Origin of the sequence: Devosia sp. SL43 (assembly GCF_021729885.1) — a bacterium.
In the GTDB taxonomy this organism is placed as follows: domain Bacteria; phylum Pseudomonadota; class Alphaproteobacteria; order Rhizobiales; family Devosiaceae; genus Devosia.
In genome coordinates, this window is the sequence record NZ_CP063401.1 from 2503940 (window position 1) to 2560055 (window position 56116).

Consider the following 56116-nt stretch of genomic DNA (forward strand, 5'->3'; position numbering starts at 1 on the left):
ACCTCACCTATCGCAAGGCGGCGCGCAATTTCTCGCCGCTGATGGCGGCAGCGGCGGCCGTCACCATTGTGCAGGCCAGGCAGATCGTCGAGCCGGGAGAAATCGACCCGGAACAGGTCATCACCCCAGGCCTGTTCGTCAACCGCATCGTCGAGATATCGGATGCCCAGCAGGAAGAGGCGCTGATGCGCGCCGGAGTGGCCCACTGATGACCTCCAAGCTTTCCAACGCCCAGATCGCCTGGCGGGCCGCGCAGGATATTGTCGATGGCGCCTATGTGAACCTGGGCATCGGCTTTCCTGAGATGGTGGCCAAGTTCCAGCCGCCGGGCCGCGAGGCGATTTTCCATACCGAGAACGGCATCCTCAACTTCGGCGAGTCTCCGGCCGAAGGCGAGGAAGACTGGGATCTGATCAATGCCGGCAAAAAGGCCGTGACCTTGAAGCCCGGTGCAGCCTTCTTCCACCATGCCGACAGCTTCGCCATGGTGCGTGGCGGCCATCTCGATGTGGCGATCCTGGGTGCCTACGAGGTTGCCGAAACCGGAGATCTGGCCAACTGGAGCACCGGCCCCAAAGGCGTTCCAGCAGTGGGCGGCGCCATGGACCTGGTGCACGGCGCCAAGCGCGTGGCCGTTATCACCGATCATGTCACCAAGGACGGCAAGCCCAAGCTGGTGAAGCGTTGCAGCCTGCCGCTGACCGGCGTTGGCTGCGTCACGCGCGTCTATACGAGTCTTGCCGTCATCGACATCGAGGGCGGCCGGTTCGTGCTGCGCGAGAAGCTGGCGGCATTGAGCCTGGATGACCTGCAAGCCGTCACCGGCGGAGAACTCGTCATCGACGGCATAGTCGGCGACCTTATCGTACCGGAGCTCTGATATGGCCGAAGCCTTCATCTGTGCCTATCTGCGCACCCCCATCGGCCGCTTCGGCGGCGCGCTGTCCTCGGTCCGTCCCGACGATCTGGGCGCCATCCCGCTAAGGGCGCTGATGGCCACCAATACGGGTGTCGATTGGGCCGCTGTCGACGATGTGATCTTCGGCAATGCCAATCAGGCCGGGGAAGACAATCGCAACGTCGCCCGCATGAGCTTGCTGCTGGCGGGCCTGCCGGTCTCCGTCACCGGCACCACCATCAACCGCCTCTGTGGCTCGGGCATGGATGCGGTGATCGCGGCAGCCCGTGCCATCAAGTCGGGTGAGGCGGAGCTGATCATTGCTGGCGGCACTGAATCGATGTCGCGCGCACCCTTCGTGCTGCCCAAGGCCGACAGCGCTTTTTCGCGCAATGCCGAGATTTACGACACCACCATCGGCTGGCGCTTCGTCAATCCGCTGATGAAAGCACAGTATGGCGTCGATTCCATGCCTGAGACCGGCGAGAACGTGGCTCAGGAATTTGGCGTCAGCCGCGAGGCGCAGGATGCCTTCGCCGTCCGCAGCCAGGACAAGGCCGTCGCTGCCCAGGCCAATGGCCGGTTGGGCAAGGAGATCGTGCCGGTCAGTATTCCGCAGAAGAAGGGCGACCCCCTTAGCGTCGACAAGGACGAGCATCCGCGCGCTGGTTCCAGCATGGAAACACTGGGCAAGCTGCGGGCGCTGTTTCCCAACGGCACCGTGACTGCGGGCAATGCCTCGGGCGTCAACGACGGCGCCGCCGCGCTGATCATTGCCAGCGAAGCTGCTGCCAAGAAACATGGCCTGACCCCGATCGCCCGTATTCTTGGTGGGGCCACGGCTGGCGTTCCGCCGCGCATCATGGGCTTGGGCCCGGCGCCGGCGACGCAGAAGCTGTGTGCCCGGCTCGGCATGTCGGCCCTCGATTTCGATGTGATCGAACTCAATGAAGCCTTTGCGAGCCAGGGCATCGCCGTGTTGCGGGAACTCGGCATTGCGGAGGACGCCGAGCACGTCAATGCCAACGGCGGCGCCATTGCTCTCGGCCATCCCCTGGGCATGTCCGGCGCACGCATTACCGGGACGGCAGCGCTGCAGCTGTCGCTCACCGGCAAGAAGCGGGCACTCGCCACTATGTGCATCGGGGTGGGCCAAGGCATCGCCATCGCCCTCGAGCGGGTCTAGTCTGCGCCGATGACCCTGAAACGAACATTGCTCAGCACCCTGGCGGGTGATGAAGAAATCGAGGCGCTGCTGAGCGATACCGCTCAGCTCGCGGCCATCCTGCGCTTTGAACTGGCCCTGGCCCGGGCCGAGGCCGATGCGGGCATGATCGACCGTAGCGCAGCGGACGCAATCGCAGCGGGGCTTGAGGATTTCGTACCCGATTGGGACGACCTGTCGACAGGAATCGCCCGGGACGGGGTCGTCGTGCCGGCCCTCGTCGCCCAAATCCGCAAGACCATCGCCGAACCGCATGCAGCAACAGTGCATAAGGGAGCCACCAGCCAGGACGCTATCGACACCGCCCTGGTGCTTCAGCTTGTTCAGGCCATTGCGGTTCTGATCGAGCGCCTGTCCGGTGTGTTGGAAAGTATCGAGCGGCTTGACGCGCGTCATGGGACCCAGCCGCTGATGGCCCATACCCGCATGCAGCAGGCCCTGCCCTATACGGTGGGCGCCAAGCTTGCCACCTGGATAGCCCCACTCCGTCGTCACCTCGCCGCCCTGCACGCTGCGCGCCGGAGTCTGCTGGTGATCCAGCTCGGCGGTCCAATCGGCGATCGCAGCAGTTTTGGTGAACATGGCGAGGCGGTGGCCCGCGGCCTGGCCAGGCACCTCGATCTGGGCCTTGCCGAACCCTGGCAATCAGCGCGCGACCCGCTGATCGGATTTGCGTCCTTGCTGGGCCTGCTCACCGGCACGCTTGGCAAGATCGGCGCCGACATCAGCCTGCTGGCACAAAACGAGATCGCCGCTGTGACTATTGCTGGAGGCGGCGGTTCATCGTCGATGCCGCACAAGTCCAATCCGGTCAATGCCGAGGTGCTCGTTGCGCTGGCGCGGTATAATGCGGGCCTGGTGGGGACAGTTCAGCAGGCGATGATCCATGAAAATGAACGGTCCGGCTCGGCCTGGACCCTGGAATGGCTGACGCTGCCAACGGTCGTCATCAATGCCGGGGCCGGACTTCGGCTCGCCGGTCTGCTGCTGGCGCAGCTCCGGTTCTGACGGGACAGACACGCGGCCAACCTGCCCGGCTGATCACCCGCTGACCTTGGCTCCTGGCGATAGACCAAGCTTGCCGAGCCGGTAGTCCAGGCTGGCACGGGTCAGCTTGAGATCGCGGGCGGCGGCCGAAACATTGCCGGCATTCCGCTGCAGGGCTTTGCGATAGATGTCGCGCTCCATGTCTTCGAACGAGCCGGCCGGCGCAGGCGGATCCCCAAAGGGCTGCTGGTCCAACCTTCCATCCTGGGACAGGCGGACCGAAAAGGGCGGCAGGAGCTCGGAGCCGCTGAACAGATGCACGACGTCGATATGCCCGTCATTGTCGGCATAGACGGTGCCGCGCTCGATCAGGTTCTGCAGCTCTCGGATGTTGCCCGGATAGTCATACTTGAGCAGGGCCTCGGTGGCGCGGCGGGTGAAGCCGTGGATCTTGCGGCCATGCCGAGCCGCATAGAGCCGCAGGAAATGCGCCATCAGCAGCGGGATGTCATCGCGCCGTTCACGCAGTGGTGGAATGACCACTGGAAAGACGCAGAGGCGGAAATAGAGATCCTGCCGGAACCGGCCGGCCGCCACTTCCTGGGCGAGATCAACATTGGAGGCGGCGACAACGCGCACATTGACAGCGATGGTGCGGCTGCCGCCGACGCGCTCGATCTCCCGTTCCTGCAGCGCCCGCAGCAGCTTGCCCTGCGCCGAATAGGCGAGCGATGCGACCTCGTCGAGAAACAGCGTGCCACCGGAGGCACGCTCGAAATAGCCGGCGCGGGAGCTGGTGGCGCCGGTATAGGCGCCCTTCTCGACGCCGAAGAGTTCGGATTCTACCAGATTGTCGGGAATGGCCGCGCAGTTGATGGCGACGAATGGGCCTTCGGCCCGCGCACTCAATTCGTGAAGCTGGCGCGAGAACAGCTCCTTGCCGACGCCGGATTCGCCGACGAAGAGCACGGTCGCATCGGTCACGGACACCTTCTGCAACAGGTGCCTTGTGCGCATGAAGCTGGCGGAGACGCCAACCGCCACATCGCCGCTGGCCGGCGGTGGCGCTGCGTCCTCCTCGGCTTCCTGGGGGCGGCGGGGCACGGCATAGGTCCGGCGGTTCTTCCAGCCGAGGCCGAAATATTCGCGTTCAGGCGCGTCCTTTTCCCACGCTTCTGCATTCTGGCCGATCACCGTGCAGCGCTTGGCGCCCATGCCGACGCATTCGACCTCGCGGAAAATCACCGGCTTGCCGAAGAGCTTGCTCGTATAGCCCGAGGGATACCCCGTCTGCAGCCAGCACACTGGCTGGGTGGAAACGCCGTAGCTCGCCAGATGCTCGGCGGCTTCGGAGGAATCGTCCCACAGGAACTCGCCGAAATAGGTGCCCTTGTCGCTGTCGAACTCGAAATGCTTGGTGGTTACCTTGACGAAGCCTTCTAGCGTATGGACGCGGGGGCCGGCGGCGAGGGCGTGGGTCAGGTCCTCCTGCGGCCAGCGCTTCTGGATCAGCTCGGCATCGCGCACACCCTGCATGTAACCAATACGCATGAACATGGCGCGGGCGGTGTCGGTGCCGAAGGCGTCGATGATTTCCTCGCGGATGCGACCAAGCACCGAGGACTGCATCAGCACCACGCGCTGATCGTTCAACCAGATGCGCCCATCGCCCAGGGCGAAATGCAGCACCTCTGTCAGGTCCTCGAAAGTGGGCGACGCGCCGGTTCCCAGCTCGCTGCTGGCGCCGCGACTGAGAATACCCTCTGCCTGGCGCGACGCCTCGGCCAGCGAAATCAACCGGTCGGCCTTGTTCATCGGACGCTCCTCCCATAGTCACGATTTCACGATTTCATGAACTGGTCGAGACGGTTTTGATGAAATGGTGACTTCCCGGTCAGGTGGGGTCGCCGGCCATTCCCCTCCCATGTGCTCCCCGAGCACCCTGCCAGCACCCCTCAAGTGCTTGCAGTCATTCGGCATTGCATCGGGACGCTCACTGGCTCCACAGCCCAAAATCCCATCTGGCACGGCCTTTGCAATTGTGTCGACAAGCCCCGTTTGAGGAAGCGGGCGTGGGAGGACATCGACCAATCTGGTCTTCGTGACGGCCAATGCGACGGGCGGAAAACCGCTTGTTCGCCAACGCTATCGGCTTGCCTCGTGGCAGGCCTCGTCACCCCACGCCTTCTCCATCCAATGCGGCAAGCCGGCACAGGCCGGTCCGAGGAACATGGCCGCAATGGCGGCAGCAGGAGGAGCACGACATGAATATCCAGAGCCCCAATTTCATTGCCGTCGAGAAGTGGACCGGCAAGGCGCTGTTCAGCGACTGGCAGGCGACCGGCGCCGGCGCCATCGACGTGCGGGACCCCGCCACAGATGCGCTGCTGGCCAGCGTCGGCCTGGGCGGCCCCGCCGACATCGCCCGCGCCGCCGCAGAGGCCCGACAGGCGCAAAAGGCCTGGGCCAAGACGCTGCCCACCGCCCGCGCTGCCATCCTCAACAAGGCGGCCGACCTGCTGGTGGCCAATGGCGAGGAACTGATCGGCTGGATCATGCGCGAAAGCGGCTCGATCCATCCCAAGGCCAGCATCGAGATCGAGCATGGTGCCCTGTTCATCCGCCATGCGGCAGGCCTTGCCACGCAGCCCACCGGCCTCGTGCTCTCCGGCTTTGACGATCGCACCAACTACGCCAAGCGCGTGCCGCATGGCGTGGTGGGCGTGATCTCGCCGTTCAACTTCCCGCTGGTGCTCTCGGTCCGCGCCATCGCGGCTGCACTGGCCTTGGGCAACGCCGTCGTCCACAAGCCCGATCCGCGTACCCCGATCAGCGGCGGCATCATCATCGCCCGCATCTTCGAGGAAGCCGGTCTGCCCAAGGGCGTGCTGCAGATCGTGCCCGGCGGCGCCGATGCCGGCGAGGCCCTCTGCACCGATCCCAACATCGCCATGGTGTCCTTCACCGGCTCGGCCAAAGGCGGCTCAAAGGTGGGCGAGCTCTGCGGCAAGCATCTCAAGAAGGTGCAGCTCGAACTGGGCGGCAAGAATGCGCTGATCGTGCTCGACGATGCCGATCTCGATATCGCTGCCTCCAATGCCGCTTGGGGCGCCTTCCTGCATCAGGGCCAGATCTGCATGGCCACCGGCCTGATCCTCGCCCATGACTCGATCGCCGCAGCGCTGACTGAAAGGCTGGTGACCAAGGCCAGCCACTTGCCCGCCGGCGATCCGTCTTCGGGCCGTGTTGCGCTGGGTCCGATCATCTCTGACGGGCAGGTCGCGACCATCCAGGCCATCGTCGATGACGCCGTCGCCAAGGGTGCCAAGCTGCTTGCTGGCGGCACGCATAACGGCCGCTTCTACGCCGCCACCGTGCTCGATGGCGTCAAGCCGGGCATGCGCGCCTTTGAGGAAGAAATCTTCGGGCCGGTCGCCTGTATCGTGCGCTTCGGCTCCGATGCCGAGGCGGTCGAGATCGCCAATATGTCGGACTATGGCCTCGCCGCCGGGGTGATCTCGGCCGCGTCCGGCCGCGCCCTGGCGCTGGGCGAGCAGCTCAATGTCGGCCAGCTCCATATCAACGACCAGACGGTCAATGGCGGCCCCTTCGCCCCCTTCGGCGGACGCGGCAAATCGGGCAATGGCAGCCGCATCGGCGGGCCGGCCGATATCGAGGAATTTACCCAGTGGATGTGGATCTCGGTCAAGGACCAGGCCACCGCCTACCCGTTCTGATCTTTGAATCCAAAGGAATGCTGCCATGAACCTTTCAGGCAAAACCATTGTCGTGACCGGTGCCTCCTCGGGCATTGGCGGGGAAGTTGTCCGGCTCGCCCGCTTCTCGGGTGCCCGCGTCATCGGCCTCGACCGCAACGACCCGCTCATCACGCTGGATGGCTTCGTCAAGGCCGATCTGGGTGATCCCGCCAACATCGATGCGGCGATCGCCGCGCTGCCGGAGAAATTCGACGGGCTGGTCAACGCCGCCGGCGTTCCCGGCACTTCCCCCCGTGACCTGGTCGGGCGGGTGAACTATCTCGGCCTGCGTCACCTGACGGAGGGCGTGGTCAAACGGCTGAAACCCGGCGCGTCGATCGTCAACTTCGCCTCCGTGCTGGGCGGCGAGTGGCAGCAGCGGCTGGCCCTGCACAAGGCGCTGGCTGATGTCGATGGCTTCGCCCAAGGCGAAGCGTGGCTGGCGGCCAACCCCGTGCCACAAGACACCTGCTACCAGTATTTCAAGGAAGCCCTGATCGTCTGGACCTTTGCCCGCGCCCAGGAGTGGTTCCTGAAATCCGACATCCGCATGAACTGCGTCGCGCCCGGCCCGGTCTTCACCCCCATCCTGGGCGACTTCGTCACCATGCTGGGCCAAGAGCGCGTCGCCAACGATGCGCCGCGCATGAAGCGACCCGGCTTCGGGGACGAGATCGCGCCGCCCGTGACCTTCCTGCTTTCGGATGCCGCCCGCTGGATCAACGGGATCAACCTGCCCATCGATGGCGGGCTGGCATCGACCTACATCTGAGGGGACCACCATGTCCAAGCAACAGCTCGACTTCATTCTCAAGCTCAGCGCCGAAAATCCGCCACCGGCCAACGCCACGCCCCCGCAACTGCGCGAGTGGTTCGAAGCGATCAACGCCCAGACGCCGATCGCCGAAGGCGCCATGATCGAGACGATTTCGGTGGGACCCTGCTCGGCCGAGCTGATCCGACTGCCCGGCGGCGACGAGAGCCGGCTGGTGATCTACTATCACGGTGGCGGCTTCCTCTTCGGCTCGCCCCGTTCGCACCGCACCATCGCGACCCACCTCGCCAAGGCGAGCGGCGCCACTGTGCTGAGTGTCGACTACAGGCTGGCGCCCGAACATCCGGCGCCGACCGCGCATGACGACAGCCTGGCGGCATATCGCTGGGCGCTCGATGCCGGCTATGCGCCCGGTCGCATCTCACTGACAGGCGACTCGGCCGGCGGCAACCTGGCGCTGGCGACGGCGGTGCGTGCCCGCGATGCCGGCCTGGCTTTGCCATCGAGCATCGCCCTGATGTCCCCGGCCCTTGATCTGGCGGGCGATCTGGCCTCGCACACCACCAATGCCGACGCGCCGCTGGTGAACCGGCCATTGGCCGACCTGTTCACCGCTGCCTATGTGGGGCCTGGCGATCCGCGCTCGCCTTCGGTCACTCCGCTCAGTTCCAACCTCGCCAACTTGCCACCGGTACTCGTGCATGTCGGCACTTGGGAATTGCTGTTCGACGACAGCGTCACTGTGGTCGAGCGCATCAAGGCCTCCGGTGGCCGCGCCGAACTCAAGGTCTGGGAGGGCATGTGCCACTCCTGGCAGCTCTTCGCACCCATGCTGGAAGAAGGCATGGCCTCGATCAATGAGGCGGGGGCCTTCGTCCGGCGGCACGCCGCCTGACCAACATCTTTTACTGACGCGGTTCGGTTGGGAGGCCGGTCCGCACCACGCTCAAAAATCCAGGGAGGAAACCATGAGCATCTACAAGACCCTTAGCAGCAGGGGTGTCACCCGGCGCAGCTTCATCAAGACGGCTGGCGCCGTCGCGGGCGGCGCTGCAGCGGCGCTGACGCTGCCCGCCAGCGTCCGTTCGGCCTTCGCCCAGGGCGACGAGGTCATCCGCGTCGGCTTTATCGGGCCGCGCTCCGGCCCGCTCGGGGTGTTCGGCGAAGGCGACCCCTTCCTAATCGAGCAGTTCAACCGCAATATGGCCGATGGCGTCCAGGTCGGTGACAAGCGCTACGGCATCCAGCTCGTGCTGGCCGATACCCAGTCCGACCCGGTGCGGGCCAGCCAGGTCGCCAAGGACCTGATCAATGGCGAAGCCATCGACCTGATGCTGGCGTCCGCGACGCCCGAAACTGTCAATCCGGTGGCCGATGCCTGCGAGGCCGCCGGCGTGCCCTGCCTCACAACCACCGCGCCCTGGGAGGCGTTCTACTTCGGTCGCGGCGCCAAGCCGGGCGAGCCATCGCCGTTCAAGTGGACCTACCACTTCTGCTTCGGCGTGGGCAATTTTGCCAAGCTCTATGCCGACCAGTGGAGCAAGATCGAAACCAACAAGAAGGTCGGCGTGTTGCTGCCCAACGATGCCGATGGCGGCGCCATCCGTGGCCTGCTGCTGCCGGAACTGGAAAAGGCGGGCTTCACCATCGTCGATCCCGGTCCGTATGAGAATGGCACGGCGGACTTCTCCACCCAGATCAACCTGTTCCGCGACGAAGGCTGCGAGATCTTCAACACCTTCCCGTTCCCGCCCGACTTTCCGGTATTCTGGCGGCAGGCGGCGCAGAAGGGGCTCGCCCAGCAGATCAAGATCTGCCAGCTCGCCAAGGCCGGGTTGTTCCCCGCCGAACTCGAAGCCATGGGGTCGCTGGGCTACGGCCTCCATGCCGGTGCCTATTGGCACAAGCACTTCCCCTTCAGCTCGCCCTCGACGGGCCTAACCAGCCGGGTGATCGCCGAGGGCTACGAAGCCATGGTGGGCAAGCAGTGGAACCAACAAGTGGGCGCCAATGCGTCTTTGCTTGATGCCGCCGTGGCCGCACTCGCCAGCTCGGGCAACCCCAAGGACAAGGCCTCGCTGGCACAAGCTCTCTCGGTACTGAAAGCCGAGACTGCCGTTGGCCTCGTCGATTTCACTACAGGCCCGGTGCCCAATTGCGCCACGACAGGCGTTGTGGGCGTGCAGTGGGTCAAGGCGACAGAGGGTCCATGGGAGTTCGATCTGCCCATCGTCTCCAATGCCGACCATCCGTTCGTGCCGTTGACCGGTGAAATGACCGCTTACACGGTGCAGGGCTGAACCATGGCGGAAGCACCGACAATCGCCCAGCCCATGCTTGAGGCCTTCCGGATCGACAAGAGCTTTGGCGCCTTCAAGGTGCTTAATGCGGTCGATTTCGCGGTCGCCCCCGGCGAGGCGGTGGGCATTGTCGGTCCCAATGGCGCAGGCAAGACCACACTGTTCGGGGTATTGGCGGGGGCGCTCCTACCCTCTGCCGGAACAGTGCGGTTTGCCGGCGCCGACCTGACCGGCACCGGCGCCGCAGCCCGGTGCCGGTCGGGTATAGCCCGCACCCATCAGGTGCCACGCCCCTTTCTGGGCATGTCGGTGTTCGAAAATACACTGACGGCGGCGCAATTCGGCGCCGGCCTCACTGGCAGCGCGGCCGAGGATTGTGCTGCCGAGGCGCTGGAGCGGACGGCCTTGCTGCACCATGCCAACCGGCCGGCTGCGGCCTTGGGCCTGCTCGACCGCAAGCGCCTGGAACTGGCGCGGGCGCTGGCGACCCGACCCAGGGTGATCCTCCTCGACGAGATCGGCGGCGGGCTGACCGAGGCCGAACTCAATCTACTGGTCGCATTGATAAGCCAGCTCAAGGCCGATGGCCTGACCATCGTCTGGATCGAGCACATCCTGCATGCGCTGCTCAAGGTGATCGACCGGCTGGTCTGCATGAGCGCCGGCGCCGTCATCGCCGAGGGACGCCCCGAAGCGGTCATGGCCGACCCCGAAGTGCGGCGAGCCTATCTGGGAGGGGGGGCATGACGATGTTGGCGGTCAACAACCTGATTGCCGGGCACGGCCTGCTGACGGCGGTGCGCGATGTCTCCTTCGATGTCGAAGCCGGGGAGGTGCTCGGCGTCATCGGCGCCAACGGCGCGGGCAAGACCACGCTGTTCCGAACCTTGGCCGGGGTACACTCCGCCAATTCTGGCAGCATTGCGCTTGATGGCGTTGATGTTACCGCTCTTTCGGCATCTCGCCGCGTGGCTGGCGGCATTGCCATGGTGCCCGAGGGGCGGCGGTTGTTCGTCGACATGACCGTGCGGGAAAACCTGCAGGTGGCCGGCGAAAACGGCCGTTCGGGCGCCTGGACGCTATCGACCGTATTGGCGGCACTACCCGTGCTGACGTCGTTGCTCAACGTCGTGACCGGCGGACTCTCGGGTGGCCAGCGGCAAGCTGTGGCCATCGGGCGGGCGCTGATGAGCAATCCCAAGGTTTTGCTGCTCGACGAGGTGTCGCTGGGTCTGTCGCCCGTGGCCATCGAAGGGCTCTACGAGCAACTGGCTGGGCTCAAGGGCCGCGGCGATACGGCGATGATCGTGGTGGAACAGGATCTCGATCGCGCCATGGCCTTTTCCGATCGGGTGATCTGCATGCTCGAGGGGCGCATCGCGCTCGAGGGCAGACCGCGCGTGCTCGGCAAGCCGGCAATTACCGAAGCCTATTTCGGCTTGACGCACCCGGAGAGCACCCATGCTTGATGCATTGATCCAGGGCATTCTACTCGGCGGCTACTATGCCATCCTCGCTGCGGGCCTGTCGCTGATGTTCGGCGTCGTCCGCTTCATCAACCTAGCGCATGGCGACCTCGCCATTTTCGGCGCCTATCTGGTGCTGTTCGCCGTGGAAGTGCTGGGGCTCTCGCCCTGGGTTGCAGTGGCGGCCATTGTGCCGGTCATGGCGCTGCTCGGCTGGGTGCTGCAGGCGACGCTGTTTGCCCGCACCGTCAAGGGTGGCTTTCTTTTGCCGCTGCTGACCACCTTCGGTCTCGGTGCCGTGCTGCAGAACGGCATGTTCGGCCTCTTCGGCTCTGATACCGAATCGCTCGGCAACCACATCGGCAACCTCTCCTGGGCCAGTTGGCAGCTGCCGTTCGGCATCAGCGTCGGTCAACTGCCCGTCATCACCTTTGCCGTGGCAGTCGCGGTTCTGGGTTCACTGCAACTGGTGCTGAGCTTCACCAAACTCGGCCGCGCCATCAGGGCCACCGCGAGCGATCCGGAGGCGGCAGAGCTCAGTGGCATCGATGCACGCGCCGTGCATCGCGCAGCAGCCGCGATTGCCGTGGCACTGGCCGGGCTTGCTGGCGCCTTCCTCGCCATGCGGGCGCTGATCAATCCCTATGCCGGCCCGACCCAATTGATCTTTGCCTTCGAGGCGGTGGTGATCGGCGGCATCGGCTCGCTCTGGGGCACGCTGATCGGCGGCATCGTCCTGGGCGTGGCACAGAGCTTCGGTGCGACGATTTCGGCGCAAGGCTTCCAGCTAGCTGGACATCTGGTGTTCCTCGGCGTGTTGGGCGCACGGCTCTACCTCGCACACAGCCGCGAGATGGGTGGCTGGCGCGGCGCCCTGCGCCTGCCCGCCCCACCGCCAAAACCCGTCACGCAGCTAACCCAAACAACCAGCGAGGGCAGGTCATGACCACCTATGGCGTTGAACGCTGGACCCGATCAGGGCGGCTGACTGTCGGCGCCGCCGCCGCCGTGCTTGTGGTGCTGGCGCTGCTGCCCACTTTGGCCAGCGGACTGGTGATCGACAAACTCACCACCCTGTTCATCTACATCCTGCTCGCGGTGATGTGGAACCTGCTCGCCGGTTACGCCGGGCTGGTGTCGGTGGGCCAGCAGGCCTTCTTCGGCGTCGGCGGCTATCTGGCGCTGCGCCTCGTCGATGCGGGGATGACGCCCTATCTGGCGCTGGTCATCGGCGCGGTGGGCGCCGGCCTCGTCGCCATCCCGATCTCCACTTTCGCCCTGCGCCTCAAGGGCGGGGAATTCGCCATCGGCATGTGGGTCATCGCAGAGGTGCTGCGCATCGTGGTGATGTTCGATCCGCTGGTGCAGGGGGAAACCGGCACCTCGCTGCTCGCCCTCAACGCCTTCGACCCCGAACTGCGGCGCAATCTCACCTATTGGCTGGGACTGGGCAGCATGGCCCTCATGCTCTCGGCCACCCTGTGGCTGCTGCGCAGCCGGATCGGCGCTGCTGCCCAAGCTATCCGCGACGACGAGGAGGCCGCTGCCTCCATCGGCATCGACGTGATGCGGATCAAGCAGATCATCTTTGTTCTGGCCGCTTTCGGCTGCGCGCTCGCCGGCGCCATCTGGCTGGCCAGCGCCATCACCTTCCTGCCACGCACCAATTTCGGCGTGCAGTGGACTGTGTTCATGCTGTTCATGGTGCTGGTGGGCGGCCTCAAGACCTTCGAAGGCCCGATCATCGGCGCCGTCATCTTCTTCCTCTTGCAGGAAATCTTCGGTGATCTCGGCGTCTGGTATCTCACCGGCCTGGGCGTCATCGCCGTGGGCTTTGCCCTCTACCTGCCAGACGGGCTGTGGGGCACCTGGCGCCAGCGCACAGGCATCGACCTGCTGTCGGGCGGCGTCATGCTCAAGCAACCGACCAAGGCGCCGCTCCCCTGATCTCAAGACGCGAGCCTGCGACCATGGTCGCACAGGCTTGCTCTTGAAAAATGTATACAACTGGTATTTGATTGTGCGCGAGATTGCTCGCAGGGAGAGGAGCCCAGTGATGACCACCCAGACATTTCCAATGAACGCCTGGTATGCGGCCGCGTGGGACACCGAGATCAAGCGTGAGCTACTGCCGCGCAAAATCTGCGGAAAACCTGTGGTTATGTACCGCAAACAGGATGGAACGCCGGTGGCGCTGGCCGATGCCTGCTGGCATCGCCTGCTGCCGCTCTCCATGGGCGAGCTCTATGGCGACAATGTCATCTGCGGCTATCATGGGCTGGAATTCGACGATGCCGGCCGCTGTGTATACATGCCGTCGCAGGACACCATCAATCCATCAGCCTGCGTCGTGTCCTATCCGCTGGTCGAGAAACACCGCTTCATCTGGCTGTGGATGGGCGATCCGGCGTTGGCCGACCCCGCCAAGGTCCCGGACCTGCACTGGAACGACCACCCGGACTGGGCGGCCGATGGCAAGCTGATCCACGCCAAATGCGACTACAGGCTGGTGATCGACAATCTTATGGACCTGACGCACGAGACCTATGTGCACGGCTCGTCCATCGGCAACCGTGCGGTGGCCGAGGCGCCATTCACCGCCACCCATTCCGACAAGACCGCGACGATCACCCGATGGATGAAGGACATTGATGCGCCCCCGTTCTGGCGCGGACAGCTGGGCAAACCGGGCAATGTCGATCGCTGGCAGATCATCAATTTCGAGGCGCCCGCCACCATCGCCATCGATGTCGGCGTGGCCGTGGCCGGTACGGGCGCTCCAGAGGGTGATCGCAGCCAGGGCGTCAACGGCTTCGTGCTCAACACCATCACGCCCGAAACCGACAAGACCTGCCACTATTTCTGGGCCTTTGCCCGCAACTACAAGACCTCCGAACAGCGTCGCACCCATGAATTGCGCGAGGGCGTGGCCGGCATCTTCCGCGAGGATGAGCGCATCCTGGAAGCCCAGCAGGTCGCCATCGACAACAATCCGGACCACGTCATCTACAATCTTAATATCGATGCCGGTTCGATGTGGGCGCGCAAGCTGATCGACGCGATGATATCGGACGAGCAGCAACACCGCATGGCGGCAGAATAGATCATGGCCGTCTCTCCCCAGACGCGGCAGCAGCCGCAATCGCTGAAGGCGCTGATGGGCGTACGCGACCTTGTCCTGGGCGGCCATGCCCGCCCGGGTGAGCGCCTGTCCGAGGTGGCGATTGCCGAAAAGCTCGGCATTTCCCGCACGCCCATCCGCGCTGCCCTGGCCCGGTTGGAGCAGGAAGGTCTGCTCGAACTCATCCCCTCGGGCGGTTACGCGGTGCGCGGCTTTGCCCGCGAGGAGGTGATCGACGCCATCGAACTGCGCGGCGTGCTGGAAGGCACGGCGGCGCGGCTAGCGGCCGAGCGCGGGGTGCAACCCAACCGTCTGCGCGCCATCAAGGAACTGGTGCGGGCGCTGGACGAGACGGTGCGCGACCGCCCCGAGGACATGGAATTTGACCGCTATGTCGAACTCAACGCCGCCTTTCATGAGGCGTTGGCGGGCCTGTCGGGTAGTGAGACTATTCGGCGCGAGATCGAGCGGGTGACGCGCCTGCCCTTTGCCTCGCCCAGCGCCTTTCTCGACCAGCAGGCCGATGTGCCGGCCTTCCGCCAGTCGCTGCTGGTCGGACAGGCGCAGCACAAGGCCATCGTCAATGCCATCGAACTGCGCGAGGGCGGCCGAGCCGAAGCACTGGCGCGCGAGCATGCTCGGCTCGCCCGTCAGAACCTGGAATACGTTGTCGAGCAGGATCGCAGCCTGCTGCGCCGCGTGCCGGCTTTGGCTTTGGTCGGCGAATAGGGGGAACGCCATGCGCAACAGACAGGAATGGCGCCAGGGCATCGTCACCCGCGCAGAGAGCATCGCCGACGATGTGCGGCTGCTCGAATTCGCCGTCGAAGGGGCATTGCCCCGCTTTGATCCGGGCTCGCACAGCAATTTTCGCGTGAGCCTGGGCGAAGGACAGGCCATCCGCACCTATAGCTGCCTGCCTGCCCCAGCCGGCCACATCAGCGTGGCCGTCAAGCATCACGAGCATAGCCGGGGTGGCTCGCGCTTCATGTGGACTCTCGAAACCGGGACGGCGATCGACCTCAGCGTGCCGGAGAACCGCTTCGAGCTGGCCTGGCGCGCGCCCTATTACCTGCTGATGGCCGGAGGTATCGGGATCACCCCGATCTATGGCATGGCGCTGGCGCTGCAGCGGCGCGGCATTCCGTTTCGGCTGGCCTATGGTGGCCGCAGCCGCTCGGTCATGGCCTTCGCCGATATGCTTGAGGCGGAGCTGGGCGATCGTGTCGCCATCCATGCCGGCGATAGCGGCAGGCGCATCGACGTTGCCGCCGAAATTGCCGCCCTGCCCGCCAATGGTGAGCTCTATGTCTGCGGTCCGATCGACATGCTCAACGCGGTCAAGGCCGCCTGGGCCGCTGCCGGTCGGCCCATGGGCCGGTTGCGCTATGAGGTGTTCGGCGATAGCGGCCTGTTTGCCGAGGGGCCGTTCACTGTCGAAGTCCAGGGGCTTGGCCGCTCGGTTTCGGTGCGGCCCGACCAGACCCTGCTCGAGGCGCTGCTCGGGGCGGGCGTCGAGATGATCTATGATTGCCAGCGCGGCGAATGCGGCCTCTGCGCCGTCGATATCGTCGCCCATGATGGCCCCATCGACCACCGCGACGTCTTCTTCAGCGCCGAGGAAAAGCACGAGGGCACCCGCATGTGCGCCTGCGTCTCGCGCCTCGCCAGCGGTAAGGCTGTGATCGACGTCGGCTACCGCGCCTGATTGTCGGCAAAAAGAAGGGCGCCGAGGCGCCCTTCAAGTCGTCAGGATTTCGAGATCGGTTACTGGGCCGATTCTGCCGCAACCATCGACACGGCCTGCTCGTAGAGTGCCTTGCCGTCGAGACCCAGAGCTTCCATGTCAACAAACCACTGGTCGATGGTCGGCTGCGCAGCCGCCTTCCAGCGGGCCGTTTCAGCTTCGTCGAGCGTGATGATGTTGTTGCCCAGACCAACGGCAATCGCAGCACCGGCGGCATCGCCCTTGTCCATGGCGCGTCCAAAGAATCGAGCGGTTTCGACGCCGGAATTGGCATCGATGATTGCCTTGAGATCGTCGGGCAGCGCGTCGTAGCTTGCCTGGTTCATAACGAAGGCAAAGGTCTGGGTGTAGAGGCCGTTAGCGCCGGTAAAGCCGGTGTGGTTCTTGACCAGTTCGGCAATCTTGAGCGATGGCGTTACTTCCCATGGAATGGTTGTGCCGTTGATCACGCCCTTGGACAGGGCCTCGGTCACTTGCGGGACGGGCATGCCGATCGGTTCGGCACCGAGCCGGCCAAGCATGTCCGAAATCACGCGCGAGCCGCCGCGGATCTTCATCCCGGCCAGGTCTTCCAGCTTCGTCACAGGATTCTGCGTGTGGAAGAGGCCGGGGCCATGGGTGTGCACGGCGATCAGGTGAACGCCTTCGAACTCATCCATGGCATTGGCTTCGACATACTTCTGGAACGCCACCGAGGTCGCCTCTGCAGAGGTGACCAGGAAGGGCATTTCGAACACTTCCGATTTGGGGAAGCGGCCAGGTGTATAGCCGAGCACAGTCCAGATGATATCGACCACGCCATCCTTGGCCTGGTCGAACAGGGCCGGCGGAGCGCCACCCAGTTGCATCGCCGGATACAGCTCGAACTTGATGCGGCCGCCCGACTGTTCCTCGATCGCCTTGGCCCACGGCTCGATCGCCTGGGCAGGAATAGTCGCCTGTGCCGGCAGCATCTGGTGGATGCGCATGGTCACTTCCTGGGCCAGCGCGCTGCCGCACATCAGTGTCGCAGCGATGGCGCCGGTCAATGCCGTCTTGAATAGGTTCATTGTTTCACTCCCTTGTTTGCGCTTGGAAAGCGCGTTGCAGTTTCGTTGTCCGCGCCCGCCTCCACGGGCGCGGACAGGCAGTTTCAGTAGAGCAGGCGCACCAGGAACAGCGAGATGACCGGGAAGCCGGCCAATATGGCTGTGCGGATGAGATCGCTCGCGACAAATGGCAGGACGCCCTTGTAGGTCTGGCCAAGCGAGGTGCCCTTGGCCATGGAGTTGATGACGAACAGATTCATGCCCACCGGCGGGGTGATGAGCCCCACCTCCACCACGATGAGAATGAGAATGCCGAACCAGATGGCGAACTCTTCCGGCGGCAGGCCGAAATCGAGCGCCATCATCATGGGGAAGACGATCGGCACGGTGAGCAGGATCATGGACAGCGAGTCCATCACGCAGCCCAGGATCAGGTAGAGGACCAGAACTGCGATCAGCACGACCCACGGGTTGAACCCCTGCGCGGTGACCCATTGGGCCGAAACCTGAGGCAATTGCGACATGGCAAGGAACCCATTGAGCGCGGCGGCGCCCAGCACGATCAAGAAGATCATGGCGGTGGACGACGCTGTCGCGAGGATGGCTTCGATGAAGTTCTTGCCATTGAGGCTGCGGTTGACCAGCGAGATGATCGCTGTGCCGGCCGCGCCGATGGCCGCCGCTTCGGTGGGGGTGAACAGGCCGCTATAGATGCCGCCGATCACCACGATGAAGACGACAAGCACTGGCCAGACCCCGCCCAGCGCCGCGAAGCGTTCGCGATAGGGCACCCGCTCGGCCGACCCTGCGGACTCGGGGTTCACCCGCGCATAGATGGCGATGGTTATCATGTAGCCAATGGCTGCCAGGATGCCCGGTACGAAGGCGGCCATGAAGAGCTTGGAAATATTCTGCTCGGTCAGGATGGCATAGATGACCAGGATCACCGAAGGCGGGATGAGAATGCCCAGCGTTCCGCCGGCTGCCAGCGTGCCCGTCGCCAGGGCACCGGAATAGCCATATTTCTTGAGTTCAGGCAGCGCGACCTGGCCCATCGTGGCAGCCGTTGCCAGTGACGAACCGCAGATCGCTCCAAAGCCGGCGCAGGCGCCAATGGCCGCCATGGCAACGCCACCCTTGCGATGGCCAAGCCAGGTTGCAGCGGCCTTGAACAATGCGGCCGACATACCGCCCAGCGTCGCGAACTGTCCCATCAGCAGGAACAGCGGCACCACCGACAGCGAATAGCTGGCGAAAGTGCTGTGAGTCAGGCTCTTGAACTGGGCCATCACGGGATTGAACGAGCCGGTGATCAAATACGAGCCGCCCACACCGACGGCAAGCATGGCCAGGCCGATCGGAATGCGCAGGAAGATCAGCAGCAGGATGACCGGAAACGACCAGAGCCCAAGTTCAACATTGCTCAATGGGAGGCTCCCGAAGTAACGGCTGGTACGCGTCCGGCCACGGCATCGGCCAGGCTGCGGACAAGGAGATAGAGGGCGACAATGATCAGAGTGACGGCGCCAACCAGACCGGCGGCAAAGGACCAGCCCAGCGGCATGCGCAGCAGCAGCGTCGTTTCGCCATAGTCGAACTTGTCGATTGTGCCCAAGGCATGCCGCCAGGTGAGGAACACCGCCACCGCGAGCATCAGCGCGTCGCAGAACACCAATAGCCAGGCATTGAAGCGCGGCCCCAGCATATCCGTGAAGATGGCAACCACGGCATGGCCGCGCGTCAGGTGTGCCCAGGGCAGGAAGGCGAAAACGGCAAAGCCGACGCCAGCCTCGACCAGTTCATAATCGCCCAGCACCGGACCGAGCCCTGCCCAGCTCAGCGAACGGCCAATGACGCTGACCACGATCAGCACGACAATTGCCACGAGCACCAGGCCACCGGCAATCGCCACCGCCTTGGCCAATCCGGCGACGAACCGGCCGGCTAGAGTATTGTCCATTTCCAAAGGCTCCTCCCTTCGTCAATGATTGCCCTCATTGCGCCTGCGGCAAAAGCGATTTTCTAGACCGTTTGTATAACCCCCAAACTATATTGTCGGCTCGCTTGACCGCTCAGACAAACTTCGGCTTGCGCTTTTCGAGAAAGGCCCGCAACCCCTCGTCGGCGTCTGCGCCCGTCTGGCTCAAGGCGGCCGCAAGGCTTTCGGCGTAGAGGCCGTCCTCCGACGACATGTTGGCGATGCGCGCGATCGACTGGATGATCAGATAATTGATCGTACCCGAATTCCGGGCGATCTGTCCGGCCAGTTCCAACGCTTTGGCCAGTCCGCCGCCCTCGGTCGCCAGATAATGGGCGAGACCAAGCCGTTCGCCCTCCTCGGCGCTATAAGTCCGGCCCGTCAGCATCATTTCGGTCAGGCGGTCGGGGCCGATAATCCCGGCCAGGCGCACCGTGGCGCCACCACCCACAAAAATACCGCGCTGGCCTTCGGGCATGCGGAACATCGTGCCCGGCTCGGCGACGCGGACATGGCAGGCCGAGGCGATTTCGAGCCCGCCGCCCATCACGGCTCCGCTCATTGCCGCAACCACGGGGATGCCGCTGAACTGGATGAGGCCCATCACCGCGTGCCAGTTGCGCGAATGGCGCATCACCTCCTGCGGCTCGCGCTTGACCTGCTCGCTGAGGTCGAGCCCAGCCGAGAAATGCCCGCCCTTGCCCGACAGCACGACAACGCGCACGCCATTTGGAATCGCGCTGAAGAAGCGGCGCAGGGCCTCGATTGTCCGGTCGTTCACCGCATTGCGCTTGGCCGGGCGGTTGAACTGCAGATGGGCAATGGCGCCATCGACCTGCACGTCCAGCACCAACTCGTCTTCGATCATTCTTCACCCCGAGCGTTCATTGTCGGCGATCCGTTTTTCCGATATCACCGTGCCCAAGATTGTTCTACTATATAACAATTCGGGATACCAGCGGATGATGCGTCAACACGACGATATTGTTTTCGCCCTGCGGGCGGTGGGCGCCACGGGCGCGTGGGATCTCCCCGAATGCGAGCGCGTGCTGTCGGCCTATGGTGACTTCGTCGATAGTCGGGTTGCGCCCAGCAATATCGAGGGTGATCGCGAGGGCTGCCGCATCAAGGATGGTCGCGTTCACCTCCCGGCAGGCTTGCCGGAACTCTATCGCGACTATGTCGATCTCGGCTGGCAACTGCTGCCCCTGTCGCCCGGTATTGGTGGTATCGGCGCGCCCCATGGCGTCTGTTGTGCTGCCACCGAAATGCTCGGTGGCGCCAACCACGCCTTCCAGATGCTGGTGGGTCTCGTGCCTGGAGCCATCAGGGTTATCGAGCGCTTCGGCACAGCGGCCCAGCAGGCAGAGCTGATCCCGCCGCTCGCAGCCGGCACGGCGCTGGCCACCATGTGCCTCACCGAGCCCGGTGCCGGTTCTGACCTGGGCGCAATCGGGACGGTCGGGCGCTCTGATGCTCAGGGCGACTGGGCGTTGACCGGCGACAAGATATTCGTATCTGGCGGCGATCAGGACCTCAGCCAAACCATCCTGCACCTGGTGCTGGCGCGGACCGGTTCAGCCGGCGAGGGCACCAAGGGGCTGTCCCTGTTCGCCTGTCCCTCGCACCTACCTGATGGCAACCGCAACGCCATCCACCTGCTCCGCATCGAGCAAAAGCTGGGCCTGCACGCCTCGCCCACCTGCCAGTTGCGCTTCGAAGGCGCGGCAGCGCACTTGCTGGGCCGGCCGGGCGAGGGCCTCACGGCCATGTTCGTGATGATGGATCACGCCCGGCTCGACGTCGCCATGCAGGGCGTTGCGCATGCCGCACGCGCCCACACCCTGGCGCGCGACTATGCAGCGCAGCGCCGACAGGGCGGACGCATCATTGCCGAACACGGCGACGTGGCACGGATGCTGCTGGAAATGGACGCCCTGGCCATGGGCACCCGTGCCATGGCCCTTCGTACGGCAGCCCTGCTCGACGATACCGATCTGGCGTCCTTTCTGACCCCGGTCTGCAAGGTCTTCTGCACTGAAGCCGCAACGACCGTGGCGGATAACGGCATCCAGGTGCTGGGCGGCTATGGCTATCTCCCCGAATACGGCATGGAGCAAATCTGGCGCGACGCCCGCGTCACCCGCCTCTATGAAGGCACCAATGGCGTCCTCGCCATGACATTGGTGAAGCGCCTGCTGGGTGGAGCCGGCGAGACGGCCTTTCGGCGCGAGATCGAAGCCGCGATGGCCCTGGCGCCATCACCCGCAGTGCGGCAAGGCGCAGAGACCGTGTTAAGCGCCTGGCACACAGCGCGGACCGCCATTGAGCCGATTGCCGATCGCGGCATGGTCGCTGCGCCGTTCATGCGCTTGACCGGGCTGCTGTATTTCGCTGCCTGCTGGATCCGGCTCGAAGCGGCCGGTTCCGACGCTGCCGACCCTGGACGGATTGCGCGCCCGGCCCGATTTGTGCGCGCGGCACTCTTGCCCGAGGCCATCAGCTTGCGGATAAGGTGCGAAGCGATGGCCACTGCCGACGAGGATCAAGGGAATGGATGACCAACGAGCGGCGCCACCAGCCAAGACGCCGCGCCGTGGTTTTCGCGCCGATGTCGTGACCGACATTGTCGGCTATCGCCTGCGCCGGGCGCAGATTGCCATCTTCCAGGAGTTCACGGCGCGCTTTGCCGACCATGACCTCCGCCCCGCCGAATATTCGGCGCTGGCGCTGATCGAGGCCAATCCGGGCAGCAAGCAGATCGAGATCGCCAAGGCGCTGGGGATCAAGCGCGCCAACTTCGTGGCGCTGATCAACGGCATCGAGGCGCGCGGCCTGATCGAACGCCGCCTGCCGCCGGACGACCGGCGCTCGCAGGCGCTGTTCCTGACGCCGTTGGGGATCGAGACCATGCGGGTGCTGAATGCGGCCCAGGCCGAGTTTGAGGCGCATTGCGTCAAGAAGCTGGGCGGGCCGGCGGCCCGGGATCAGCTGATGGATCTGCTGTCTCGGTTGCTTGACGACGCCGAATAGCTAGCGCGACAGCGCCGCGACGACTTCGGGTGGAATCGATCGCGATTTGATGCCGCCGGGCCTTTCGGGATCGGCCCCGGCCCAGACGCGGATTTCATGCGCCTCTATCGCCAGGTCACCACCGCTAAAGAGCTTGTGGCCGACCACGAAGCTAGACCGCCGGAACTCGGTAATCGTGCTTTCGATGCTCACCACATCCCCGAAGCGCGACGGCTTGGAGAATTTGGCGCCGGTATCCACCATGGGGATGCCGACAATGTCGAACTGGCGGATCCAGGCGATCTTCTTCATCCCCAGTGCCGCCTCGAACAGATGCGCTGTCGAAGCATCGAACATACGGAAATAGTTGGGGTAATAGACGATGCCGGCGGGGTCGCAGTCGCCGAATTCGATCTCGACTGTCCTGGTATTGACGAGCATGCCCGCCTCCTATTTCGGCTGCATACGCAGCGCGCCGTCGAGCCGCACGATTTCGCCATTGAGGTAATCGTTCTCGACCATGGCAGTCACCAGCTGGCCGAACTCAGCCGGTTCGCCCAGCCGTGCCGGATAGGGGATCGAGGCACCCAAAGCGTCCTGAGCCTCCTGCGGCAGCTCGGCCAGCAGCGGCGTTTTGAACAGGCCCGGCGCAATGGTCAGCACGCGGATGCCAAAGCGCGCCAGTTCGCGCGCCACCGGCAGCGTCAGCGCCGCGATGCCGCCCTTGGAGGCCGCATATGCGGCCTGGCCGATCTGCCCCTCGAAGGCCGCCACGGAGGCTGTCGAAATGATGACACCCCGCGAGCCGTCCACCGGCTCAGCCACCGACATCTCGGCTGCCGCCAGCCGCAACATGTTGAAGGTGCCGATGAGGTTGACGCGAATGATCCGCTCGAAGGCATCGAGCGGCAGCGGGCCGTCGCGTCCGACGACGCGCCCTGCCCCACCGATGCCGGCACAGTTGATCAGCATGCGCGGTACGCCCAGTGCAGCCCGGCTGGCCGTCAATGCCGCCGTGGCACTATTGGCGTCAGCCACATCGCATTGCGCGAAGAAACCATCGATATCCGCTGCGACCGCCGATCCGGCGTCAACGTTGCGATCGAGAATGGTGACACGCGCGCCTTTCGCCGCCAGTGCCCTTGCAGTGGCAGCGCCGAGCCCCGAACCGCCGCCGGTGACAAGCGCAATCGATCCCTCGATCTTCACGATGCCGCCTCCGTGTTTTCGATGAGCAGGGCAATGCCCTGGCCGCCGCCAATGCAGGCCGAGGCGATGCCATAGCGCAACCCGCTGCGTTTGAGTTCGCGGGCCAGCGTCAAGGTGATACGAACGCCGGTCGCGCCCAGCGGATGGCCGATGGCAATGGCCCCGCCATTGACGTTGACCTTGTCCTCGTCGAGCCCCAGCTCGGCGATACAGGCCAGGATCTGCGCCCCGAACGCCTCGTTGATCTCGATGCGATCGATCTGTCCCAGGCTGAGTCCGCTGGCATCGAGTACGGCGCGGATGGCCGGAGCCGGACCGATGCCCATGATGTGCGGCGGCACGCCCACTGATGCGCTCGCAAGCATTCGCGCCAGCGGCTTGAGCCCTTTGGCCTCCACATAGCCGGATGAACCGACCAAGGCCGCCGCCGCACCGTCGACAATGGCCGATGAATTGCCGCCGGTCTGCACCCCGCCAAACGCCGGGCGCAGACGCGACAGCACCTCATAGGGCGAGGGGCGGATATGGCTGTCCACAGCGACGCTCTCAACGCCCTTGGCGAGCTTGATGCCGCGCGTCTGCAGTCCATCGATGGCAAAGTCCTCGGTAACGACAGGCGCGATTTCTCCAGCAAGGAACCCGCTGTCCCGCGCCGCAATGGCCCGCTCGAAACTACGCACCGCGAAGCGGTCCACCGTCTCGCGCGCGATCCCATACTGCTTGGCCAGGTTCTCGGCCGTATCCCCCATATTGCACAGCACCGCCGGGTCCATCAGCGCTTCCCACAGGAAATCCTTGAACTCCACCTGCCCCATGGCAAAGCCGTTACGGTGGGTATAGGCGGCGATTGGGTTGCGGCTCATCGACTCCGTGCCGACGCCCAGCGCCAGCTCGACCCGGCCCAGCGACACAGCGTCCGCCGCCTGACTCAGCGCCTCGATGCCGGTGCCGCAGATGCGCTGCACCAGGTGCGCCGGGCGCTCCACCGGCACCCCGGCATAGAGTCCGATATGGCGCGGCGTCACATAGGCGTCGAACGAGGCCTGCGCCATCGAACCGGCAACGGTAGTGCCGATATCGGCGGGATCCACGCCCGCCTTGGCGATGGCCGCCCGCGCCGCCTTGATGCCCAGGTCGATCGGCGAAATGGCCGACAGGGCCCCCCGGTAATCGACGAAGGGGGTTCGCATGCCATCGATCAGATAGGCGTCTTCGAATGTGGCCACGAGGCCCGATTGCTTGCTCATGTCATCATGCCTTTCGGGCAAAGGTCAGTACGGTGGTGGGGGCTGGTTCGGCATAGAGATCGGCAAAGGCCTGTGCCCGGGCCGCGATCACGGCCCGCTGGTTGATCGATCCCTTGTCGGTGATTTCTCCGGCATCGATGGATGGAGGAGCCGCCAGCAGCACGGCGCGCGCAATATGGCTGGCGCTGCCCGTCGCCTTGGCGGCGAGAGCGTCGAACCGCTCCTGGAAAGCGTCGCGCACCGCGGGATGGGCAACGATGTCAGCACCGGACGCTCCGGCATCCAACCCGGCGACCTTGCGGCAGGCCTCGAGGTCCGGAAAGATCAGCGCACCGATGAAATTGCGGTCGGCCCCGGTCAGCACCACATCGCGCAACAACGGTGTGCCCACCCCAATGGCGCCGATGCGCACCCCGCCTGCATTGACCCAGGTGCCGGTGGCCAGCTTGAAATCCTCGGTCACCCGCCCGTCAAAGACGAAGCCTTTGCCCAGATCATCCGGGTCGGCAAATTTGAGGGCGTCACCGATCCGGTAATAGCCCTCTTCGTCAAAGGCTTCGGCGGTCTTGTCGGTCTGTTTCCAGTATCCCGGCGTCACATTGGGTCCGCGCAGGCGCAGTTCGAGCTTCTCGTCGCCCGGCACCAGCTTGATTTCCATGCCCGCCGCCGGCAACCCAACCAGGCCTGCCCGGTCCACAGTCCAGGTGGTGGTAAAGGCAAAGGGCGCCGTTTCGGTCGAGCCATAGCCGGTGATGATGCGGATGCGCTGGCCAGTGGCGGCCCTAGCGGCCGCGTCGAGCCCGTCCCAGACATGCTGGGCCAGGCTGGCGCCGGCATATTGCATCACTTTGAGCTGGCTGAAGAACGTGTCGCGCAGCGCCGCATTGCCGCTGAGGTGTTCCACCAGGAATTCATAGCCCTTGGGCACGTTGAAATAGAGCGTCGGCGCAATCTCGCTCAGGTTGCGCGCCGTGCGCTTCATACCCTCCGGGGTGGCCGAGCCGTCGTCGATATAGAAGCTGCCGCCGTTGTAGAGCGCGATGCCCAGATTGTGGCTACCGCCCGCGACGTGGTTCCACGGCATCCAGTCCACCAGCACCGGCGGTTCGTCGGCGAGGAAGGCGAGGGCCGTGCGGATCATCTCCTGGTTGCAGGTCAGCATGCGCTGGGTGGTGATCACAGCCTTGGGCATGCCGGTCGAGCCGGAGGTGAAGAGGAACTTGGCAATGGTGTCGGGCGTGACAACAGCATTGGCCGCCGCTACCGCCGGAGTCGGCATTGTCGCCAGCAGACTGTCGAACAGGCCCGCCGGGCGATCTGCCGGCGGATTGCGGCGCACTACCAGCGGTGTGGTTGGGTCGATGGTGGCGGCGATGGCGGCGCCAAATTTGGCGCCGTCACTGGCATAGACCATGCCCGGCTCCAGCAGCTCCACGATATAGCGAAGCTTGGCAAAGTCCTTGGACACCAGCGAATAGGCCGGCGACAGCGGCGCATGCGGCACCCCGGCCAGCATGGCGGCATAACCGAGCAGGGCATGCTCGATTTCATTGCCGGAAAGGATCAGCAGCGGATGCTCGGCACTGAGACCGGCATCAACAAGAACCTGTGCCAGCGACTGCACGCGGGCATGCGCCTCGCCGTAGGTCAGTCGCCGCCAGGCGCCGTCTTCGCCGCGATCGGCCAGGAACACCCGGTCCGGATCGCTGGCCGCCCATTGCGCCAGCCGGTCGGTCATGGCGCGTGGATAGGGTGCCAGTGCTTCCTGCGACCGCACATAATGCGTGCCGTTTTCGACGGTCCGCAATTCTGCCCGCATGTTGCCCATGCGGACAGGCCGGTACTCCGGTAACTCTGCCATGACACCCCTCCAGTATTGTTATATAGCATAACAATGTTGGCGCACTAATCAAGCCCGTGTTACGAGGCGCTTGAGAACCGATCGGAGCTGCAAGGAAAGCGGCCTCTTGCAGAGAATGTCATCGCAACGGATGACGAACAGCGCTCCAGATTCGGCTCTAAATGGAGCTTTCTGGTCGGCTTAGAACTATTTGACACTTGCGCGAAACGCCTATCCGCGTTCATGGCAATCCCGGCCCGAACTCCACAGGCCGCGGGAAATCCAGAAAGGGACCGCCGATGTCCGCGACGACAGACAACAAGCGCCTTACCATTCGCGATATCCATGCGCTCCGCCGCGGCGGCGAGAAGATCGCCATGCTGACGGCCTATGACTATGTCACGGCCGGGCTCGTGGACCAGTCCGGGGTCGATATCATCCTGGTCGGGGACAGCCTGGGCAATGTGGTGCTGGGATACGAGACCACTTTGCCAGTGACGCTGGATGACATGATCCGCCATGCCAGTGCAGTCTATCGTGGGACGACGCGGGCCATGGTGGTGTGCGACCTGCCATTCGGCACGGCCAGGGACCCCGAAACTGCGCTGAGCAGCGCCATCACCGTATTGCAGCAAAGCGGTTGCCAGGCGGTCAAGATCGAAGGTGGCGGCGCGGCAGCGCCAATCGTGGCGCGGTTGGTGGAACAGGGCATCCCCGTCATGGGCCATATCGGGCTGACCCCACAGGCGGTGCACCAGCTGGGTGGCTACTACAAGCACGGCCGGGACGCGCCTGCGGCCCAGGAGCTGATTGCTGCGGCACGCGATCTGCAAAAGGCCGGGGCCTTTGCCCTTGTTCTGGAATTCATCGTGCCTGAGGTAGCCGCGGAAATTACGCGGCAACTGGACATACCCACGATCGGCATCGGATCGGGCCCCGATTGCGCCGGGCAGGTTCTGGTGATCAACGATCTCATCGGCCTCAACACGCGTCCGGTGCCCGGCTTCGCGCGGCCCAGGGCGGACGTCGCCGCTATCATCCGCCAGGCCGTCGGCGAGTATGTTTCGGACGTCAAGCAGCATGCGACGGCTCAGACAAAGGAGGCCGCCATTGGCTGAACACTGGCTACTGCTCGACATCGGCAATACACACACCGTTGCCGGGCTGTTCCAGCCCGACAGACACAGGGTGGCCGAGGTGCGGTTCCGCACGGACCCGCAATGCACGGCAGACGAATATCGCATGCAGCTGCGGCAACTGTTCAGCGACGCATTGGGGCGCAACGTCTGGGAAATGGCGGATCGCGCCATTGTCTCAACCGTCGTACCGGCACTCGAGGCCACGGTTGCCAAGGCCTGCGACGCCGTTCCGCTCCTGTCGATCAATGCGCGGCTAAGGCGTGATTTCGAGCTCGATCTGCCCCATCCAGAGCAACTCGGCGCCGACCGTCTTTGCAACGTCGCTGGTGCATTGAGCCTGGTCGGGGCACCGATGCTCATCGTCGATGCCGGTACGGCCACCACATTCTGCCTTGTCGATGACAGGCAGGCTTATGTTGGCGGGGCCATTGTGCCCGGACTCGATACGAGCTGGCGGGCCTTGCAGGCGCGGGCTGCGAAGTTATTCTCGGTGGAGCTCACACGACCCGATAATGCCGTGGGCAATACTACCGAGCTGCAAATCCAGAGCGGAGTGTTGCAGGGCTACGAGGCACTGATCGAGGGCATGGCCGATCGGCTGCTGCGCGATGCCGGCTTCGGGCAGGCCACGCTGATCGCAACCGGCGGCTGCACCAGGCTGATCCGCCTCTCCGACCGTTTTCGCATGGAGCCGGACCTGACACTCCTGGGTCTCTTCCGCTATGGGCAGTTGAATGGCTAGCAACATCCTCATCGCCGTCACGGGTAGCATCTCGGCCTACAAGATTGCCGATGTGGTCTCCGAACTCAGCAAGCGCGGGCACCGGGTGCAGTGTATCGTGACCGAAAGCGCGACGCAGTTCGTGACGCCGCTGGTGCTGGAAACGCTGAGCGGTCGGCCGGTGAAGTCCGCCCTGTTCGGCCCTGGCGTATCGGGGACCGAGCATATCGATCTGGCGCGATGGGCCGACATCTTCGTGGTGGCCCCGGCCTCTGCCAATATTCTGGCCAAGCTGGCACTTGGATTGGCCGATGATCTGCTGACCACCGTGGCGCTGGCGACCACCGCCCCACTGCTGATCGCGCCGGCCATGAACACGGTGATGTGGGACCACAAGGCCACACAACAGAACCTCGGGACACTCGTGGGCCGGGGTGCATCGGTGATCCATCCGGCGGCGGGCACACTGGCCTGTGGCGAGGTCGGCGTTGGCAAGCTGGCACCCGTGCCGGCAATCGTCGAGGCGATAGAGGCGGCATTGGTCGAGCCCAAGCGGGATCTGGAAGGCGTCAAGGTGCTGATTACCGCAGGACCGACGACGAGCCCGATCGACGCCGTACGCTACATCACCAACCATTCGACCGGCCGAATGGGCGCTGCCATGGCTGAGGAGGCGCTGCGACGTGGGGCTGAGGTGCGCTATGTGCTGGGCGTGGACAAGGGCGTGGTTCGCCCTGAGGCGCCCAAGGGCAGCGCTGACCGGCTGACTCTGGTCGAGGTGCGGACGGCAGAGGAAATGGCCGCCGCAGCTTTGCGCCTCCTGCCCGGTGTCAACGGAGTGGTCGCAACGGCCGCTGTGCTGGACTACCGCGTGGCGAACGCGGCTGCGGGTAAGCTGAAGCGGGCTGCCGAGGCCACGGTGCTGGACATGATCCCGTCGGTTGACGTGCTGGGATCGCTGCGGGCGGCGGCGACGGACCAGTGGTTCGTGGGTTTTGCCGCGGAGACCGACAATGTCGAGGCCAATGGCCGTGGCAAGCTCGAAAGCAAAGGGCTGGATTTCTTGTTCGCCAATCCAGTGGCGCGTGTTGGCGAAACCAGTGACACGGGATTTTCGGTTCCGACAAATGCCGGAACCTTGCTGCGGCGCGATGGCGATGCGGTCAGCTTGCCGGTCATGAGCAAGGCAGAACTGGCGCGGCGGCTGTGGGACTTGATCATATGACCGTCATATTGCGGACGGTGGCCGAGGTCCGGGCCTGGCGTCGGGCCTTGCCTGCAGGGCAGGCTCTCGGCTTCGTACCGACCATGGGCGCGCTGCATGCCGGCCATATCAGCCTGATGGAACTGGCAAAAGGCCGCGCCGCAGCGACCATTGCCAGCATTTTTGTCAATCCGCTGCAGTTCGGCCCAAAGGAGGACCTGGCGAAATATCCACGGCCAATCGAGCAGGACCTGGCCCTGCTGGAACGTGCCGGCGTCGATGCCCTGTTCTTGCCTGAGGTAAGCGCGCTCTACCCCGAGGGCGCATCGACCTTCGTGGTCGAGGAAGACGTATCGGGGCCAATGTGCGGCGCAGTCCGGCCCGGGCATTTCCGGGGTGTGACTACCGTCGTGCTCAAGCTGTTCAACATCGTACAGCCCGATCTCGCCGTGTTCGGGCAGAAGGACGCGCAGCAATGCGCCGTCATTGAGCGGATGGTGCGCGACCTTGCCCTACCGGTCGAGATCATGCGTGGGCCGATTGTCCGGGAGCCCGATGGCCTGGCACTGAGTTCGCGCAATATCTATCTCAGCCCCGAAGATCGGGCCGCAGCGCCGCTGATTTATGAAAGCCTGCAAGCGGCAAGGACAGCGTTCGAAGGCGGAGAGCGCCAGGCGGCCATGATTGCGGCAATCGGCCGGAAGGTAATGGCCACAGATGCACGGTTTACCCTGCAGTATTGGGATGTGCGCGATCCGATGACGCTTGAGGCGCTCACGACCATTCCGGCAGGCGCCGGTGCGCTCTTTGCGGTTGCGGCGCATCTGGGGCCGACCAGACTCATCGACAATATCACGGTCTGACCACGCGCGCGATCCTGCTGCAACGTCCAGTGCCTTAGTACTGGAGGCATCGCAGGAACGGGCATGGTCGGCTTTGTGAACGGTGGCCAAACGCCCGGTTCAGGCCATGGCCAAGCCGATCTTGCTAGAACGGCCATGGAGGGATGGGGTGGATTGAGGGCCGGAGTGACCCAGGTCGAAGCCTTGAATCCACCCCAACTCCTGCGTTCCCCGCACATGACGTGCGCTTTGCGAACAAAGTGCGGAATGCGCCAAAAGTCTCAGAGCGATGCTTTGATTTTGTAAGCTTTGGGCGCTAGAAGTCTCGAACCATTCCAAACTAGCGGCCCCCTCCCGCAAGGAATTCTCATGACGGTTCGAGCCCGCCCGCTTTCCCCCCATTTGCAGATCTACCGCTGGACCATCACCATGGCGATGTCGATCGCCCACCGCGCCACCGGCATCGCCAATTATGCCGGTACGCTGTTCCTGGTGATCTGGCTGGCCGCCGCCGCCTGGGGGCAGGAGCCGCTCAATGTGGTCAATTCCATCTATGGCAGCTGGTTCGGCCAGCTGGTGCTGTTCGGGTTCACCTGGAGCCTGATCCACCACATGCTGGGCGGGATCCGCCACTTCATCTGGGATTTCATCATCGGCATGGAGCCGGGGCAGCGTGAAATGCTGGCCTGGGGCAACCTCATCGCTTCCATCGTCCTGACCCTCCTGGTCTGGACCGTTTTCGTCTGGATGGCATGATGCGCGAACAGATCATTACCCGCGACATGGTCGCCAATCCCAAGTCGGCCTATGGCGACAAGAAGGCCTCGACCCGCCACTTCATCACCCAGCGTCTGACAGGCGCGATCAACATCGCCTTCCTTATCCTGCTGCTGTTTGTGGTGGTGCGGCTGGCCGGACAGGACCGGCCCGACATGGTGGCCGTGATCGGCAATGGCTGGATCGGCATTCCGCTGGCCATTCTCCTCGTCATCGTCACCATCCACATGCGCAACGGCATGCGCGACACGCTGGAAGATTATCTCCACGGCCGCCTCTACCGCTTCGCCATGCTCAAGAACACGCTGTTCTGCATCATCATCGGGCTGGTGGGCGTCGTTTCCATTCTCAAGCTCGTCTTCTGGGGTTAGTCGCCATGGCGCAATACGAACTCATCGACCACGAATTCGACGTGGTCGTGGTGGGCGCCGGCGGCGCGGGCCTGCGCGCCACGCTCGGCATGGCCGAGCAGGGCTTCAACACCGCCTGCATCACCAAGGTCTTCCCGACCCGCAGCCACACCGTGGCGGCGCAGGGCGGCATCGCGGCCTCGCTGCAGAATATGGGCCCAGACTCGTGGCAGTGGCACATGTACGACACCGTCAAGGGGTCGGACTGGCTGGGCGACAACGACGCCATGGAATATCTGGCGCGCGAAGCGCCGGCCGCCATCTATGAGCTCGAACACTACGGCGTGCCGTTTTCGCGCACCACCGAAGGCAAGATCTACCAGCGCCCCTTCGGCGGCCACATGACCGAATTCGGCGAAGGCCCGCCGGTGCAGCGCACCTGCGCCGCCGCCGACCGCACTGGCCACGCGATCCTCCACACCCTCTATGGCCAGAGCCTGCGCCATAATGCGCAGTTCTATATCGAATATTTCGCCCTCGACCTGATCATGGGCGACAATGGCGAATGCCAGGGCATCATCGCCTGGAAGCTGGACGACGGCACGCTGCACCGCTTCCGCGCCAAGCTGGTCGTGCTGGCCACCGGCGGCTATGGCCGTTCCTATTTCTCCGCCACTTCGGCCCATACCTGCACCGGCGACGGCAACGGCATGGTCGCCCGCGCCGGCCTGCCGCTGCAGGATATGGAATTCGTGCAGTTCCATCCCACGGGAATCTATGGCGCGGGCGTGCTGATCACCGAAGGCGCGCGCGGCGAGGGCGGCTATCTCACCAATTCGGAGGGCGAGCGCTTCATGGAGCGCTATGCCCCCAATGCCAAGGACCTCGCGTCGCGCGACGTCGTCTCCCGCTGCATGACGCTCGAAATCCGCGAGGGGCGCGGCGTCGGTCCCAAGAAGGACCACATCTACCTGCACCTCGACCACCTCGATCCCAAGGTGCTGCATGAGCGCCTGCCGGGCATCACCGAATCGGCGAAGATTTTTGCGGGCGTCGACCTGACCCGCGAGCCCATCCCGGTGCTGCCGACGGTGCATTACAATATGGGCGGCATCCCCGCGAACTATCATGGTGAGGTTCTCGACCCGACGCCTGACAACCCTGACCGTATCGTGCCCGGCCTGATGGCTGTGGGCGAGGCCGCCTGCGCCTCGGTGCATGGCGCCAACCGGCTGGGCTCCAATTCGCTCACCGACCTCGTGGTCTTCGGCCGCGCCGCCGCCATCCGCGCCGGCAAGGTGGTCGACAAGGCAGCGCCAATCCCTGGTATCAACGCGGCGCAGGACGCTAAAATCCTCGCCCGCTTCGACCGGCTGCGCAACGCTTCAGGCTCAAAGCCGACCGCCGAAATCCGCGACGCCATGCAGCACACCATGCAGGAAGATGCTGCCGTGTTCCGCACCTCGGAGTCGCTCAAGTCGGGCGTGGCCCGCATGACCGACATCTATGGCCAGCTGAGGGACGTCGCCGTTACCGACCGGAGCCTGATCTGGAATTCAGACCTCGTTGAAACGCTCGAACTCGAAAACCTCATGGCCAATGCCATGGTTACTGTGGTCTCGGCCGAAGCCCGCCACGAAAGCCGCGGCGCCCATGCACACGAGGACTTCCCCAGCCGCGACGACGAGAACTGGCGCAAACACACGCTGAGCTGGCTCAACATTGAGACTGGTGCCGTCAAGCTCGGCTACCGTCCGGTCCATGTCGATCCGCTGACGCCCGAAAGCGAGGGCGGCATCAACCTCAAGAAGATCGCGCCAAAGGCACGCGTGTACTGATCATGCGTTTGGCGGTTGCCTCAACGGTTGTTCTGGTGCTCGGCGCTGCGGCGCCGGCCAATGCCGTTTCGGAAACCGCCGAAGGCTTTTCGCGCGCCATGCAGGGCTGCTGGAATCGCGTCGACACGAATGATGACGCCTCGCACCAGATGTGCCTGGATGGCGGGCTTACCGGCACTTTGACCGTGATGGAGTGCCAAACCCACGACGACCTGACGGAATGCTCCAGCCAGGAAGGCCGCTACGAATTCCGGGACGAAAAGTTCTGGCGTAGCTATGCGGACGGCCCGCTTGCCGGCGGCCTCGACAATTGCGACGTGCGGCTTGAGGCAGGCAAGCAGGTCGAACTGCACAATTGCCAATGGACCACTGAGCCGGCTTTGGGCGCTTCGGCTGACGACGCGGTCTATGAGAGGGCGTTCGGGCAATGACTGACATCGGCTATTCCGGTACGCCTCTCGCACAAAAACTCGGCCTCAAGGTTGGGCAGCGGGCGCTGTTCATCGACCTGCCGCAATCGCTGGCCGATCTGACGACTGCCCGCGCGTTCATCGAATCCACCCGCATCACCGTCGAGCAGCTTGGCGACACCGCCAAGGGCTATGATTTCATCCATCTTTTCACCGCTGCCCGCTCGGTGCTCGAAGCCTTGGCCCAGCCGCTGATGAACCTGGTCGCGCGCGACGGCATGATCTGGATCAGCTGGCCAAAGAAGGCATCCAAAGTTGCCACCGACATAACCGAAGACGTCATTCGAGAAGTCGTGTTGCCGATAGGATTGGTGGATGTAAAGGTATGCGCGGTCGACGAGGTTTGGTCAGGACTGAAACTCGTCATCCGCAAGGAACTACGGTGACTTTACTTTAATCCAACCACAGGGAGACCAGCATGAAGACTATTGTTGCGACGACCCTCGGGGCCGCCATGGCGCTTGCCGCCATCCTGCCCGCCAGCGCCGGCACCATCGGCGACGGTTATGACAAGTGGACCATCTATTCCGACGACACCATTGCCTGCATCGAGTCCGACGCAGCCGCCAAGCTGACGCCGGTCCAGTACACCTATCTGGAATCGATCATGGACAACCAGGTGAACGCCTATGAGACCTGGAAGGACAACGGCCTGACCCTGTCTGACACGGTCAAGGTGCATACCTTCGTCTGGGCCGCCGGCCCCGATTGCGTGCTCAAGAGCTAAGATCAATGCCGGGCGGTCTGCCGCCCGGCACCCACTCTCCAACAGGATTGCCTCAATGTCCCTGCTCCGCCTGTCCGCCCTGGTGCTTGCTGCCGCGCTGATCCCCGTGAGCGCCGCGCAGGCCGCTCCGACCGCCGAGCAGAAGGCCGAGTTCTACCGGGTCTGCATGGGCATCGCCGAAAACGATACGCTGTGTTCGTGCAAGGCGGACGCGGCGATGACGCTGATCGATGAGCGATTCATGGACGTGGTGATTGCCGGCATGAAGGGCGGCGCCACCGCTCCTGAAGATGCGGTGCCCTACAACACCTACGTCGCCAAATCGAACCAGATCTGCAAGCCGAACTACTGATGATGCACGGATGCGCCACCATCGCGATGTCATCACGGCGCAGGCCGGGATCCATGCGGTGAAGCCGTCCCGGACACTGCGTTTGCGGCGAGCGCCGGACATGGATGCCGGCCTGCGCCGGAATGACCCGGTGGATTGTTGAATACTTGGGCCGCCCCTCGAGCCCGCGTTGAGAAGGAATGCGACCCATGGTCGAACTGATGCTCCCCAAGGCCGATCGGCCGACCAAGGGCAAGACCTGGCCCAAGCCGGCCAATGCCAAGCGCCTGCGCGAATACCACATCTATCGCTACAATCCGGACGAGGACGCCAATCCGCGCATCGACACCTATTTCGTCGATCTCGACGATTGCGGCCCGATGATCCTGGATGGCCTGCTGTGGATCAAGAACAAGGTCGATGCGACCCTGACCCTGCGCCGCTCCTGCCGCGAGGGCATTTGTGGCTCCTGCTCGATGAACATCAACGGGCTCAATACCCTGGCCTGCACCAAGGGCATGGATGACAGCTCGGGTCCGATCAAGATCTACCCGCTGCCGCACATGCCCGTGGTCAAGGACCTGGTGCCTGATCTCACCACCTTCTACGCCCAGCATCGCGCCATCGAGCCCTGGCTCAAGACCACATCGCCGACGCCGACCAAGGAATGGACCCAGACCGTTCCCCAGCGCGCCAAGCTCGACGGGCTCTATGAGTGCATCCTCTGCGCCTGCTGCTCGACCTCGTGCCCGAGCTATTGGTGGAACGGCGAGAAGTATCTGGGGCCCGCTGCCTTGCTGCAGGCCTATCGCTGGCTGATCGACTCGCGCGACGAAACCACCCAGGAGCGTCTCGACGACCTCGAGGACCCCTTCAAGCTGTTCCGCTGCCACACCATCATGAACTGCGCCAAGGTCTGCCCCAAAGGCTTGAACCCGGCCAAGGCCATCGCCGAAATCAAGAAGATGATGGTGGAGCGCAAGGCGGCTTAGGCTAGCCAGCGCCTTGGCTGGGCGGTAGGATTCGCCGCCGTCCAATCGGGCAAGGGAGCTTTCATGAGCGACGCTGGCACATCGACGACGGCGGGGTCCCCGCCGCGACCGGCCCGCATTGCCCCCATGCCCAAGGGCCTGCCGATATTGGGCCATCTGGTCGATATCGGGCTTGATCCCTTCACCGCCTTCGAGAAGTGGTCGGCCGAATATGGCGATATCGTCCGCCTGAAGCTGGGCAACTGGCCGACGTTGCTGGTCAGCGGCTCGGACCTGATCGAGCAGGTGCTGGTCAAGCAGCACGAGAACTTCACCAAGCATCGCTTCTTCTGGCGCCATGTGACGCTGGCTGCCGGCACGGGCCTGTTCACCAGCGAGGGCGCCCTGTGGCAGCGCCAGCGCAAGTTGGCGGCGCCCGCTTTCGCCGGATCGCGGCTGACCAGCTACGACACCGCCATGACTGAAATCACCGAGCGGATGCTGGAGGATTGGCCCGATGGCGAGGTCATCGACCTGCTGCCGCAGATGATGGGACTGGGAATCCGCATCGCCGCGCGCACCATGTTCAGCGCCGAGCTCGAAGCCGACGTCAAGGTGATCGACGATGCCATGAACGACATCCTGTCCGAGATCACCCGTCGCTATTCGCGGCTGTTCCTGATCCCCGACGCGGTGCCCCTGCCCGGCCATATCCGCTATCGCAAGGCCGTGGCCACCATCGAAAACATCGTGACCCGCATCATTGCCGAACGGCAGGGCGGCACAGACGATCGCGGCGACCTGATCTCCATGCTGCTGGCGGCGCGCGACGAGCAGGGCCAGCCTATGACGCCCCGGCAGCTGCGCGACGAAGTGCTGACCATGCTGATCGCCGGCTACGAGACTTCGGCAGTCACCATGTGCTGGGGCCTGCATGCCCTCAGCCAGCGGCCGGACCTGCAGGACGCCATTGCCGCGGAAGTGCGCGAGATCGTCGGCGACGGGCCGATCCGCCACGAAAACCTGGCGCAGATGAAGGTCACCGAAAACGTCGTCATCGAGACGCTGCGCCTCTATCCGGCGGCCTGGGCCTTCGGGCGCGAGGCAAAAGCCGATTGCCGCATCGGCGATTACGACGTGCCGGCGGGGACCACGGTCTATATCAGCTCCTGGGCCATCCACCGGAATCCCGCCTATTACGAGGATCCGCTGGCTTTCAAGCCGGAGCGCTGGACCAGCGAGCTGCGCAAGAGCCTGCCGCGCTTCGGCTACCTGCCCTTTGGCGGTGGGCCGCGCATCTGCATTGGCAATCGCTTTGCCATGATGGAGGCGATGCTGCTGATCGGCACGATCTGCCGTCGCTTCCGCCTGGAGGCGCATGGACCAAAGAGCCTCAAGCCGCGCCCGACCCTGACCCTGCGACCGGCAGGCCAGGTGCTGGCCGGCGTCAGCCGGCGCGAGACCGCTTAAGCCGTACGGGTCTGGCGATTGTCCAGCGCGCTCTGGCGACCGACATCGTCGACGAACTGATCGAGCAGCTGGTTGAAGGTGTCAGGCGCGTCGAGGAACGGGGCATGCCCCACTTCGGGGATAACATGGCACTGGCCGTGCCAGAGCGTGTTGTAGGCGAGGCTGTTGACATAGCTCAGTCGGGCTATGGGCTCATGGGCGCCATTGACGATGGCTACCGGCACGGACGCGTGTTCGACGGCCAGCTTCTGGTCGGACCAGTCGCCGCGCGACAGGCCCCGGAAGATGGCCGTCCGCACCCGCCCGTCGGCCCGGGCGATGGATTGCAGCTGCTCGGGCTGCGGATGATCGCCATAGCACAGCCGCCCGAAGCGCTCGATGTCACGCAAGTTGAACTGTTCCTTGGAGGTCAGCAGCATGTCCCAGCTGGTGTGGAAGGCGCGCAGCATGGCGAGCGGCCCGCGCGACACAGGCGGCGTGCCCGTCAGCATCAGGCCGGCAACGGCCTTGTTGTGTTCCAGCATGTCGATGGCGACATGGCCGCCCAGCGACCAGCCGAACACCGCGACATGGGTCAGGCCGAGCTGGTCAATGACCTCGCCGACCGTGGCGGCCATTGCCTGCAGCGTATAGGCAGCCTGCGGATCGTCCGCATTGGCCGACGCGCCGTGTCCCGGCAGATCGAGCGCAATCATCCGGTGCCTGTCGGCCATGGGATGGGCAAACTGGTTGTCGAACACATCCTTGCTGGCACCCGACCCATGCAACATCAGCAGCGGCATGCCGGTGCCGCGCGATTGCCGGACGCTGATCTGGCCGTTGGTTGTGTAGAGAATGCTGTCTATGGTGTTCATGCTGTGGCCAATCGCCGGTTTCTGCGCGAAAACCATGCCATGCAAAGCTTCTCTATCCCGTTGATGGAGACGGTGAAGGAAGCCATAAGCCGAACGGTAAAGTTTGTCGGCAGTGAACGGGGGCCCGCATGCAGACCATCCTCGATACCATTGTAACGCTGGTTGGGCTGGCAACGGTTGGCCAGTATGCCTGGTCACTGCGGGCGCACTTTGCGTCCGACCAGGTGCCCACGGGCACCAAGGTGATTTCGCTGGCCGTGGTGCTGAGCCTCGTCAGCTACCTCTACCTGCAATGGACAGTGGAGCAGCCGGCCTTCGCCCAGATCATTGGCCTATTGCTGATGCTGGCGAGCCTGGCCTTGTTCTGGGCGGCAATCTTCGCGTCGCGTGAGGCCAATCTCCTCTTGGCCTTCGACGAGAAAAAACCGCATGGCATCGTGGCGATCGGACCATACCAATATGTCCGCCACCCCTTCTATCTGTCGTACCTGATCTTCTGGGGCGCCTGGGCGATCGCCAGCTGGCACCTGCTCGGCGCCCTGCCGTTTATCGCCATGCTCGCCATCTATGTGACTGCGGCACGCGGCGAAGAGCAGAAGTTTGAGAACTCGCCTCTGGCGGAGGACTACCGGGCCTATCGCAAGCGCGCCGGCTTTCTCTGGGCCAAGTTCTAGACCGACTTACGCCGTTGCGGATTTGCCGATCTGATTGCGCAGGATCGTCCGGTCGCGGCTGGAGACGCCGATGAGTTCGGCGACGCGCCAGACCATGTTGTCCTCGAGCTCGTGGTTCTTCTTGTCGGCAAACACCACGGTCCACATCATGCGGATGATTTCGAGGCGGTCCTCGTCTTCGAGCGAAGACAGAGCCGAAGTAAACCTGTAGAAATCCACCGCCTCGGCATCACGCAGGGCGGCTTCCTTGACCAGCCGTTCCACACCGGCTTCGTCGAGGTCATAGTGATCGATCAGCGCGCCCTTGATGGCCTTGCGCTCATCGTCCTTCATCTGCCCGTCGACCGACGCCAGATGCACCAGTAGCACGGCTACGGCGAGCTTGGGATCATGACTATCGAGCGCCGTTTCGGGCTTGTTGAACAGGCGAGTGATGGCCTCGAACATGGCAGAGGGCCTCTTTCGGGGAGCAAACAGAGCAAAATGGGTTGGCGCGCCGGGAGAAGCGCGCTGCACAAGACTTAGCGGTTCACCCGATTTGTGAAAGGGCCTGAAACGCCGGTCACGCGGTCTTGACCGGTGCTGATGCGGAAGCGCCACACCGGCTCGCCACAAAAAGGACTCGACTCCCAAAAGATTCGGAGTCAACATGTTCCTGTTTTGTTCACTCAGGAAGGTGGCTCGATGAGCACCCCCGACCGCCAACAGCGCCTGGCCGCGCTGCGCGATGCCATTGCCGATATCGAGCGCAAGCCTGCTTTGGCCGAGGCACGCGCTGTCGTGGCGGACAAGACCCGGGACTTCCCGGTTTTGGCGGGCGGCCTGTTGCAGGAGGTCTTTACCGATGACCGTCGCAATGCCGGCGCCCTGCTCGGCTTTGCCCTGGGACAGGCCAAAACCCTGCTCACCAGCCAGCGCCTCGCCATCATCTACCTGCAGTTGGCCGACGAGGGCCAGAAGCTGGGCCTGCCCTATGGGCCGGGCCTGCTGAGCTTCGGGCTCGATCCCGATGCCCTTATCCTGGTGCGGGTGGCCAATATGGCCGAGCTGCTCTGGGCAACAGAGGAGGCTATTGCCTGTCGGGCCGTGGCCGCTGTGGTGGCCGATATCGGCAGCCATTCCAAGCTGCTCGACTTTACCGCCAGCCGCCGCCTCAGCATGCGAGCCGCCAATACCGGCGGCTCCATCTTCATGCTGCGCTATGGCGTGGCGCGCGAGGCCAGTGCCGCCCATCTGCGCTGGCGGCTGATGCCGGCCCACAGCGCCGGCCAGCGCCATGACATCCATGCGCCCGGACCACCCCGATGGCGGGCACAGCTCGAACGCGGAACGATCATGCATCAGGCCGAATGGCTGCTGGGTTGGACGGAAAATGGATTTGCAACATTCCCTGCTCGGATCGGCAATGCAGACCGGGTCACTGGCCTGCCGCCGGTTCCTCGTGCTGTTCCTGCCCCATTGGCCCACCGATTGCCTGAAACGGCGTGAGCCCGGACTGATCGGACCCCTGGTGCTCTATGAGCGCATCAAGGGCGGCCTGCGGCTGGCGGCCATTGATGCCGATGCCGCCAGAGCCGGTCTTTCCGTCGGGCAGAACCTGGCCGATGCCCGCGCCATGGTGCCCGATATCACCGTGCGCGAGATCGACCGGCCCCTGCTCGAGGCCGTCTTCGCCGATTTCGCCGACTGGCACTCCAATGCCAGCCCTCTGGTTTCTGTGCTGACAGATGCCGCCGCCTTCGGCGACCTGGTGCTCGACATAACCGGGGTGGCCCATCTGTTCGGTGGCGAACGCGCCATGCTGCGGCTCTTGCTGACCCGACTGCGCGAGCTGGGCTATACGGTGTCGGGCGCCATCGCCCCCACCATTGGCGCCGCCTGGGCGGTCAGCCATTTCGCCCGCAGCCAGGTGGTGGAGGCCGCCGACCTCGTGCCTATCCTCGATACCCTGCCCGTTTCCGCCCTGCGGCTGACCCCGGCCCAGATCGCCGGACTGACCCAGATGGGGCTCAAGACCATCGGCCAGGTTCGGCCCCGCGACCGCAAGCCTTTGCAGGCACGGTTCGGGCTCTCGCTGCTGACCCGGCTCGACCAGGCTTTTGGCCTCGTCGAAGAGCGGATGACGCCGCGCCTGCCCCCGGCCGAGCGCTATGCCGAACGGCGCTTCGCCGATCCCATCGGGCTGATGGACGACGTGCTGATGACGACGCATGACCTGGCCATCCAGCTGGGCATCCGGCTCGAAGCCGAGGGGCTGGGTGGACAGGCCTTTCACCTGTTCCTCTATCGCGTCGACCACAAGGTGATGACGCTCTCGGTCAATTCTGCTCGGCTGTCGCGCGATCCGGACCATATCACCAAGCTCTTCTCCAACCGCTCGGAGCGCCTGTCGGGCGAATATGATGCCGGCTTCGGCATCGACATGATCCGGCTGGCGGTCAGTTCGGTCTCCGAACTCGATGCGGTCCAGCTCGGCGCCTTTTCCCATCAGGGGGTCGCCGAGGATCTCGACCAGCTCAATGACCGCATGAGCAGCCGGCTGGGTACGTTGGCGGTGCTGCGCACGCAATTGGTGGCGAGCCATATTCCTGAACGGGCCGCCCGCCTGGTCCCTGCGCTGGCTGCCAGCCCCAATCCGCCCGATCCCCTGCGGCCCAACCTCACGCGCCCGCTGCGCCTTCTGCCCATGCCCGAAATGGTCGCCATCAATGCCGAAGTGCCCGATGGTCTGCCGGCCTCGATGATCTGGCGGCGCCAGAGCTACAAGATCGAAAAGGCATCCGGCCCCGAGCGCCTGGGCGCCGAATGGTGGCGCAGCGGCCAGCGCCTGCAACTGGTGCCGCCCAAAAAGCCCGAAAAGGGCGAGGAGCCACCCTATATCCCCAACCTGGTCCTGTTCGATCCCGAGGCGAGCACCCGCGACTACTACGTCGTCGAAGATGCCCAAGGGCACCGCTTCTGGATCTACCGGCATGGCGAGCATCAGCCGGACGAGCCGGCAATCTGGTATCTGCACGGCATCTTTGCATGAGCCAGGTCATTGCCTTCGAACCCCGGGCGCGGCCGCGACCTCAGCCGTCCCCTCCAGCGCTGGCTTTCGCAGAGCTGGTCGCCACCACCAATTTTTCCTTTCTCCATGGCGGTTCCCACCCGGAGGAAATGGTGTCCGCTTCCATGCATCTGGGCCTGACCGCCCTCGGCGTTGCCGACCGCAACAGCTTCGCCGGCGTGGTGCGCGGCTATGTGGTGGCGCGCGACAACAAGGAGGAATACCCCGGCTTTCGCTACCTGGTCGGCGTGCGCCTCTGCTTTGCCGATGGCACGCCCGACATCGTCGCCTATCCCACCAATCGCGTCGCCTATGGCCGCCTCTGCAAGCTGCTGACCGTGGCCAACCAGCGCGGCGAAAAGGGCAAGCCGGTGCTCTATTTCACCGATCTCTTCGGCTCCGGCCATCCCGCATCCCAAGTCGAGCAGGGTCCGCCGGAAAACTACGCCCAGAACCAGCTCTTCATCCTCATTCCGGACGAGCGCGATTGGGGCCTCACCGAACAGACGCTGGATTATTTGTCCCGCATGGCAGCGGGCCGGGTCTGGCTGGCGGGAGCCTGCCGGTTCGATGGGCAGGACCGCGCCAGGCTTAATCGATTGGATCAACTCGCCAGGCGCCATCAAGCGGCCCTCCTGGCCACCAACGATGTGCGCTATCACGAACCGGACCGGCGCATGGTGCAGGATGTGGTGACCTGCATCCGCGAACACCTGACGCTGGAAACGGCCGGCTGGCAGCTCGCCGCCAATGCCGAGCGGCATATCAAGCCGGCGGGCGAAATGCTCCGCCTGTTCAGGGAACATCCCGATGCCGTCGCCGAAACCCAGCTTTTCATCGCCCGCATCGGCTTCTCGCTCGATCAGCTCAAATACAATTATCCCGAGGAGACGGTGGGTAACGGGGAAACGGCCCAGCAGACGCTGGAGCGGCTGACCTGGGCTGGCGCAGCCAGGCGCTATCCCGGCGGCCTCTCGGACAAGCTCAAGCGCAGTCTCTGGAACGAGCTCTGCCTCATCGGTTACAAGGGCTATGCCGCCTATTTCCTGACCGTGCATGACATCGTCATGTTCGCCCGCAATGACCGCAAGATCATGTGCCAGGGGCGCGGATCGGCCGCCAATTCAACGGTCTGCTTTTGTCTCGAAATCACCGAGGTCGATCCGGAAAACGCCAACCTGGTGTTTGGTCGTTTCATCTCGACCGAGCGCGACGAACCGCCCGATATCGACGTCGATTTCGAGCATGAGCGCCGCGAAGAGGTGATGCAGTATGTCTACAAGAAATATGGCGGCAAGCGCACGGGCCTGACCGCCAATGTCATCTCCTACCGCTCCAAGAGTGCCATCCGCGAGAGCGCCAAGGTGTTTGGCGTGTCCGAAGACACCGTGGCCGCCCTCAACCAGTTGCACTGGGGCTGGGGCTCCAAGCTCGGTCTGGCTGAAATGACCAAGATCGGGCTGAGCCCCGATGATCCAACGCTGGCGCAGATGTTCGAGGTCATCAAGGTTCTGCGCGGCTTTCCGCGCCATCTCAGCCAGCATGTCGGCGGCTTCGTCATCACCCGCGACTCCCTCGAAAGCCTGGTCCCCATCGGCAAGACGGCCATGGACAGCCGGATGATCATCGAATGGAACAAGGACGACATCGACGCCCTTGCCATTCTCAAGGTCGATGTGCTGGCGCTGGGCATGCTGAGCTGCCTGCGCCGTGGTTTCGAGCTGATGCAGGTGCATTACGGCCAGAAACCCAAGCTGGTCGAACTGCTGGCCGAAGAGGCTGGCAAGGGTCCGTTCGCCAAGGAACGCGTCTACGCCATGACCCATCGTGCCGATACGATCGGCGTGTTCCAGATCGAGAGCCGGGCGCAGATGTCGATGCTGCCGCGGCTCAAGCCGACGAAATTCTACGACCTAGTTATCGAGGTTGCCATCGTCCGGCCCGGACCGATCCAGGGCGGCATGGTGCATCCCTATCTCAAGCGCCGTGACGGTATCGAGACATGGGCGGCCAAACCAGGTGACCGGCTGGATGCTGTTCTCGAACGCACCCTGGGCATCCCGCTGTTCCAGGAACAGGCCATGCAGATGGCGATCGAGGGCGCCGGCTTTTCTGCCGGCGAGGCCGATCAGCTGCGGCGCGCCATGGCGGCATGGCGGCGGACGGGCAGAATCCAGATTTTCGAGAAACGCTTTCTCGATGGCATGACCGCGAACAATTACCCGCTCGAATTTGCCCAGCGCTGTTTTGCCCAGATCAAGGGCTTTGCCGAATACGGTTTCCCCGAAAGCCACGCTGCTTCGTTTGCGCTGCTGGTCTATGCCTCCTGCTGGCTCAAATGCCATTACCCCGATGTGTTTGCCTGCGCGCTGCTCAACAGCCAGCCCATGGGCTTTTATGCGCCCAGCCAGATCATTCGCGATGCGATCGAGCATGGCGTTGAAGTGCGGGAAGTCGACGTCAACCTGTCCGATCTCGAATGCGTGCTGGAGGGGAACAGCCGCCCGGCTGCCGCGCATCTTTGGCCGCAACATGCTGATATGGCTGGTGATATTCACTCCGACAAAGCCATTCGACTGGGCTTTTCGCAGGTCGTCGGGGTGCCAGAGGCCGATATCAACCGTATCGTGGCGCGACGCGGCGGCGGCTACGATTCGGTACGCGATCTCTGGCTGCGCACCGGCGTGCCGATCGCCACGCTCGAAAAACTGGCTCGGGCCGATGCCTTTGCCTCGCTGGGCCTGTCACGGCGCGAGGCCTTGTGGGCGGTCAAGGGGCTGATTGGCACCCACGGCGCCGATACGCTGCCGCTATTCGAAGCCGCCGGCAGGGTCACGACCGAGCGCGATATCGAAGCCGACCTGCCCAGGATGATGCTTGGCGAGGAGGTCATCCACGATTATTCGACGCTGTCCTTTTCGCTCAAGGGCCATCCGGTGCAGTTCCTGCGCCCCATGTTGGAAGCCCGCCGGGTGACGCGCTCCAGTCAACTCGCTCAGGCAAAACCCGGCAGCCGTATCGAAGTGGCCGGCCTTGTGCTGGTACGGCAACGGCCGGGAACCGCCAGCGGGGTGATCTTCGCTACGCTCGAGGACGAAACCGGCATCGCCAATATCGTGATCTGGCCAAAGGTCTTCGAGGCCAATCGCAAGACCATTCTGGGCGCGCGGCTGCTGGCGGTGCGCGGGCAGTTGCAGTGCGAAGGGCTGGTCATCCACATCATCGCCGAACAGCTGACCGACATGACGGGCCACCTGCTCGATCTAGCGCATGGTCAGGATATCGGCACCCGCATCCTGGCGCGCGGCGACGAGGGGCGCTCGGACCCCGGTCCCGGTCGCGAACGCACGGCGCTGCTCGAAATCGAAAGAGCCCGTCGCCTCGCCTATGCGGCGCTACCGGGCGGTCGCAATTTCCATTGAGCCAGGTTCTAGGCGACGATCTTATCGATCGCCTGGGCCAGAGCCACGTCCTTGGCGCTGAGCCCGCCGGCATCGTGGGTCGACAGGCTGATCGTGACGGTATTGTAGCTATTGGCCCAATCGGGGTGATGACCGGTCTTTTCCGCCGCCAGCGCGACGCGTGTCATGAAGGCGAAGGCCTCAGAGAAGTCCTTGAACTTGAACACATGGCGAATGGCACCGGCAGCTTCGTCAAACACCCAGCCATTGAGTGTCTTGAGACCGGCTTCGCGTTCTGCCGCACTGAGCTTATCCACCATGCCACTTCTCCAAAATGCCTGGATCAAATCCGCCATCGTCAAGCATTAGGCCGTCGCCCCGCTGACAGCCCTTCACTAGAGCCGCAAAAGCGACCCTTCGATGGCACAGGCCCAACGTGGTGAAGCCGCTATGTCACTTAGCGCTGCGTTCCCAAGACGCACCGACGGCACCGATCAGGCCAATCATTAAGCGCCGATTCACTTTTCCGGCGAATTCCCATCCGTCCAAGCAGCCAATTTGTTCAGCTGCAACACCCTCTTAACCGCCCTGCTGTTGACTGGGTCGGTACACGAGGGTTGCGATGATGCGCGCCGCCAACACCAGACTGCAGCAGATGCAGCGCCCGGGCTCTATTGACCCGCGGCGCGAACGTGCTCGCCTGGCCGTTGGAGGCATGCAGGCATGATCTTCGAACCCGCCCACCGCATCCTGCCGCCCGTCGATTATGTGTCGATGATCCGCTCGCTCTATGCGGACCGTCGCTCCATGCTGCTGGGCGCCTTCGGCTCCGCCATCGCGGCGGCGGTGGCTGCCCTGCAGGCGCAGTCGCCGTTGCTGGGCATCTTCTCGGTCCTGTTCATTCTGGTCAGCCTCGTCCGCAACGCGGACATGCTGGCCTTCGAGAAGGTCAAGCTTGCCGATACCGATGTGCGCAAGGCCGTACATTGGGAGATGCGGGCCACCATCGGCGCTGCGGCCATCGCCGCCACCTATGGCACCTGGTGCATGGTCAGCTTCTGGATGGTCAGAACGCCCTTTGCCGAACTGACCGCCGCTTCGGTCTCGGTCTCGGTGCTGATCGGCGTCTCGCAGCGCAATTTCGCCGTGGACCGTCTGATGACCATCCAGGTCCTGCTGATCGGCGTGCCGCTGGCCATTGGGCTGCTGCTGGTCGGCGACATCTACTATGCCTTGCTGACCATCCTGCTGGGACCGTTCTTTGCCAGCCTGCGGCAGATTGCCGGCAATGCGCGCCAGATCCTGCTGCGCGCCGTGCATGGCCGCCTTGCCGCTTCGGCCCTGGCCGGCCAGCTCGATACCGCGCTGGCAACGCTCGAGCATGGCCTGCTCATGCTGGACTATAATGGCAAGATCGAAGTGGCCAATGCGCGGGCACTCGATGCGTTCGAACTGCCCGACTCGGAAGGCTGGGTAGGCCACCCAGCAACTGCCCTGTTCGACGTTGCCGTTGCCAAAGGCAGCATGCCCCGCGCCGCGCACGACCAGCTGCTGGCCCTGATCGGCGCCCGTTCGAGCGGCAAAGTGCTGCTCAGCGTCCGGGCCGGCAAATATTATGAAGTGTCGGTGTCGTCCCGCCGGTCCAAGACCGTGCTGCTGCTCGAGGACATTTCCGAGCGCGTCATCGCCGAAGAGCGCATCAGCTACATGGCGCGCTATGACGCCCTGACAGGGCTGCCCAACCGCGGCTACTTCGCCGAGCAGGTCGAAGCCGCCCTGCGCGAACGGCGCGAGACCGGCGAGCCGGGCAAGGCCGCTCTGTGGATCGTCGATATCGACGACTTCAAGCATATCAACGACACGATGGGCCATCTGGCCGGCGACCAGGTGCTGGCCGCGCTGGGTCGCCGCTTGCGCGATGCCTTTGGGCCCGGCACGATCTGTGCGCGGCTTGGCGGCGACGAATTCATCGCCTTCCGCCTCGATGGCGCCTCGCCCGAAAGTCTCGTCGGCGCTGCCGAAGCTGTCATTGGCAGTATGCGCGAGCCAGTCGCCATTCCCGGCCGCAAGTTCGTTGTCGATATCAGCATCGGCGTGGTGATTTCCGACGACCTCGAAGACACGCTCGAAAGCCTGATGGTCAAGGCAGACCTCGCCATCTATGCCGCCAAGGCCGACGGCAAAGCCAAGGTCGTGCAGTTCCACGATCGCATGGATACCGAGTATCACATGCGCCAGCAGCTCAAGGCCGATCTCAAGGATGCCATCTTCAAGGGCGGACTGACGCTGGCCTATCAGGCCGTGATCGACCCCCGGCAGAACCGCATCGTCGGCTGCGAGGCGCTGGCCCGTTGGACCCATTCCGTCTATGGCGCCATCTCGCCGGCAACCTTCATTCCCATCGCCGAGGAAACCGGCCTGATTACCGACCTGACGCGGGCCGTCCTGATGATGGCGACACGCGATTGCCAGGCCTGGCCCGGCCAGACCACCGTCGCCGTCAACGTCTCCGCCCGCGACTTCCGCGCCGGCGACGTCGAGGCCATGGTCATCGCCGCGCTCGAAGCCTCGGGGCTGCCACCACAGCGCCTCGAAATCGAGGTGACCGAGACAGCAGTGATCGAGGAACGCGAGGCGGCCTATGCGGCCCTGTCGTCGCTCTGCAAACGCGGCGTCGGCGTGGCGCTCGACGATTTCGGCACCGGCTATTCGTCGCTGAGCTACCTGCAGGCGCTGCCGCTGACCAAGCTCAAGATCGACCGCAGCTTCGTTATCGACATCGAAAACGACCCGCAGGCCCTGCGGCTCGTCGCCAACGTGGCGCAGTTGGGCAAGGACCTCAACCTCAAGATCACGGTCGAGGGCGTCGAGACCGAGGGCCAGCTTAACCTGCTCGTCGCCGAGACGCGCATCGATCAGATCCAGGGCTTCGTTTACGGGCCGCCGCTTAGCCTGGAGGCCATGACGCGCCTGCTGACCGCCCACCATGGCAGCCAAGTTGCCCCCAAACTCGCTATCGCTCGCCGCTGAGCATCCGGCATGTCGGACGCATGTTAACCATGAATTGGTTCGCGCCTTCATTAAGGGTTAATCAATTGTTAACGTAGCCCCGAGATTTGTAGCGGCGGGCTCTTCATGCATATCGATCCTGACAGTGCGGCCGCAGCGCGGGCCGGCGCACCTTCACGCTTTTCGGGCAGTCTGCTCGATATCCTGGACCAAGTAAGCTATGCGCGCGTCGATCCGGCGGTGATCGACGATCCGATCTATCGGCTGCGCTATCGCGCCTATACGCGCGAAGGCTTCATGGATCACAATCCGGACGAGATCTGCATCGACGACCTCGATAGCGCGCCCAACAATATGAGCTTCGGCATCTATATCGATGACGAACTGGTCAGTTCGATCCGGCTGCACCATCTGACGGCCACCAATCGCACCTCGCCCAGCCTCAGGGTCTTCCCTGACGTGCTGGGGCCCATGCTCGATGCCGGCATGACCTTCATCGATCCCAGCCGCTTTACCGCCGACCGTGAGGCGTCGCTGGCCTATCCGGCCCTGCCGTTCCTGACGCTGCGTATCGCCGCCATGGCTTCGGTGCATTTTGGCGCCGACCAGTGCCTGGCACTGGTGCGGCCCGAGCATGGCCCGTTCTACAAACGCGTTTTTGGCTCAGAGCGGCTGGCCGACCAGCGCAGCTATCCGGGCCTGCATTTTCCGGTGGCCCTGTTCGGCGCGACAGTCGATTCAATTCGCGGCCGGGTCGCCCAGCGCTTCCCGTTCTTCCTCTCGACGGACGAGGAACGCCAGCTGCTGTTCTCGCAGACTGTGGGGCAGCACGAGAACCGCCATGTCCGCGCCTCGGCCCGTCAGGCCTATGACGCTGCGCTGGCGGCTTTAGAGCCGCGCTAGCTACATATCGCGCAGCAACAGCGCCGGCCGCGTCGATGCCGCCCGCAGAATGGTCATGGCGCCTAGCACCGCCGTCATGATTGCCGCCACCGCCAGCACGACCAGCAGCACGTCGGCATCGAACGAGAAGGCGACATCCAGCATCACCATGCCCGCCAGCCAGGCGAGGCTGATGCCCAACGCGGCAGCCGGTATCGTCGCCAGCACGGCAAGGATGAAATACTGCACGAAGGCCATGATGAGGAGTTCGACGCGCGTGGCGCCCAGCACCTTGCCGATAACCGTATCGGCCTCGCGCTGCCGGCGCCCGGCCGCAAGGCTGCCCGTGAGCACGAGCAAGCCATTGCCCACCGCCAGCCCACCTACCAGCGTGGCGGCAAAGGAGAGCTGGGTCAGCGCCGCGGTGATCTGCTGCAGCGTATCGCCGATGGCAACGAAGCGGATATCGGGCAAGGCCACGGCCAGAGCACGCTCGACTGCCTCCTCGCGGCCCGGATTGGCCGTGACCGCGACAAACAATGTCGTCGGATAGGCATCCAGTACTCCCGGCGAGAACGTCGCCAGAAAATCGATGCCACCCTGCCACGAGTAATCTCGGAAGCTGGCGACCTCGACGGTCACCATCTCGCCGAAGATGAGGAAGGTCAGGCTGTCGCCGATATTGACGCCCAACCCCGAACGAAGGCTCTGATGCAGCGAGACCAGGCCCGGTCCGGCATAGTCTTGCGGCCACCATTGTCCGTCGACCAGCTTGGACGAAGCCGGCATGGCGGCACGGAAGGTCAGCGGCACTTCGCCCGAGAGCAGGAACGTCGCCTCCGGTCCGCGCGTGCGCAGGCTGGCGACATCGCTGCCGTTGACCTGGGTGAGCGCCCCGCGCAGCATCGGCGTGACCACGGACTGAGTGATATCTGTGCCTGGGCCCGACATGGCGGCGAGGCTATCGACCTCGTCGGGGAAGAGGTCGGAGGCAACGAAAGTCGGTACATCGAAGGACGATGCGCCCAGGAATTCCTGGCGCAGATTGTCCTGCAGCACCAGCACCACGATCAGCATGGTCAGCGCCATGCCCGCCGCCATCACCACCGATGCGGCATTGGACCCGGTGCTGGCAATGGCGCGCAACGCGTGGCGCAGAATACGCCAGCGCGGCTCGGGCAGGCGACGCATCGCCCAGCGCACCAGGGTGACGAAGAGCTGCAGCACCAGCACCGACAAGGCACTGGCTGCGGCAAAGCCCGCGACAAGCAGGATATCGCCCGTCATCGCCACCGCCAGCAGCAGGAAGACCACGAGAATGACGACCAGCGGCAGCACCTGCCAGGACGTCAGCAGCCCGCGCCAGTCGACCGGCGGCGCCGACAGGCCCTTGGAGCGGAACAGATGCACCGGCCGGATGGCCTGCGCCTGCTGCAGCGGCAGATAGGCAAAGCCGAATGCCGTGGCAAAGCCGGCCCCTGCCGCGATCAGCAGGGGCTGCAGATGCAGCGTCGCCGGCAGGTCGATATCGACCGCCTGCCCGACCAGCGGCAGGATGAAATAGGCGACCGAGCCACCGACCAGCAGGCCAATGCCCACACCGATAGCGGCCAGCATGCCGACCTGGGAGAAGAAATGCAGGAGTACCCGCCAGCGATCGGCACCGACGCTGCGCAGGATGGCGATGACATTGGCGCGCTCGGCGATATAGGCCTGCATACCGGCCCAGACGCTGACCCCGCCAATCAGCAGCGAACCGAGGCCGACAATGACCAGGAAGCGCATGAAGAGGTCGTAGTAGCGCACCATCGGCCCCAGGCCGTCGCGCGCCGTGCGGATGGTCCAGCCGCTGCTGGCGAACTGGTCTTCGAGCCCCGTTCTTGCCGCTTCGGCATCCTGCCCATCGAGCCGGATCTTGTAGCGGAACCAGCTGCCCAATCCCGGCAGCGGCGAGGTCCGGTCGGAGACGGCAGCAAAGCCCTCGGCGGTAATGACGGTGGTCAGACCGAGCCGGAAACCGCGCACGGGTGCATCGGGCAACTTGGTGAGGATGCCGCGCGCCTCGAATTCGGTGCCACCGAGCTGAAACCGGTCGCCGACCGCAATGCCGAGTTGATCGAGCATGAGTGGATCGACCAAAGCCCCAGGAAAGCCATCGCGCTCCGCCAGGAACTCGCCAACCGATGTGCCCAAAGGCATCTGGGCACTCTGGACCGCGCCGAGCAACGGGTAACCGTCACCAACTGCCGCCAGATCGACGAAGGAGTCACCCGCAGCCGACTGCGCCCGCAGATTGGTATCGACCACCGAGGCCACGACACCGAAAGCCGCTATGCCCCGCAACTCTTCCGGTGTTGCCGGACGATCGGCTCGCGACAATTCGAGGTCGCCGCCCATCAGCTCGGCCGCGCTGCTGTCGACGGCGATTGCAACGCTGGTGCCCACCGAATTGACGCCGGCAATGAGCGCCGTGCCGACGGCAAGACACACCACCAGCAGCACGAAGCGCCGGATATCGCCGCGCAGGTCTAGTAGGCCAATGCGAATGGTCGCCCAGATGGCACGCATCAATGGGCCGCCGCAGCTTCGGTCAGCTCGCCCTGCATCATGGTCAGCGCGCGATCGGCCCGTTTCGCCAGACCCGGATCATGGGTGATCATCACCACCGCTGTGCCGCGTTTGCGCGCCAGGTCGAACATCAGGTCCATCACCAGCGCGCCGGTTTCCTGGTCGAGATTGCCGGTTGGCTCATCCGCCAGCAGCAGCGGCGGGTTGGTGACCATGGCGCGGGCGAGGCCCACGCGCTGCTGCTCACCGCCCGACAGAGCCGTCGGCCGGTGATCGAGGCGCTGCCCCAGACCCACGGCGGCCAAGGTCGCGGCTGCGGCGGCGCGCACCTCTTTCATCGACAGCTCCGGCGAGGCGATCTCGAGGGCCAGCGCCACATTGTCGAGCGCGGTCAGCGACGGGATCAGGTGAAAGCTCTGAAACACGATGCCGAGCGACTTGCGCCGAAACCGCGCCAGGTCGTCCTCGCCGATCTGCGACAGGTCCTGCCCGCCCACCATCACCCGCCCCGACGTGGCACGCTCAAGTCCGGCCAGCAGCATCAGCAACGAGGTCTTGCCGCTGCCCGAGGGGCCGACAATGGCCACGACCTCGGCAGGGTCGACGCGCAGCGATACACCCTTGAGAATATGCAGCGGCTCCCCTGCAACCTCGAGACTATACGTCACATCGACTGCATTGATGATCGGCACGCCGTTCTTGACCGGTGACAAATCCATCTTCCCTCATTCGCCCAGCAGACCGTGCAACCCCGCAGCACCAGACAGGCTGGCGCAGCTATGCACGAGTCAGGCTATCGGGAAAAGGGGACCGATGCCGTCAGGACATCACCGGAATTGTTGAACTCGACCTCAAAGTTGACCGTAATGCCGTCATTGACCAGCACGATCTGCGAACCGATGCGCACATCGCTGCCCGACTGATCACGCTGCCGCTCACGCAGGTCGAAGGTGATCTGCTGCCCTGTTAGCTTGCCTATGGCAAGCCCGGTGAAGCCGGCATTGGAGCTCATGGCGGCTTCGTAGCGCTGGCTCTCGTCATTGAAGGCGATGGTGCCGCTGATGGATAGATTGGCGCTGACCAGGCTGCAGCGCCCGGTATAGGTCACCTTGGTCTGGTTGCCTTTGGCCACGGCCAGACGGCAGCGGAACGGCTCAGGTTGGTCGCCGCCAACCAGCGCGCCCTCACCCTGCCAGTTGCCGATATACGAGGTCAGAACGGCCAGTTCGGTCTCCCCGGCCGAAACTGGCGCTGCGCCGGCCCCGATCGCGAAAGCCAAAAGGCCAGCGCCGAGACCCTGAAAAACCGCCCGCATACTACTTGCCCTCTTAAATCACCGACGCTCGCCCGCCGGACTCCCAATGGTTCAATACTAGCGCAGTTCCTGCCGCTTGACGCGGTCTACTCTACAAAGTCCCGTGATAAGCTCAATAGGTCACTAATGACAGCCCAAGCCATCATAAAACAGACCGGCAGCATGGAGGAATGGTGCCGCATAGGTGACTCGAACACCTGACCCCATCATTACGAATGATGTGCTCTACCAACTGAGCTAATGCGGCAACGGCTGGCCTTTTACGTGGGGTTTTGGGCCGGTGCAAGAGGCAAGGGCGCCTCGGCGGGCAATTGTGCCGGTGGCAGGGGCGCCGCGGGCCGGCCCGTGAGGGTGACCGGCACTTTCCATTCGAAGGCATCGAGCCGTCCGGTCACCGGCGACACCGGCTCCCATTCGTCGCTGATCAGGCCGTCGGCGGTCCAGGCCGGATCGCGCGGTGCCCGCATGGCGCGGGCCAGCCATTCGCGGGCTTTGCCCTGGTCGCCATTCTCGCCCTCCTCGATCTCGGCCATCAGGCTGGCGACACCCTGCGTAACATCGGTGCCGATGAACGGAGCCAGCGCCTTGCGCGCCAGCGGCCAGTCATAGGCGTCGATGGCGGCGCGGGCCAAGGCCAGGCCGGCGGCGCGATGCGGCGGGGGCGTCTCGATGATCTCACCGAGGCGCTTGAGGCGATCGACCGCCGAAGCGCCCGGTTGGGCATGGGAATAGAGCGCCGCCACATCGGGATGGCCGGTGGAGCGCCAGATGCGGCGCAGCAGGCTCATGGCCTTGCGCGCCTCGCCGCGATTGCTGTGAATGCGCGCGGCAATCAACGCCGCCGGCACGAAGTCCGGCAGCAGCTTGAGCGCGGTCAGCGCATGCTCGAGGGCGACCAGCGGATTGGTAGTCTCGGCCTCGCGGGCACGGGCCGTTTCGATCACGGCCTGACGGCGGCGCTTGCGCGCCCGATCCTCGCGGCTGGTGGCCTGCTCGACATTGACCATGGCCACCGCATCGGCCCATTGGCCGCGCCGAGTCAGATCGTCAAACACGGCATCGGCAGCCCAGCCGCTATTGGGGGCGAGGGCCAGCGCCTTGCGGGCAAAGGTCAGCGCGGCTTCCGGACGATGCTGGGCGCGCGCCTGATCGTAGAGGCCGGTGAGGGCGGCAACTGCCGTCTTGTCGCTGGCAATGAGCGCACGATAGTGCTCCCGCGCCGCCGGCATGTCGCCAAGCGCGAGATCGGCGCGGGCTTCCAGCAGCCGCGCCGCGGCATTTTGTGGCAGCCTGGCCTGCGCCTCGCGAGCCAGAGCCCGGGCTCGGGCCGGGTCGCCAGCCTGCAAGGCGATGACGGCATCGCCCAGTGCTTCCACGCCCTGCTCGCGCCGACGCTCGCGATTGCGCCGCGCCATGGCGCGTGGGGCCGAGATGATGCGCCGGACCACTGCCCAGACGGCGATGACCAGCAGCGCCACGATGATGACGATGAAGACCGCCGTGCCCAGGCGCGGCTGGATGCTGTAGCCGGCCGCCTCCAGCGTCAGCGTGCCGGGCAGCGAGATCAGCCAGGCAGCGAGCGCTGCGACCAGGAGGCTACCGACAATCCAGGAGGCCAGACGGATCATTGCGCCGCCTCGCCGCTCAGCGCCTGATTGCGCAGAGTTTCGAGGAATGTCGCGGCCTCCGCCTGAACCTTTATCAGGGCCGGCACGTCCTCGGCCGCCGCCTGCATCGGTGCGGGCAAACTGGCCAGCAGGGTCGCGGCATTGGCGAAGTCGCGGCGCTCCACGGCGCCGACCAGCCGTGACATCACCGCTTCGGGCGTGTCGCCTTCGATCTCGCCGGTCGGGCGCAGCGCGACGGCAGCAGCAAGCCAGTCGAGCGCGCCATCCTGCCACTGTGCGTTCGGATCGGCGGGACGCCCGGCCAGCATGGCCGGCAAGACCTCGTCGAACCGCCGCGCAATGGCGTCCGGACGGACGAGGCCGGTGGCCGCCGCATTGGCGATATCAGTGGGGATCACGGCGCCAGGCACAGCGGCGCGCAGGGTGGCCAGCTCCGTCTCATAGGGGCGGCCGGTGGCAAAAGCGGTTTCGAAGCCGGAGAGAATCAGCGGCAGCTGCAGCACGGCGCCGATATCGCTGGGCTGGTCGGCCAGGGTCGCAGTGGTCTGGGTGACCGTGGTGTCGAGCGTGCGCAAACCGGCCTCCGCCGTGCCGACGCGAGCGGCCAGCTCGTCCAGCCTGGTGCCAAGCGCCGCCAGATCGGTGCGGAGCGTCTCGATGCCACCATCAGGCGTGGCTTCCCCTGTCCCCAGCACATCGAGGCGCGCACTGAGAGCAGAGATGTCGGCCTCGACCGGTCCGAGATCGGTCGCGGTAGGGGCTGCCGCTGTGGCCGCCGGCGCCGGAGCGGTTTCGAGCGCGCCGACCCGCTGGGTCAGTGTCGCCAGTTCGGACTGGGTGGTCTGCGTCACCGTTTCGAGTTCGGGAATGGCGGTGGCGAATTGGGCAAGGCGTGGGTCGGCGACCACCGGGGTGGAGGGCGCCGCGGGCCAGAGACCGAAGAAGGCCAAACCATAGGCGGCCGCGAGGCCAAGGGCGCCGCCGGCTATCGTCGCGCCGAGCGGGAAGCCGCCAGCACTGGCAGCCGTCGACGCCGCAGGTTTCTCAACGGGCTTCTCCGCCGGCTTCGGCTTTGGCGTCGATTCGGGCGCATCGGTTCCGGTGGCGCGTGCCTTGAGATCAAGCACGGGCGGCTTGACCGCGCCGGATTTAACCGCCTCCGGCTTGCTGTCGACTGGCTTGCTATCACCAGGTTTGGGTTCGTTCCCCTTGCTGTCCGCCATCTCAGGGTGTCCTCTTCTTGGTGCCGATCATGGCGCAGTTTGCTCGCGGGCAACAGCCAGTGCGAGCGTCATCATCGCATCT

Annotated in this window: 54 protein-coding genes and 1 tRNA gene (2 of these 55 cut by a window edge); 36 read left to right on the forward strand and 19 right to left on the reverse strand. The window is 64.4% G+C overall.

Annotated elements, in window-relative coordinates; all coding sequences use genetic code 11:
- The 4 genes in view from IM737_RS12255 to IM737_RS12270 are tightly spaced (at most 9 nt apart) and all read left to right on the forward strand, a layout consistent with a single transcriptional unit that may run on beyond the window.
- On the forward strand, positions 1-209 hold the 3' end of the coding sequence (locus tag IM737_RS12255) for a 3-oxoacid CoA-transferase subunit A (protein ID WP_236894216.1). It extends 511 nt beyond the left edge of the window; only the last 209 of its 720 coding nucleotides appear in the window; its start codon lies off the left edge, out of view; the stop codon is at positions 207-209.
- Complete coding sequence (locus tag IM737_RS12260) at positions 209-880, forward strand: 3-oxoacid CoA-transferase subunit B (protein WP_236894217.1); 672 nt, start codon at positions 209-211, stop codon at positions 878-880. The genes IM737_RS12255 and IM737_RS12260 overlap by 1 nt, the downstream gene beginning before the upstream one ends.
- A 1-nt stretch (position 881) precedes the next feature.
- A complete protein-coding gene (gene pcaF / locus IM737_RS12265) occupies positions 882-2084 on the forward strand; it encodes a 3-oxoadipyl-CoA thiolase (protein ID WP_236894218.1) in 1203 nt (400 codons plus the stop codon).
- 9 nt (positions 2085-2093) lie between these two features.
- Positions 2094-3131, forward strand: a complete 1038-nt coding sequence (locus tag IM737_RS12270) for a 3-carboxy-cis,cis-muconate cycloisomerase (RefSeq protein ID WP_236894219.1) — start codon at positions 2094-2096, stop codon at positions 3129-3131.
- Between the two features lie 33 nt (positions 3132-3164).
- Here IM737_RS12270 and IM737_RS12275 read toward each other — a convergent pair whose 3' ends face one another.
- Positions 3165-4925: a sigma-54-dependent Fis family transcriptional regulator gene (locus tag IM737_RS12275; RefSeq protein ID WP_236894220.1), complete on the reverse strand. Its 1761-nt coding sequence runs from the start codon at positions 4923-4925 to the stop codon at positions 3165-3167.
- A 449-nt stretch (positions 4926-5374) separates the two neighbouring features.
- Between IM737_RS12275 and IM737_RS12280 the strand changes: the two genes are divergently transcribed.
- The 11 genes from IM737_RS12280 to IM737_RS12330 all read left to right on the forward strand — a co-directional run bounded on the left by IM737_RS12280 (position 5375) and on the right by IM737_RS12330 (position 16238).
- Positions 5375-6847 carry a benzaldehyde dehydrogenase gene (locus tag IM737_RS12280; protein WP_236894221.1) on the forward strand — a complete coding sequence of 491 codons (1473 nt, stop codon included), beginning with the start codon at positions 5375-5377 and terminating at the stop codon, positions 6845-6847.
- Positions 6848-6872: 25 nt separating this feature from the next.
- Entirely contained in the window at positions 6873-7640 is a 768-nt protein-coding gene (locus IM737_RS12285) for a coniferyl-alcohol dehydrogenase (protein ID WP_236894222.1), read from the forward strand.
- A 10-nt stretch (positions 7641-7650) separates the two neighbouring features.
- Positions 7651-8538 (forward strand): alpha/beta hydrolase, encoded by an 888-nt coding sequence (locus tag IM737_RS12290; RefSeq protein ID WP_236894223.1) that lies wholly within the window; start codon positions 7651-7653, stop codon positions 8536-8538.
- Between the two features lie 73 nt (positions 8539-8611).
- Positions 8612-9943, forward strand: coding sequence for an ABC transporter substrate-binding protein (locus tag IM737_RS12295; protein WP_236894224.1), 1332 nt, complete (start codon positions 8612-8614; stop codon positions 9941-9943).
- A gap of 3 nt (positions 9944-9946) precedes the next feature.
- Complete coding sequence (locus tag IM737_RS12300) at positions 9947-10690, forward strand: ABC transporter ATP-binding protein (RefSeq protein ID WP_236894225.1); 744 nt, start codon at positions 9947-9949, stop codon at positions 10688-10690.
- A complete protein-coding gene (locus tag IM737_RS12305) occupies positions 10687-11412 on the forward strand; it encodes an ABC transporter ATP-binding protein (RefSeq protein ID WP_236894226.1) in 726 nt (241 codons plus the stop codon). The genes IM737_RS12300 and IM737_RS12305 overlap by 4 nt, the downstream gene beginning before the upstream one ends.
- A complete protein-coding gene (locus IM737_RS12310) occupies positions 11405-12355 on the forward strand; it encodes a branched-chain amino acid ABC transporter permease (protein ID WP_236894227.1) in 951 nt (316 codons plus the stop codon). The genes IM737_RS12305 and IM737_RS12310 overlap by 8 nt, the downstream gene beginning before the upstream one ends.
- The gene (locus IM737_RS12315) at positions 12352-13356 is read left to right on the forward strand and encodes a branched-chain amino acid ABC transporter permease (RefSeq protein WP_236894228.1); all 1005 of its coding nucleotides are present in this window, start codon (positions 12352-12354) and stop codon (positions 13354-13356) included. The genes IM737_RS12310 and IM737_RS12315 overlap by 4 nt, the downstream gene beginning before the upstream one ends.
- 109 nt (positions 13357-13465) lie before the next feature.
- Positions 13466-14512, forward strand: a complete 1047-nt coding sequence (locus tag IM737_RS12320) for an aromatic ring-hydroxylating dioxygenase subunit alpha (protein ID WP_236894229.1) — start codon at positions 13466-13468, stop codon at positions 14510-14512.
- A 3-nt stretch (positions 14513-14515) separates the two neighbouring features.
- Positions 14516-15259, forward strand: coding sequence for a GntR family transcriptional regulator (locus IM737_RS12325; RefSeq protein ID WP_236894230.1), 744 nt, complete (start codon positions 14516-14518; stop codon positions 15257-15259).
- A gap of 10 nt (positions 15260-15269) precedes the next feature.
- Complete coding sequence (locus tag IM737_RS12330; protein WP_236894231.1) at positions 15270-16238, forward strand: PDR/VanB family oxidoreductase; 969 nt, start codon at positions 15270-15272, stop codon at positions 16236-16238.
- A gap of 59 nt (positions 16239-16297) precedes the next feature.
- Here the strand turns inward: IM737_RS12330 and IM737_RS12335 are convergent, their stop codons facing one another.
- The 4 genes from IM737_RS12335 to IM737_RS12350 all read right to left on the reverse strand — a co-directional run bounded on the left by IM737_RS12335 (position 16298) and on the right by IM737_RS12350 (position 20151).
- Complete coding sequence (locus IM737_RS12335; RefSeq protein WP_236894232.1) at positions 16298-17326, reverse strand: TRAP transporter substrate-binding protein; 1029 nt, start codon at positions 17324-17326, stop codon at positions 16298-16300.
- A gap of 83 nt (positions 17327-17409) precedes the next feature.
- On the reverse strand, positions 17410-18732 hold the full coding sequence (locus IM737_RS12340) for a TRAP transporter large permease (protein ID WP_236894233.1): 1323 nt from the start codon (positions 18730-18732) through the stop codon (positions 17410-17412).
- Positions 18729-19265 carry a TRAP transporter small permease gene (locus IM737_RS12345; protein WP_236894234.1) on the reverse strand — a complete coding sequence of 179 codons (537 nt, stop codon included), beginning with the start codon at positions 19263-19265 and terminating at the stop codon, positions 18729-18731. Before IM737_RS12345 ends, IM737_RS12340 begins: the two co-directional genes overlap by 4 nt.
- A gap of 112 nt (positions 19266-19377) precedes the next feature.
- Positions 19378-20151 carry a crotonase/enoyl-CoA hydratase family protein gene (locus tag IM737_RS12350; RefSeq protein ID WP_236894235.1) on the reverse strand — a complete coding sequence of 258 codons (774 nt, stop codon included), beginning with the start codon at positions 20149-20151 and terminating at the stop codon, positions 19378-19380.
- 94 nt (positions 20152-20245) lie between these two features.
- Here IM737_RS12350 and IM737_RS12355 point away from each other — a divergent pair, with 94 nt between their 5' ends.
- Together IM737_RS12355 and IM737_RS12360 are read left to right on the forward strand one after the other, a co-directional pair.
- Positions 20246-21844 carry an acyl-CoA dehydrogenase family protein gene (locus IM737_RS12355; protein WP_236894236.1) on the forward strand — a complete coding sequence of 533 codons (1599 nt, stop codon included), beginning with the start codon at positions 20246-20248 and terminating at the stop codon, positions 21842-21844.
- Complete coding sequence (locus IM737_RS12360) at positions 21837-22316, forward strand: MarR family winged helix-turn-helix transcriptional regulator (protein ID WP_236894237.1); 480 nt, start codon at positions 21837-21839, stop codon at positions 22314-22316. Before IM737_RS12355 ends, IM737_RS12360 begins: the two co-directional genes overlap by 8 nt.
- On the opposite strand, the gene IM737_RS12365 is transcribed toward IM737_RS12360, so the two are convergent.
- The 4 genes from IM737_RS12365 to IM737_RS12380 are packed head-to-tail and all read right to left on the reverse strand — an operon-like array spanning position 22317 to position 26612.
- Complete coding sequence (locus tag IM737_RS12365) at positions 22317-22736, reverse strand: acyl-CoA thioesterase (protein ID WP_236894238.1); 420 nt, start codon at positions 22734-22736, stop codon at positions 22317-22319.
- Between the two features lie 9 nt (positions 22737-22745).
- Positions 22746-23504 carry an SDR family NAD(P)-dependent oxidoreductase gene (locus IM737_RS12370; protein WP_236894239.1) on the reverse strand — a complete coding sequence of 253 codons (759 nt, stop codon included), beginning with the start codon at positions 23502-23504 and terminating at the stop codon, positions 22746-22748.
- Entirely contained in the window at positions 23501-24751 is a 1251-nt protein-coding gene (locus IM737_RS12375) for a thiolase family protein (RefSeq protein ID WP_236894240.1), read from the reverse strand. The genes IM737_RS12370 and IM737_RS12375 overlap by 4 nt, the downstream gene beginning before the upstream one ends.
- A 4-nt stretch (positions 24752-24755) precedes the next feature.
- Positions 24756-26612, reverse strand: a complete 1857-nt coding sequence (locus IM737_RS12380; protein WP_236894241.1) for a feruloyl-CoA synthase — start codon at positions 26610-26612, stop codon at positions 24756-24758.
- A gap of 278 nt (positions 26613-26890) precedes the next feature.
- On the opposite strand from IM737_RS12380, the gene panB reads away from it, so the two are divergent.
- The 13 genes from panB (at position 26891) to IM737_RS12445 (ending at position 37431) form a co-directional block, all read left to right on the forward strand.
- Entirely contained in the window at positions 26891-27709 is an 819-nt protein-coding gene (gene panB, locus IM737_RS12385) for a 3-methyl-2-oxobutanoate hydroxymethyltransferase (RefSeq protein ID WP_236894242.1), read from the forward strand.
- Positions 27702-28472, forward strand: coding sequence for a type III pantothenate kinase (locus IM737_RS12390; protein WP_236894243.1), 771 nt, complete (start codon positions 27702-27704; stop codon positions 28470-28472). Before panB ends, IM737_RS12390 begins: the two co-directional genes overlap by 8 nt.
- Complete coding sequence (gene coaBC / locus IM737_RS12395; protein ID WP_236894244.1) at positions 28465-29676, forward strand: bifunctional phosphopantothenoylcysteine decarboxylase/phosphopantothenate--cysteine ligase CoaBC; 1212 nt, start codon at positions 28465-28467, stop codon at positions 29674-29676. The genes IM737_RS12390 and coaBC overlap by 8 nt, the downstream gene beginning before the upstream one ends.
- Positions 29673-30518, forward strand: coding sequence for a pantoate--beta-alanine ligase (panC, locus tag IM737_RS12400; RefSeq protein WP_236894245.1), 846 nt, complete (start codon positions 29673-29675; stop codon positions 30516-30518). The genes coaBC and panC overlap by 4 nt, the downstream gene beginning before the upstream one ends.
- A gap of 348 nt (positions 30519-30866) precedes the next feature.
- Complete coding sequence (gene sdhC / locus IM737_RS12405) at positions 30867-31253, forward strand: succinate dehydrogenase, cytochrome b556 subunit (protein ID WP_236894246.1); 387 nt, start codon at positions 30867-30869, stop codon at positions 31251-31253.
- Positions 31253-31645 (forward strand): succinate dehydrogenase, hydrophobic membrane anchor protein, encoded by a 393-nt coding sequence (gene sdhD, locus IM737_RS12410; RefSeq protein ID WP_236894247.1) that lies wholly within the window; start codon positions 31253-31255, stop codon positions 31643-31645. The genes sdhC and sdhD overlap by 1 nt, the downstream gene beginning before the upstream one ends.
- Before the next feature lie 5 nt (positions 31646-31650).
- Positions 31651-33462, forward strand: a complete 1812-nt coding sequence (sdhA, locus tag IM737_RS12415) for a succinate dehydrogenase flavoprotein subunit (protein ID WP_236894248.1) — start codon at positions 31651-31653, stop codon at positions 33460-33462.
- 2 nt (positions 33463-33464) lie between these two features.
- Positions 33465-33893, forward strand: a complete 429-nt coding sequence (locus IM737_RS12420) for a hypothetical protein (protein WP_236894249.1) — start codon at positions 33465-33467, stop codon at positions 33891-33893.
- Positions 33890-34318, forward strand: a complete 429-nt coding sequence (locus IM737_RS12425) for a DUF3052 domain-containing protein (protein WP_236894250.1) — start codon at positions 33890-33892, stop codon at positions 34316-34318. The genes IM737_RS12420 and IM737_RS12425 overlap by 4 nt, the downstream gene beginning before the upstream one ends.
- A gap of 32 nt (positions 34319-34350) precedes the next feature.
- The gene (locus IM737_RS12430) at positions 34351-34659 is read left to right on the forward strand and encodes a hypothetical protein (protein WP_236894251.1); all 309 of its coding nucleotides are present in this window, start codon (positions 34351-34353) and stop codon (positions 34657-34659) included.
- 55 nt (positions 34660-34714) lie between these two features.
- Positions 34715-35011, forward strand: coding sequence for a hypothetical protein (locus IM737_RS12435; RefSeq protein WP_236894252.1), 297 nt, complete (start codon positions 34715-34717; stop codon positions 35009-35011).
- 188 nt (positions 35012-35199) lie between these two features.
- On the forward strand, positions 35200-35982 hold the full coding sequence (locus IM737_RS12440) for a succinate dehydrogenase iron-sulfur subunit (protein WP_236894253.1): 783 nt from the start codon (positions 35200-35202) through the stop codon (positions 35980-35982).
- A gap of 63 nt (positions 35983-36045) precedes the next feature.
- The gene (locus tag IM737_RS12445) at positions 36046-37431 is read left to right on the forward strand and encodes a cytochrome P450 (protein WP_236894254.1); all 1386 of its coding nucleotides are present in this window, start codon (positions 36046-36048) and stop codon (positions 37429-37431) included.
- Here IM737_RS12445 and IM737_RS12450 read toward each other — a convergent pair.
- Entirely contained in the window at positions 37428-38285 is an 858-nt protein-coding gene (locus IM737_RS12450; RefSeq protein WP_236894255.1) for an alpha/beta fold hydrolase, read from the reverse strand. The two genes, IM737_RS12445 and IM737_RS12450, sit on opposite strands and share 4 nt — an antisense overlap.
- Positions 38286-38413: 128 nt before the next feature.
- Between IM737_RS12450 and IM737_RS12455 the strand changes: the two genes are divergently transcribed.
- Entirely contained in the window at positions 38414-38959 is a 546-nt protein-coding gene (locus IM737_RS12455; protein WP_236894256.1) for a methyltransferase family protein, read from the forward strand.
- Between the two features lie 6 nt (positions 38960-38965).
- Here the strand turns inward: IM737_RS12455 and IM737_RS12460 are convergent, their stop codons facing one another.
- A complete protein-coding gene (locus tag IM737_RS12460; protein WP_236894257.1) occupies positions 38966-39406 on the reverse strand; it encodes a tellurite resistance TerB family protein in 441 nt (146 codons plus the stop codon).
- Between the two features lie 237 nt (positions 39407-39643).
- Here IM737_RS12460 and IM737_RS12465 point away from each other — a divergent pair, with 237 nt between their 5' ends.
- The 3 genes from IM737_RS12465 to IM737_RS12475 are packed head-to-tail and all read left to right on the forward strand — an operon-like array spanning position 39644 to position 45430.
- Complete coding sequence (locus IM737_RS12465; RefSeq protein ID WP_236894258.1) at positions 39644-40447, forward strand: hypothetical protein; 804 nt, start codon at positions 39644-39646, stop codon at positions 40445-40447.
- Positions 40332-41990, forward strand: a complete 1659-nt coding sequence (locus tag IM737_RS12470; RefSeq protein ID WP_236894259.1) for a Y-family DNA polymerase — start codon at positions 40332-40334, stop codon at positions 41988-41990. Before IM737_RS12465 ends, IM737_RS12470 begins: the two co-directional genes overlap by 116 nt.
- Positions 41987-45430 (forward strand): error-prone DNA polymerase, encoded by a 3444-nt coding sequence (locus tag IM737_RS12475; RefSeq protein ID WP_236894260.1) that lies wholly within the window; start codon positions 41987-41989, stop codon positions 45428-45430. The genes IM737_RS12470 and IM737_RS12475 overlap by 4 nt, the downstream gene beginning before the upstream one ends.
- Before the next feature lie 8 nt (positions 45431-45438).
- Here the strand turns inward: IM737_RS12475 and IM737_RS12480 are convergent, their stop codons facing one another.
- A complete protein-coding gene (locus tag IM737_RS12480; RefSeq protein ID WP_236899914.1) occupies positions 45439-45726 on the reverse strand; it encodes a 4a-hydroxytetrahydrobiopterin dehydratase in 288 nt (95 codons plus the stop codon).
- Between the two features lie 406 nt (positions 45727-46132).
- On the opposite strand from IM737_RS12480, the gene IM737_RS12485 reads away from it, so the two are divergent.
- Together IM737_RS12485 and IM737_RS12490 are read left to right on the forward strand one after the other, a co-directional pair.
- Positions 46133-48439: a putative bifunctional diguanylate cyclase/phosphodiesterase gene (locus IM737_RS12485; protein ID WP_236894261.1), complete on the forward strand. Its 2307-nt coding sequence runs from the start codon at positions 46133-46135 to the stop codon at positions 48437-48439.
- A gap of 105 nt (positions 48440-48544) precedes the next feature.
- Complete coding sequence (locus IM737_RS12490) at positions 48545-49321, forward strand: N-acyl amino acid synthase FeeM domain-containing protein (RefSeq protein WP_236894262.1); 777 nt, start codon at positions 48545-48547, stop codon at positions 49319-49321.
- On the opposite strand, the gene IM737_RS12495 is transcribed toward IM737_RS12490, so the two are convergent.
- The 7 genes from IM737_RS12495 to IM737_RS12525 form a co-directional block, all read right to left on the reverse strand.
- Positions 49322-51868 (reverse strand): ABC transporter permease, encoded by a 2547-nt coding sequence (locus IM737_RS12495; protein ID WP_236894263.1) that lies wholly within the window; start codon positions 51866-51868, stop codon positions 49322-49324.
- Positions 51868-52587, reverse strand: coding sequence for an ABC transporter ATP-binding protein (locus IM737_RS12500; protein WP_236894264.1), 720 nt, complete (start codon positions 52585-52587; stop codon positions 51868-51870). The genes IM737_RS12495 and IM737_RS12500 overlap by 1 nt, the downstream gene beginning before the upstream one ends.
- A gap of 74 nt (positions 52588-52661) precedes the next feature.
- A complete protein-coding gene (locus IM737_RS12505; RefSeq protein ID WP_236894265.1) occupies positions 52662-53183 on the reverse strand; it encodes a heme-binding beta-barrel domain-containing protein in 522 nt (173 codons plus the stop codon).
- Between the two features lie 171 nt (positions 53184-53354).
- A tRNA-Thr gene (locus tag IM737_RS12510) sits at positions 53355-53430 on the reverse strand.
- 13 nt (positions 53431-53443) lie between these two features.
- Positions 53444-54811, reverse strand: a complete 1368-nt coding sequence (locus tag IM737_RS12515) for a heme biosynthesis protein HemY (protein ID WP_236894266.1) — start codon at positions 54809-54811, stop codon at positions 53444-53446.
- A complete protein-coding gene (locus IM737_RS12520) occupies positions 54808-56034 on the reverse strand; it encodes a hypothetical protein (protein WP_236894267.1) in 1227 nt (408 codons plus the stop codon). The genes IM737_RS12515 and IM737_RS12520 overlap by 4 nt, the downstream gene beginning before the upstream one ends.
- 27 nt (positions 56035-56061) lie before the next feature.
- Positions 56062-56116 carry the end of a uroporphyrinogen-III synthase gene (locus IM737_RS12525; RefSeq protein WP_236894268.1) on the reverse strand. 677 nt of this gene lie beyond the right edge of the window, so only the last 55 of its 732 coding nucleotides appear in the window; its start codon lies off the right edge, out of view — the gene reads right to left on this strand; its stop codon occupies positions 56062-56064.

Excerpts from the sequence above, each read along its gene's own strand:
- IM737_RS12275 (WP_236894220.1), bottom strand. The coding sequence starts at position 4,925 with ATGAACAAGGCCGACCGGTTGATTTCGCTGGCCGAGGCGTCGCGCCAG.
- panB (WP_236894242.1), top strand. The coding sequence starts at position 26,891 with ATGTCCGCGACGACAGACAACAAGCGCCTTACCATTCGCGATATCCAT.
- pcaF (WP_236894218.1), top strand. The coding sequence starts at position 882 with ATGGCCGAAGCCTTCATCTGTGCCTATCTGCGCACCCCCATCGGCCGC.
- IM737_RS12285 (WP_236894222.1), top strand. The coding sequence starts at position 6,873 with ATGAACCTTTCAGGCAAAACCATTGTCGTGACCGGTGCCTCCTCGGGC.
- IM737_RS12445 (WP_236894254.1), top strand. The coding sequence starts at position 36,046 with ATGAGCGACGCTGGCACATCGACGACGGCGGGGTCCCCGCCGCGACCG.
- IM737_RS12350 (WP_236894235.1), bottom strand. The coding sequence starts at position 20,151 with ATGATCGAAGACGAGTTGGTGCTGGACGTGCAGGTCGATGGCGCCATT.
- IM737_RS12280 (WP_236894221.1), top strand. The coding sequence starts at position 5,375 with ATGAATATCCAGAGCCCCAATTTCATTGCCGTCGAGAAGTGGACCGGC.
- IM737_RS12470 (WP_236894259.1), top strand. The coding sequence starts at position 40,332 with ATGGATTTGCAACATTCCCTGCTCGGATCGGCAATGCAGACCGGGTCA.
- IM737_RS12365 (WP_236894238.1), bottom strand. The coding sequence starts at position 22,736 with ATGCTCGTCAATACCAGGACAGTCGAGATCGAATTCGGCGACTGCGAC.
- IM737_RS12360 (WP_236894237.1), top strand. The coding sequence starts at position 21,837 with ATGGATGACCAACGAGCGGCGCCACCAGCCAAGACGCCGCGCCGTGGT.
- IM737_RS12450 (WP_236894255.1), bottom strand. The coding sequence starts at position 38,285 with ATGAACACCATAGACAGCATTCTCTACACAACCAACGGCCAGATCAGC.
- IM737_RS12315 (WP_236894228.1), top strand. The coding sequence starts at position 12,352 with ATGACCACCTATGGCGTTGAACGCTGGACCCGATCAGGGCGGCTGACT.
- IM737_RS12325 (WP_236894230.1), top strand. The coding sequence starts at position 14,516 with ATGGCCGTCTCTCCCCAGACGCGGCAGCAGCCGCAATCGCTGAAGGCG.
- IM737_RS12425 (WP_236894250.1), top strand. The coding sequence starts at position 33,890 with ATGACTGACATCGGCTATTCCGGTACGCCTCTCGCACAAAAACTCGGC.
- IM737_RS12440 (WP_236894253.1), top strand. The coding sequence starts at position 35,200 with ATGGTCGAACTGATGCTCCCCAAGGCCGATCGGCCGACCAAGGGCAAG.
- coaBC (WP_236894244.1), top strand. The coding sequence starts at position 28,465 with ATGGCTAGCAACATCCTCATCGCCGTCACGGGTAGCATCTCGGCCTAC.
- IM737_RS12320 (WP_236894229.1), top strand. The coding sequence starts at position 13,466 with ATGACCACCCAGACATTTCCAATGAACGCCTGGTATGCGGCCGCGTGG.
- IM737_RS12455 (WP_236894256.1), top strand. The coding sequence starts at position 38,414 with ATGCAGACCATCCTCGATACCATTGTAACGCTGGTTGGGCTGGCAACG.
- IM737_RS12465 (WP_236894258.1), top strand. The coding sequence starts at position 39,644 with ATGAGCACCCCCGACCGCCAACAGCGCCTGGCCGCGCTGCGCGATGCC.
- IM737_RS12485 (WP_236894261.1), top strand. The coding sequence starts at position 46,133 with ATGATCTTCGAACCCGCCCACCGCATCCTGCCGCCCGTCGATTATGTG.
- IM737_RS12305 (WP_236894226.1), top strand. The coding sequence starts at position 10,687 with ATGACGATGTTGGCGGTCAACAACCTGATTGCCGGGCACGGCCTGCTG.
- IM737_RS12475 (WP_236894260.1), top strand. The coding sequence starts at position 41,987 with ATGAGCCAGGTCATTGCCTTCGAACCCCGGGCGCGGCCGCGACCTCAG.
- IM737_RS12430 (WP_236894251.1), top strand. The coding sequence starts at position 34,351 with ATGAAGACTATTGTTGCGACGACCCTCGGGGCCGCCATGGCGCTTGCC.
- IM737_RS12380 (WP_236894241.1), bottom strand. The coding sequence starts at position 26,612 with ATGGCAGAGTTACCGGAGTACCGGCCTGTCCGCATGGGCAACATGCGG.
- IM737_RS12270 (WP_236894219.1), top strand. The coding sequence starts at position 2,094 with ATGACCCTGAAACGAACATTGCTCAGCACCCTGGCGGGTGATGAAGAA.
- IM737_RS12345 (WP_236894234.1), bottom strand. The coding sequence starts at position 19,265 with ATGGACAATACTCTAGCCGGCCGGTTCGTCGCCGGATTGGCCAAGGCG.
- IM737_RS12420 (WP_236894249.1), top strand. The coding sequence starts at position 33,465 with ATGCGTTTGGCGGTTGCCTCAACGGTTGTTCTGGTGCTCGGCGCTGCG.
- IM737_RS12435 (WP_236894252.1), top strand. The coding sequence starts at position 34,715 with ATGTCCCTGCTCCGCCTGTCCGCCCTGGTGCTTGCTGCCGCGCTGATC.
- sdhD (WP_236894247.1), top strand. The coding sequence starts at position 31,253 with ATGCGCGAACAGATCATTACCCGCGACATGGTCGCCAATCCCAAGTCG.
- IM737_RS12290 (WP_236894223.1), top strand. The coding sequence starts at position 7,651 with ATGTCCAAGCAACAGCTCGACTTCATTCTCAAGCTCAGCGCCGAAAAT.
- IM737_RS12505 (WP_236894265.1), bottom strand. The coding sequence starts at position 53,183 with ATGCGGGCGGTTTTTCAGGGTCTCGGCGCTGGCCTTTTGGCTTTCGCG.
- IM737_RS12495 (WP_236894263.1), bottom strand. The coding sequence starts at position 51,868 with ATGCGTGCCATCTGGGCGACCATTCGCATTGGCCTACTAGACCTGCGC.
- sdhA (WP_236894248.1), top strand. The coding sequence starts at position 31,651 with ATGGCGCAATACGAACTCATCGACCACGAATTCGACGTGGTCGTGGTG.
- IM737_RS12310 (WP_236894227.1), top strand. The coding sequence starts at position 11,405 with ATGCTTGATGCATTGATCCAGGGCATTCTACTCGGCGGCTACTATGCC.
- panC (WP_236894245.1), top strand. The coding sequence starts at position 29,673 with ATGACCGTCATATTGCGGACGGTGGCCGAGGTCCGGGCCTGGCGTCGG.
- IM737_RS12295 (WP_236894224.1), top strand. The coding sequence starts at position 8,612 with ATGAGCATCTACAAGACCCTTAGCAGCAGGGGTGTCACCCGGCGCAGC.
- sdhC (WP_236894246.1), top strand. The coding sequence starts at position 30,867 with ATGACGGTTCGAGCCCGCCCGCTTTCCCCCCATTTGCAGATCTACCGC.
- IM737_RS12335 (WP_236894232.1), bottom strand. The coding sequence starts at position 17,326 with ATGAACCTATTCAAGACGGCATTGACCGGCGCCATCGCTGCGACACTG.
- IM737_RS12300 (WP_236894225.1), top strand. The coding sequence starts at position 9,947 with ATGGCGGAAGCACCGACAATCGCCCAGCCCATGCTTGAGGCCTTCCGG.
- IM737_RS12515 (WP_236894266.1), bottom strand. The coding sequence starts at position 54,811 with ATGATCCGTCTGGCCTCCTGGATTGTCGGTAGCCTCCTGGTCGCAGCG.
- IM737_RS12520 (WP_236894267.1), bottom strand. The coding sequence starts at position 56,034 with ATGGCGGACAGCAAGGGGAACGAACCCAAACCTGGTGATAGCAAGCCA.
- IM737_RS12355 (WP_236894236.1), top strand. The coding sequence starts at position 20,246 with ATGATGCGTCAACACGACGATATTGTTTTCGCCCTGCGGGCGGTGGGC.
- IM737_RS12500 (WP_236894264.1), bottom strand. The coding sequence starts at position 52,587 with ATGGATTTGTCACCGGTCAAGAACGGCGTGCCGATCATCAATGCAGTC.
- IM737_RS12330 (WP_236894231.1), top strand. The coding sequence starts at position 15,270 with ATGCGCAACAGACAGGAATGGCGCCAGGGCATCGTCACCCGCGCAGAG.
- IM737_RS12260 (WP_236894217.1), top strand. The coding sequence starts at position 209 with ATGACCTCCAAGCTTTCCAACGCCCAGATCGCCTGGCGGGCCGCGCAG.
- IM737_RS12375 (WP_236894240.1), bottom strand. The coding sequence starts at position 24,751 with ATGAGCAAGCAATCGGGCCTCGTGGCCACATTCGAAGACGCCTATCTG.
- IM737_RS12460 (WP_236894257.1), bottom strand. The coding sequence starts at position 39,406 with ATGTTCGAGGCCATCACTCGCCTGTTCAACAAGCCCGAAACGGCGCTC.
- IM737_RS12490 (WP_236894262.1), top strand. The coding sequence starts at position 48,545 with ATGCATATCGATCCTGACAGTGCGGCCGCAGCGCGGGCCGGCGCACCT.